The organism is Muriicola sp. SD30, from assembly GCF_041205185.1.
GTDB lineage: Bacteria > Bacteroidota > Bacteroidia > Flavobacteriales > Flavobacteriaceae > Muriicola.
Map to the genome: position 1 here is coordinate 172,583 of NZ_JBGEWB010000003.1, position 57,671 is coordinate 230,253.

A 57,671-nucleotide genomic window follows, 5' to 3' on the forward strand; every position below is an offset into this window, starting at 1 on the left:
GATTTTATGGTTGCGGGAATCAAATCACCATAAGACAGGGCATCGAAAACGGTATTAAAATACAGCAGGAAGGAGACATTGCCCTTAAAATTCTCAACAAGGGCAGAGCCATAGAGCGCAATGGCATCGCCCAGGACTACTAAAATAGGCAACATCAGGGTGGTGGCAAGAATTCGGGTAACTACCAGATATTTAAAGGGATTGGTTCCCGATACTTCCATAGCGTCGATCTGTTCTGTCACTCGCATAGAGCCCAGTTCAGCCCCGATTCCGGAGGCGATCCTTCCGGCGCAAACCAATGCGGTAATCACAGGGCCCAATTCCCTCACTATTGATATCCCCACCATATTGGGCATCCAAGAAACAGCTCCGAATTCAAGTAGGGTAGGTCTTGATTGCAAGGTGAGTACTAATCCAATTATAAATCCAGTTACCAGTACCAGCACAAGGGAGCGGTTGCCCATGTTATAACACTGCCTAAGAAATTCTCTGAACTCAAAAGGAGGCCGGAAACACACTTTAAAAAAACGTGCTGCAAAATAGGATAGCTCACCTATCTCCTTGAAAAAATTCTGTAACTGTGCTGTTGCTTTAAATGTACGTGTCATAACTACAGCTAGTTAGATTAGGATACTATCAAAAGTAGAATTTAATGCCCGGGTACAGAATGACCTGTATCATAAAGCAGCTATAGTTAATTAAGGCATATAAAAGGAGGTAGTATTTATGTTCTGTATATAGAAAGCAAGCTTATTGGAAATTGAAAAAAATTCCCGGTAAACCTGCCTGCCGGCAGGCAGGTGAAAAAGTAAACGCTATCGCGTTCTATTTTTTTATTCCAAAGTAGCTTATCCAAACTGCGTTTGAGTCGCTTTCATTCTCAAAAGTATCCGGATTTAGAGAATCCTATAAAACCCTCCTGGTAAACCTGCCTGCCGGCAGGCAGGTGAAAAAGAGCTAGGCCTGCGGATTCTTCTTGCTTATTCAACACAGCTGAAGATAATAATGGATTTCCTCTCCGCCTGAGGCGGATCGGCAATCCACAGGAGGAAGGCGCTCAAGAAAATCCAACACCGTCTACGCCGGTATGTATTTTATTATTTCCTACACTTGCTCAAGCAAGCTTGGCAAGCTCCGTAAATAAAAAATCCAACACTTTGGTGTTGGATTTTCTTGTCGGGATGACAGGATTTGAACCTGCGACCACTCGGCCCCCAGCCGAGCACGCTACCAGACTGCGCCACATCCCGGAATTGAGATGGCAAAAATAGTAAAGTTTATTGTATTCCATCAACAAAAAAGACTTGTTTTTCCCGACTTGTTATTACTCATAATTTATTCTATTTTAACTTTTTATTAAGAATAATGCCGTGAATTTTAAGAGTTTTTTAAAATATGACAAAAATCATATTAAGGGTGGAAAAAGTCTTCTATTTTAGGGCCATCAACAGTTATTAAAATAGGGAACCATATGAAAACTTCACATCTCCTCCGTATCCTGATGATAGTTATCTCAGGATTTTTGTTTATCCAATGTACAAGTGACCTTGAAATTCCAGATCCAATAGCCGGTCCTGCCGGGGCAGACGGACGAGATGGGGTAGATGGAACTGACGGTGTGGATGGCACTGCTTCTTGTGTAAGCTGCCATTCCAACGCTACCCGGGAACCGTTATTGGCATCCTGGGATGTAGCTAAACACAATACAGGATTTGTAAGTTTTGCTGCAGGCAGGGCTGATTGTGCTCAATGCCATTCTGAAGAAGGTTATATCGATTATCTCAATATAGGAGAAGTGGACACTGCCGGATACACAAACCCTTCACGGTTTAACTGTACCACATGTCACGACAAACACAGCACCTTCGATTTTGAAAACGACGGTTTCGACTATGCTCTTCGCAATATCGAAGCAGTCACCCTGGTGATCGATGAAGCTACAGTGATCGATTTTGGTGATGCCAGCAATAACTGTATTACCTGTCACCAGCCGCGAAACAGCTATGAGATCCCATCTGGTACTGCCGACTATGAAATTACAAGTAAACGATTCGGGCCTCACTACGGACCTCAATCCACCATGCTCGAAGGTATAATGGGAGCCAACATTGCCGGAGCTGAAGCCTATCCGGGAGTCGGTTCGGCTACTCACAGGACAGGTTCTTCCTGTGTAAGTTGTCATATGGGTGAATCTTCAGATACGAGTCAGGGTCTACACTCTTGGGTTCCTACAGATGCAGCTTGCGTCGCCTGCCACCCCAACGGTGCACCGGATGAGATTGCTGGTTTTTCACAAGATATGGCTACCCTGGAAGCACTGCTTGAAGCCAACAACATGTTCGATGTGGACGGCTACTATGTACCAGGAACGTACTCAGCTAAACTGGCTCAGGCCGCATGGAACTACAGGACCTTGCTGGAAGACAATAGTAATGGGATTCATAACCCCGCCTATACACGAGCCCTTTTAAAAAATTCTATAGAAGCATTACAAGAATAAGAATGGTCTGTTCAAACTGCCTAAGTGATGATTTCTCCCGTGCAATTTGTACAAGATCAGTATAGGTTACGTGCCTTACACATAAAACGAGGAAAATGAAAAAACACATCTCATTTTTACTGATCAGCGGATTGATCCTGTTTAACTTTTCATGTTACTATGATCAGGAAATCGATCTGAGTCAACCCCTTCCGGATATCCCGGATAATCAGACCATTTCTTTCAGTTCCGATATTGAACCACTCTTTTCCCAAAGTGGGAAGGATTGTACTGCCTGCCATGACGGAAATATAGCCAACCCGGATCTCAGAGCTGGTAATGCTTATGCCGACATACTACCTATAATTGTTCCGGGAGATGCAGAAGGAAGCACATTTTATCAGCGATTACCGGGTAACGGACATCCTATCAGTGCAGGATTTGTTCTCAATAATGACGAGCTTGCCCTGATAAAGGCCTGGATCGATCGAGGAGCCGAAAATAACTAACCAGAAAGATATCTCAACATGAAAAAACTGAGCTTCATTTTCATTTTCCTTCTACTTTCACCACTGGCTGTATTATCTCAGGAAACCGAGACAGATACCGAGCCGCAGAAAGAAGTGGATAAACCAGAGCGGGCCACCTTTGAGAGTTCATACATCATAGATAATCCCACCGATGTTCTTTCCATAAAGAACACCCTTGAGGTGCATATGGCCCACCGTTTTGGCGTAGTCAATTCGGGCACCAATGACCTCATAGGTATCTGGGCCCCTGCCAATATCAGGATTGCCCTTAGTTATGCCCTTCACGATAGGCTAACCATCGGTTTTGGAACTTCCAAGTTTAACAGGCTTCAGGATTTTAACTGGAAAGTCGCCCTGCTTCGCCAAACACGCTCAGGCAGGATCCCTGTCAATGTTACCTATTACGGCAACTTTGTGATCGATGCCCGTGGCAAGGAAAACTTCCTGGTTGAACAACATCGCTATTCCTATTTTAACCAGCTGATCATCTCCAGGCGGTTTAATTCCAAGTTATCCCTGCAAGGTGCTGCCAGTGTCTCACACTACAACCTGGTACCGCAGCGGATGAGGAACGACGTTGTTGCCATGTCTTTAGGAGGAAGGTACAAAGTGAGTTCACAAACTTCCATATTGGTAGATTATACACAGCCCTTTATACATCATCTCGATGGAGCAGAATTTGATATGGATCCGGAAGCGGGATTTAGTGTTGGTGTTGAGTTCAGAACATCCTCACATGCATTTCAGTTGTTCCTGTCTAATTACCAGGGGATCGTTCCACAACAAAATATCATGTTCAACCAGAACAATTTTTTTGAGGGAGATTTCCTGATCGGTTTCAACATCACACGTCTGTATAATTTCTAAAACTATCCCATCGATGGCATCATCTTCCAAAAAAGGCAAACCTATATCCAGGCGCGGAATTTTACCCCTCCTGGGGACTTCCCTACTGCTCCCTTTACTCGGATACTCAAAGAATGAAGATAAAACGGAGACTGAATCACCTGAAGAGCAGTATGAAACCTTGTTAAAACCTGATGGGACCGTGGTAAAAGTAAAGGTCAAGGCCCTTAAAAAATCGAAAGTGGTTAAGAAAAATATTCCCAATTCCACTTTTTTACAATGGTTAGGGAAAAAATAGTAATCCGATAGGAACCTATGGAAGAAAAATCAAAAAAATCGAGGCGTAAATTCCTGGACAGAGGCCTTAAAATAGGTGTTGCCGGAGTTTTAGGAGGGATCGGACTATCCAAATTATCTGCTAAATTCTCCTCTGACGAGAAAGTTTCCACTGGCGAAACCATGGAATTAATGACCACCGACGGAACTATTGTGGAAGTGGATACCTCTGAAGTGATGGAAGTAAGTCACGATCATCACTATTCCATGGACTATAATGTCAGGGAAGGGATTCCCAACAGGAAATTCGTGATGGTTGTAGATCTTGCAAAATGCAAGAATGCCCTAAAATGCCAGACCTCTTGTAACAAAAACCACTACATCACCGGAGACAATGCCTGGATCAAAGTTTACAAAATGCAGGAATCTCCGGATACGGCCCCTTACTGGATGCCTACAACCTGCCAGCATTGTGACAAACCAGCCTGTGTAACGGTTTGCCCGGTTGATGCCACTTTTAAAAGGGAAGACGGCCTTGTATTAATTGACAATGAGCGTTGTATTGGCTGCCGGTTCTGTATGGCTGCCTGTCCTTATTCCACCAGGGTATTTAACTGGGGAGATCCCGGACAGGAAGTGACCTTGAACCTCGACCTCACCGATTATGAGCCCACCCCCGAGTACGCAGGTAAACCAAGTAAGATGGGAACTGTCGATAAATGTGATTTCTGCCCCCATATGGTGAAGCAGGGAGAATTGCCTCATTGCGTTACAGCCTGTCCTAACGGAGTGTTCTATTTCGGAGATAAATATGAAGACACCGTTACCAACGGGGAGGAAACCGTGAGGCTCAGCAAGTTGTTAAAAGACAAAGCGGGATATCGGCTTCTGGAAAGCCTTGGTACCGAGCCTAGCGTATACTATCTGCCCCCGGTGGATCGACTTGTAGAATTTGAAGATGGGTTACAGTATTACAAAGAGTTTGAATCTGTTGAAAAACCTACTGAAGAATGAGAAATTACGATACTATCGTAGCGGATCTGGCCCCTCGAAAATTTGGCAGAAGAGGGATCATCTGGATCAGTATTCTTTCGCTGTTGATTGTACTAGGGATCATTGCCTATGTGGATCAGGTCATTCAGGGGCAGAAGGTTACAAATATGAACGATTACTCCCTTTGGGGTATTTATATTTCCAACTTTGTGTTTTTCGTAGCCACTAGTTTTGTAGGGTCTGCAACTGTGGCAATTCTCAGATTAACTAAAAATGAATGGCGTACACCCCTTGTCAGGATTGCTGAAATTATAACCCTGGCGTGTATTATCATGGCCGGGATTACCATCACCATTGACATGGCCAGGCCCGACAGGGTAATGAATTTGTTCATCCACGCTCGATTGCAATCCCCGATCACCTGGGACATAATCATCATCCCCACATTTATCGTGATCAGCCTTTTACTGCTTTATTTCCCATTGCTTCCTGATTTTGCCATTCTCAAAAAATATTATGCAGAATCAAAACCCCGATTGAGCAAGTGGTACGGCAAATTGTCCCTGAAATGGACGGGTAATTCTGAACAAAAAGCCCTGCATGTAAACTCCATTAGAGTATTGTCGATATTAATTCTCATGGCTGGTGTCCTGCTTCAGACCATTGACGCCTGGCTTTTCTCCACAACGTATCGAATCGGATGGGACAGTTCGGCCTTTGCGCCCTATTTTATATCGGGAGCCTTTGTCGCCGGGATAGGAGCCCTGGTAACTGTAATCTATGTTGTGAGGAGAACCCGGAAACTGGAAAATTATATCACCGAATACCACTTCGACAAAATGGGTAAATTACTTGCCCTGGCCTGTATTATTTATTTGTTTTTTAATATTAACGAATATGTGGTCCCATTCTTTACAGCAAAAAAGGGAGAGGATGCCCATTTACATTCCCTGCTTGTAGGTAATTATGCTTTTCTATTCTGGCTAGTAACCATTGTTGGGCTGGTATTACCGGTTATCTTATTGTTTTTTAAAAAAGGTCGAAAACCCTTTTCGTTGTTCCTTATCGGGATGATCGTGGTCATAGGTTCATGGTGGAAGCGATATATCATCATCACCCCCACTCTGCAGGAACCCATTTTACCCATTCAGGGCGTTCCTGAATCATGGCATTCCTATTTTCCGAGTATGCACGAATGGGTTATTACGGTTGCCACCCTCGCCATGGCCCTTTTAATTATTACCCTGCTTATTCGTTTTCTGCCCGCTGTGCCTATCCAGAGGACTGCAGATGAAGAAGAAGTTGCCGGTATTCCCTTAAAGAAGATCCCGTCATGAGAAAATCGATATCTTATTTATCAGGCCTTCGCATTGTACTTTGGATATTCATCCTCCCATTAGTGATATTTTCTTCCTATGGGCAGGAAGTCAAAAAAAACAGTGTACGTATTAAGGCAGATTATATCAAGGTGATGAATTCGCAAAGCTACCTCGACATTAAAGTGATTTCTCGAATTGACCGCCAAATGCAGGATGTTCCTAACATTGAGATGGAGGTTTATTATGAATTTGACAATGATGAATTCCCTCTGGGGAAAACCAAAACAAATATGAGTGGCGCAAGTAGATTTTTTTTACCCCCTCTTACTGAAATAAAAGCAGATTCAACAGGCACCTATACTCTTGGTGTCTCATTCGGGGGTAATGAAAACTTTAAACGAGGTTCGAGATCAGTAAGTTTTAAAGATGCAAATATCATAACGCAATTACTGGAAATAGACAGTACCAATTATATAAAGGCCAGCTTAATAAATGTAATAGATACCATGCCAGTAGTGAATAGCTCGATGAGGGTGCAGGTACAGCGGCTTATCAGGCCACTAAAAATTGGGGAGGATTTCAATTATACCGATGAAAATGGCACCATTCTTGTACCTGTTGAAGCAGGCATTCCCGGGCCTGAAGGAATACTTACCCTTGAAGTAGTATTGGCCGACAGCGACGACTATGGGACGGTAAAAGCGATTACAAAGGCGCCTTATGGCATACCCATTGTCAGGGATAACAGTTTTAATGAGAGGAGTCTTTGGGCACCCCGGGATAGAACTCCTTATTTTATATTAATATTTACTATCTTATTGCTGGTATTGACCTGGGGCCCAATAATGTATTTAATTCGAAACCTTTATAAAATTTATAAATCTCAATAAACAAACATGAAGACAATTAAGCAACTATTATTTCTGGGAGTAGTTTCCCTGGCATTATACTCCTTTACCGATTATATACAGGAAAAATGGGTGGTGCCCGAGAAATACGTAAATATGAAGAATCCTACCAATCCTGATGAGGATCTGGATATAGGGAAGTCGCTTTACAACCAGCATTGCAAATCCTGTCATGGTAAAGAAGGTTATGGAGACGGGCCAAAAGCAGCCGAAATGACCGGAGATCTGGGAGATTTTTCTTCTCAGGAATTTCAGGCACAGACCGATGGGGAATTGTTCTACAAGACTACTTTTGGAAGAGATGATATGCCGGAATACACCAAAAAGATGCCAGATGATGAGGACCGCTGGCTGATAGTGAACTACATGCGTACCATGGAGGAATAAAAATCAAAGTAACATTTAAAACCTTTTAAAAACCTATCTCATTGACATAGGGAATGATCAGATTATGATTTTTTTCAACCAAAAATAGAAGATGACTAACCAATTGCGATACATCAGTATTTCTCATATTTCGGCCAAAGTGGTGGATCGGGAGAGATTTTTTATTGCAGAGGAGGAAAAAAAATCATTACTGCTGAAAATCAAAAGGAAATTTGGTGATATAGCCGGACTCTTATTCCTTGTTACCTGTAACCGAACAGAGATTTATTTCGAGTCGGGCAGAACAACCGCTACCGATTTGTTAGTTTTCCTTCTTCAGGAAAAAACGGGGGATGTAAAAAAAGAGGATCTTTCTCTCTTCGTAAAATCGGACGACTCTGAGATATCTGCCCATCACTTATTATCGGTTTCAACCGGTTTGCTATCCAAAGTGTGGGGTGATGCCGAGATCATACATCAGCTAAGAAAGGCCTACAAGACTACATTGGAGATGAAATTACAGGGGTCACTTCTTGAAAGGGCCATCCAAATGGTCTTTAGAAACCATAAAAGAATCCGCAATGAAACCCGGTTCAGGGATGGAACTACTTCGGTGGCCTATAAGTCCTTAAAAATGATGGTGGAGACCTATGGGGCAGAGGAAATGAAAAACAAAAAAATCCTGCTTATAGGTGCCGGTGATATCGTAAAACAATGGTTTAAATACAACAGTAAATTTAATTTTAAAGAAGTCGCCATAAGCAACAGAACCCTAAAAAATGCACAGCTGCTTGCCGGTAAACATAGTGCCGACGTATATTCATGGGAAAAGGTAGTGGCAAACGATTTCAGTGATTTCGACATCATTGTGGGGGCCGCGGGGAACAGTCGCCACCTGGTAAAGCATTTAAATAAAAACGAAAAACCTCGTCTACTTTTTGATCTTGGTCTTCCCAGTAATATGGATCCTGATCTTTCTGAGATTCCAGAAGTTACGCTGTACAATCTTGATGCTATTTCAACGGCATTGGAAAAAACCAAAGCTCAGCGCAAAAAGGCGGTTGAAAAGGTCACTGAGATAAACAAAGAAGAACTGCTTTCATTTCAAAAATGGCTAAGGGAGGCACCACTGCGCAAAATCCTGGCGCAACAAAAGATATTCATAATTAAAAATACCGCAGGATATTTGAAAAAGTCTATGAAAATAGATGATCCGCAGAAGATAAATATGGTAACAAACCGGGTCATCAGGAAACTTTACCTCAACCCCTCCTCCATCTCATCAAAGAAAGATATTCATCAGCTAATAGTCAGGCAGGCATTTTTTGAAGATTCCAATAAGAGGACCTTCTTTCGCATGCCCAAGAATTCAGAAATATGAAAAAGCTCTTCGTCCCTTTCGGGGCAATTTTAATTTTTATCTTTTTAATATCGTGTCTTGACGGCCCTAAATCAAAGGAACCCTATACGATCACCAGAACCATTGACAAGTCGATCCTGGATCCTGATGTGAGTCGGGAAATGCACAAGGTGATCGTCAAGGAGGTCATCCCGGGAAACAAATACGTCTATGTGCTGGTAGAAGAAGACGGACGATCTTTCTGGATCTCATCCGGAAAACAGCAGCTAAAAAAAGGGGAAATATTTTTCTACAACGAATCCATCCTCAAGACCCAATTTGAAAGTAAGGAACACAACAGGGTCTTTGATACTTTATACCTTGTGACCTCACTTATTCCTGAAGAACACGGAAAAGGAGTACACGGACTGAGTTCAGGTTCCGCGGGCGATAAACAACTGGAGATCGTCAAAAAAAGTATTGTGGAAGAGCAAGATAGCACAGCGGTCTTTGCCGGTCGAATTAGCATAGCTGATCTGGTTGCTGATCCGGAAAAATACGCTGGAAAGAAAATAGAACTCAAAGGCATGTGTACCAAGGTAAATATCGGAATCATGGGAAGGAATTGGGCACACTTGCAGGATGGAAGCAAAGACGATTACGACCTGGTTATTACTACTTCCGAAATGGTAGACAAGGACAAAGAGGTTACCATTCGTGGAATCGTTAAACTGAATATAGACCTGGGGAGCGGATACTCTTATCCTATCCTCGTGGAAAATGGGGTGCTTGTCCGGTAATCAGGATTTCACTAATAGCCTAATTCATCTTATCGATATAGGGTAAAGTGCCCTACATATTGTTGCTTTTCCTTATCATTGGCATTGACCACGTACCAGTAATCCCCGGTAGGCAATTCACTGCCTTCATAGGTCCCGTCCCAGGAAGTTACCTGATCCAATACCGCAACAACACGTCCATAACGGTCATAGATCTTTACATCAATATTAGGGAACAGATCTCTGTTTTTAGGAAACCAGACATCATTATTGTTATCCCCGTCAGGAGTAAAGAAGTTAGGAATATCTAGCATTCCTGTAAAGTCGAACGGAATTGACATAGTGGCTTCACACCCTTGCTGGTCCACTACTCTAACTGTTACGTTTGAATCTTCGAAGACCTCATAGGTATTTACATCGCCAAAGGATATTCCCTGGAAGAAGTATTCATAGCCACCAAAGCCGCCTGTTGCCGTAGCAGTAAGCTCATTTGGTCCGGTTTTAACCAGATCGAGGGTAAGTGGATCATATTGGTCTATGGTAAACTCTACAAAGGTGCTACAGCCGTTGGAATGGTAAATATATACTGTATGGTCACCCGCGGGAAGATCACCCCATGTTCGGTTATCATCTGCAAGAGCAGTAATCGCATCTGTTGGGTCTGCAGGATCCAGTGCAAACAAGATCTCTGAGTATTGAGAAGTATCCTGTACGGAAACGACGGTGGTATTATTGGGAAATATCCCATCACACCCATAATTAATCACGGCTTCTGGCTGGAGGTCGACACCGATTCCCACCGGTACGATGACATTGGTCTCGCAACCCCTCGCATCCCGGATAAAAATCACGTAGGTTTCACCTCCGCGTAGATTGGTAACCGTCATAGATGGATTAGGCGCAAAATCTGCCGGATCAGAAGAATTCAGAGCAAACTCGTACGGGGCTGTTCCTCCGTTTACAAATACGGTAACCGCGCCATCTTCATCGCCCAGACAGGTTTCAGGAATTGAATTGCCAATTCCGGCCACCAGTTCGGTAGGTTCGGTTATTGTTATTGTCTGGGTTATGGTACACCCGAGTTCATCCTGGATAATCACTTCATAGCTTCTTGGTTCAAGATCGGTAAAAGTCTTCCTGTTTGGGAACATCGGATCATCACCTTCAAAAAACTCACTTAACTGATCTGCAATAGAATATCGAATCACTCCAGTTCCTCCACTGGCTTCAATAATCAGCTGCCCGTCTACATCACCGAAACAGCTTACAGGAACTGCTTCAATATAATCCAGTACCAGGGGTGGAGGATCCACAATGGTTATAGGGGTAGAAATAGCTGTACAGCCTCCACTTTCAGCATATACCCAGTAGGTACCGGGACCGAGGTCACGGAAGATACCGGATGACTGAGCCGATCTTTCCGTATTTCCGGCTGTAGGCAGTGGGGGTACATCCGAATTAAGCAGGGTATACACATAATTCCCGATACCACCGAAGGCCTCGGAACGAATAATTCCTGTCGCTTCTCCTGCGCAATTAATGGTTGCGTTGGTAAGATCAAGTGCAATCACAAGGGGTGCAGCAGGATCGAGTGAGATCTGGTTGGAAATCTCAAACGGACAACCATTTGAATTTTGAACATCATACTGGAACGGACCGGGATCCAGGGTTATATCCTCGGTAATCTGAACCACTGTGGCCAGCGGGTCTATAGTACTCAGGGGAATAAATGGATCAGCCGTACCTGATCTTCTGTAAAAATAACTTACTCCGGGTTCTGGATTGGTAATAGTCAGTTCCATAATTCCAAAATCACCACAACCGGGAGGTTGTAATTCCACCAATTCGGCTATAACCACTTCAGGATCTACTATAGTGATCGGAATAGTTGTATAACTACAAGACCAACCATCGAATACCGTAATGGTATAGTCTCCTGATGACAGGTTGGCAAAAGACGGCGTAGTCTGAAGTCCACTACTGGTACCTTCGGTAATCCTGTTCAATTGATAGAGATAATTTCCGGGACCTTGTCCACCACTTACATTAAAGGCTTCAATAACACCATTGTTGTCATTGTTACACTGCAAAGGAGCTGTTATTTGTATATCGGCATAGATAGGTGTTGGCAGGGCCAAATCAATTGTATTAGTTGCAATACACCCTTCCAGATCGCGAACATTAATGGTATAAGTGCCATCAGATAAATTAGTTATACTTGGATTTGTACTTGGGAAATCCTGAATGATGGTTGTTCCATCAGGAGCTATAACCTGGTATTCATAAGTCCCCCAGCCACCGTCTCCGGTTAGGAAAATCTCCCCGATTCCGGGTATAGCACAGGTAACTTCAGCAGTCTGCTGAATAGCAACAGTGAGGGCCCTGTCGGGTTGCCTTACCGTGGCCACGTTACTTACTGTGTCGCAGAAAGGATCATCGAGAGCTTCCACGTGGACAACAAGATTACCCGCCGGCAAGCCTGTAATCACTCCAGGATTCTGCCCGATAATATTAGTATCGAAAGTTCCTGTCACTCCTGTGGTGGTCTCAACCCCCATGTTGTCTCTTGAAAACACTTCATAGTTATAAACTCCTGTGTAACCATTTATCTGAATACTTATCTCGCCATCGGTACCATTGAAACAACTTACTGGTTTTACCTCTGCGATAACAGCATCGATCGTATTGTACTCGGGAACATTAACTACCGCTGTGAGATATGAACAGCCGGCATTCCCAATATCGGTTACAGTAAAGATGTAATCTCCTGGCGTACTGATACTCCAGACTACTCTGTCTGTACCACCGGAATTCTGTACTGCGGCTGATCCGAGGGGAAGGATTTCAACATCGTAATTTCCGGGACCCTGATCTACAATAATCTCAATAGAACCTGGATTTACCCCTACTCCACTCGCATCACATGTGAGCGGATTTACGAGGTAGGTAAACGTCAGGTCGGTAGGCGCATTAATAGTAATGGTATCGGTAATTTCACAACCGTTCTGATCTCGGGCAGTCAGGGTTATTGTCTGGTTAGTTCCATTATCAATCACCTCAAAAGTGTTGCTCGTCTGGAAATTGGTCCCGTCAAAGGCCGGGGTACCGTCATTCATACTATAAGTGTATGGTGCAGTACCGGTGTCTATCCCGGTCCCATCTCCATTGGTATCTGTGTAGATGGTGATAGTTGCCGTATTAAACCTGTTGCTGTTGGGGTCACAGGTAAAATCGGTATTCACTGTGTTTATTTGAAGGGGAGAAGGTTCTGCAATGATGATATCTCCCGATCTGTCGGTACAACCTCTGTCAGAGATAACCTCAACCTGGTAGGTGCCTGGCGCCAGATTATCAAACAGTGAAATTCCCTGTGGGCCCTGTAAAACGGTAGCAGTTCCTCCGTCATAAAGTACATATGAAAAAGGGGTGTCGGTATCTGTGCCGGGAAGCAATTCAACTCCAATAAACCCGTCATTAGCCCCGTTACAGGTAACATCTCCAAACGGAGTGGCAGAAATTACCGGATTGGTCACAACGGTTACATCAACCGTGGTGGTATCCGAACAGAGTGGGATAGTATTAGAATCCAGATCGGTCACCAGGATAGAATAAGAACCAGGAAGTATGTTTATAAATACAGGGTCGTTTACCTGCACGATAACCGGATTGATTCCGTCATCCAGCTCATATTGGAAATTTCCACTACCTCCACTGGTGTTTACCGTAATAACCCCGTCACCGGCGTTACATGTAGGTTCTGAAGTTGCACTGGCCGATATCGCAAAGAAATCGAACACACGGGCTATTACTGTATTCGTACACCCGTTTCCATCCCTTACGGTAATAGTATAGTCGCCCGGGTTAGGAACAATGAAGTTGGGGCTCGACTGGAATCCACCGCCTATATCATACTGAAAAGTTTCTTCTGGCAAACCGGAGCCTGTACTCAAAGGAGTAAGAACATCTATGGTATAGTTGGCCACGGCTGTACACTGGTTACTTACATCCACGGTCGGAACAGGAACGCCGGGATCAGCGGTAACGGTTACGGTGGTAAAGCTCGTACACCCAAAACTGTCTTGTACGTAAAAATCATAATTTGCCGGATAAGGTCCGGGGATTTCGTATGTAGTCTGGGCAGTAAAAACGCCTGGAGCAGGATTACCGGATGGCACATAGGCAAATTCATAGGGTGGGGTTCCACCGTTGCCTCTCACCGTCACAAGCGCCCCTGCATTACACGTTGCCGGAACATTATTATCGACCACCAGGGTGGGAATATCCTGTGTTATTGTTGCCAGAGCACCAGCGGTACAACTGTTATTTGTATCCACTACAAGGATCTGATAGTTTCCGGGGGGTAAACCGTTTATCTGATCAGCATATGGTCCACCAGGGAAGGGCACTGCAATGGTAGTAGGTCCGGAAATGACAGCTCCTGTATCTGTGTTCGTAATCGTAATATCTACCGATGCGGAAGAATACCCGTCAATCTCATAGTAGAATATACCGTTTCCGGCTACATCACATGAAGATGATGTACTTGTCGCAATTGCCGTAAGAGGAGAAGGACCAGTTACCGGAGGGATTTCTTCAATATAAATACAACCTGTACCAGTATCTTCAATTTCCACATAGTAGGTGATCCCAAAATTCAGACCGCTAAATGTATGTGTTCTCGGAGGTGAATTAGGGGCATATCGCGGTACACCCTCGCCTACTAATCGCAATAAAAATGGACCTACCCCGCCAACAATTGTAATTGTGTTGGTGAGTACGGAGGTACAATCAGGCGGATTGTTGTCAACCGGGACTATGGTTAGCGTATTTTCCGGTATAGTAACCGTATCCGTATCCTGACATCCTGAAGCGTCTGTGGTAATTACAGTATAGGTTCCTTGAGGCAGATTGGTAAAATTAGCAGTAGTACTTGCTGTTGGACCTACAACTGCAACGGTATTTCCTCCTGCATCTTGCAGGGTATAGGTATAAGGAGCCGTACCATTTGATACATTTGTAACATCTATACCTCCTTCAACTACACCAAGAGCACAGGTAGCGGGAACAGGACTAACAGTTGCGTCAATTGGTACACTGGCGTTTATAGTTGCAGATAACAAAGGAGTAGTACAGCCTCTGCTGTCTCTGATCATAAAAGTATTGTATACGCCAGGGGCAAATCCTGAGAATACGTTTTGCGTTCCAAAGGTGGCACCGCTATCGTCACTGAATTCATAGGGCGGAACTCCAAAATTGGTATCAGCTGTAAGGGTGATGATCCCGTTGTCATCCCCGCAACTGGTATCTGTTGGCGTGGCAAAGCCCGCAATGGTTTCGGGAGGAGAAATAGTGACCACATTCGTTTCCGTGGTGCATCCCCGGCTATCACTTACCAGAAACTGGAAAGTGGTATCTGTGGTTATGGATCCATCATTGGGTATACTGTATACAAATGAATTTCCTGTAATATTATTCGAATTGGACGTATAGGCTGCCCCATCAATACTCACCTCATAAATATCATAATCGCCTCCCGAAGGATATCCGTCGGTTATGGTTACCTGTATTTCAGCATCTGGTCCGCCACAATTGAGTTCAGTGATGGTTACGGCAGTGGCCGAAATCTCGTCTGCTATATTTAAGGTAACTGAATCTCTACAATCATTGGCATCATTAACCTCCACGGTATAAGTCCCGGGGGTGAGGTTGTTGAAGGTGCTCCCTCCTACCCAAAGTCCACCATTTATTCGGTACTGGTATGGAGGCAGGCCACCGGCTGCAACTACAGCAATTGTAGCTGCATCTGTGTTGTCATAGCAATAATCAGTTAACCCATTGTCAATCGTCAGTGTGGGAGCAGCCAGAGAAGTTAGGGTAAAGCTATCGGTTATTGTACAACCATTGGCATCCGTAACACTCACCTGGTAGAGTCCGTCGAGCGATAAATTTGAAAAAGTATTTCCATTTTTCGGGCCTCTGATAGATAGGTCGGGTTGTGTGAGTGTATATCGATTACCTCCCCAGCCTCCAACAGTATTGATGGTAACACTTCCGATATTGCCATTCTGGCAACTCATAGGTGTCACGTTGAGACTGCTGATGGCGAAGGCTACGGCAGGCTCCTCAATAACGAGGGTGGCTGTATCTGTACAGTTGGTATCCTCATCTGTTACGTTGATGACGTAACTTCCGGCACTTAGTCCTGTAAGGGATATAATCCCATTACTCTCTCCGGTATTCAAAGGGCCGGCATCGATGCTATAGCTATAAGTTGTTGCAAATCCATCCACCAGGAATCGTCCTTCCCCATCACTGTCCCCTACACAAGTAACTACTTTGGTTGCCTGTGCCTGAACGGAAATAGAGCTGATATCGGTTATCGCGAATACTTCATCGTAGGAACAACCTTCATTATCTGTCACTCTGAAGGTATATGTCCCGAGGCCTAGTCCGGTAAAAACAGGGTTATTTCCATTGTTAATTGCACTGGCTGCCGGGGCAATGATCTCAAAGGTATAAGGAGCCGTACCATCAGTAACCGCAACGGTAACCGAAGCTGTACTTGTTAGACAGTCGATGCTGGATATTGTAAAATCCATATCCGTTGGCTTATCCAAGGGGTTAAATACAATTGGGGCCAGGCTCTGGACACAACCATTGGCATCCCTGATCTGAGGGGTATAGGTTCCAACACCAAGATTGGTAAATACCGTTGTTCCGCTAAAACCGGCTCCAATGCTGTAATCGTATGGCCCGGTTCCCCCGGTAACGCCCGAGATGGTAATCTGACCTCCATTTTCATTAAGACAGGTAGGTGAGCTGTCTGCAGTTGCGGTGGCCGTGATATTTGATGGCGTACCTACCGTTTCTACTGTAGCCGGAGTAGTACATGTAAAACTGCCCTGCTGATAACGAATCATCACGTCATAGCTCCCAGGCGCAAGCCCTGTAAAGACATTACTACTTTGATAACTAACGCCATTGTTGTTACTGAATTCCAGATTGTATCCGAATCCGTTAGTGACCGTAACAGTGATACTCCCGTCATTGGCTCCCCCACAATTCGCATCCTGAGTGGTAACATTGTATGCCGGAGGCGGCAGGTCTTCAACATCCACACTGGCGGTCTTGGTACACCCGTTTGCATCTTCAATTAGAATAGCGTACGTACCAGCAGAAGCCACGGTGAATACCGCAGAACTGGCATAAGTGGCACTATATGTAGCCCCACCGTCAAGGCTATACCTGTAGGGTGAAGTTCCTCCGGAAGTGTCAATGGTAACATCTACCGTTGCTGCCCCGCAACCAAAACTATCGTTTGCCGTTGCTGAAACTGCAATAGGGCTGATCCCGTTCCCTATCACAATGGGGTCAGAATTGACATCCAGGGTGATCAGTTCATTACATTTATTGGTCTCTACTCTTACGCTGTAAGTTCCCGGACTAACATTGGCAAAAGTGTAGTTACTAGCTGCGTCAGGTCCAAAGGTATCTACCGTTACAGCGTTCTTTATAAGTCGATAAGTAAAGAATCCCGGTACTCCGGTGACCTGTACATCAATACTTCCCAGCTGTCCGCTACACAGAATATCATTGGCTGTTACATCTACATTGATGTCGAGACTTTGAACTGTAACCGAATTAGATGGAAAGAGACATGAGCTGCTCGAAACGTTTTTAAGCCTCACGTAAACCATATAGGTCCCCGGGGCTGTGATATCGAAATACGGAGTATCCTGGTAAGGCCCGGCCGGAGTGTTTAGGCTGTATTCATACCCTGCAGGTACATTGGTGATCTCAACCCTTCCCGGGTTTCCACAAATAATATCCTCTTTGATCAATTGTGGATTAAGAGGATTTAGGGTGGATTTAAAATAGTAGTACTGTCCTCCGTCTACCCTAACCCTGAACTCCCCGCTTGTAGATAAGTCGTAGGTAGCTCCCGTACCTACGGTATCATAACAGGTGTTATTGGTATTTGCACAATCTTCCACTACAGAAGCTGCACAACGATTAGGGTCTAATTTCTGCCATTCGTAGCTAGATCCGGCCTGACTTAAGCTTAAAGTTCGCACATCACTGGTACCACAGAGAAAGAATTTGGCCAGGGTACTTCCGTCATTAGGACAGGTAACTTCTTCATCTGCCCCAACGATAATGGTGACAAACATAGGGGCAGATGGGGCCAGAGCAAGTTCAGCCTCTTCCGACGAAGCGCCGGAAATGTAAAGAGCCTCGGTATCCTTTGCTTCCACATGGGATTCTACCTCTGTGGAAACGCCGTCAAACCTTGAAAAAAAGCTGTAAACGCTTGGATTTGCTATGGCCGATGTACCTATGATACAGAACGCCAACCAAAGCACGGCATACAAAAAATGCCTGAATTTTTTAGGGAGCATAGGTTAATCCATATTATGGCGAGAATATGTTGATTTGGGATCAGTATATTCAGAGCGTAGTTATCAATCTTATAATTTTCTCTTTATCTTTGGTTCTCACACCATTATTATTAATCATTTTAACGTTTGAAAATGGAAAAAAGTATCCTTATTGCCTGTTTTTTCGTTGTAATGACATTCAATTCCTGTGCTCAGAAAACGGATAATGAGTTAAAAAAACCCGAAGAAATGCCCGTTTCGGCGGAATTAATTGTAGACGGATTGCAAATTCCCTGGGGTATGGCTTTCCTCCCTGATGGCAGCATGCTGATCACGGAAAAATCCGGAGAAATTATCCATTATAAAGAGGGTGAAAAAACACAAATCAATAATGTTCCCGCAGTATATCTCAGGGGGCAGGGTGGCTTACTCGACATAGAACTACATCCTTCCTATGAAGAAAACGGATGGATCTATCTTTCATATTCTTCAGAAGAAGGGGATGATAAAGGGGGAAATACAGCCATTGCCAGAGCCCGATTGGAAGGGAATTCCCTTACGAATGTAGAGGTTCTTTACAAGGCAACTCCCAATACTACTAGAGGGCAGCATTTTGGATCCCGACTCGAATTTGACAACCAGGGTTTCTTGTATTTCACTATTGGGGAACGAGGTGACAGGGATGTGAATCCCCAGGATCTTAGCCGTGACGGAGGGAAAGTATACAGAATCAACGACGATGGCACCATTCCTAGTGACAATCCTTTTGTTAATGAGCAAGGGGCCAAAGCCGCCATCTATACTTATGGAAACAGGAATCCTCAGGGAATGCTCAAGCACCCGGAAACCGGAGCAATCTGGATCCATGAACACGGACCAAGAGGGGGAGATGAGATCAATATTGTAAAAAAAGGGGCTAATTACGGCTGGCCGGTAATCACCTACGGCATTAATTACAGCGGTACTCCTATCACCGATAAAACGGAGATGGAGGGCATGGAACAACCAATTCACTATTGGGTTCCTTCTATAGCTCCCAGCGGGATGACATTTGTGACATCAGATGTATACCCCGACTGGAAGGGCGATCTACTGGTAGGCTCTCTCTCTTTCCAATACCTGGAACGCCTGGAAATGGAAGGTGAAAAAGTAACTTACAGGGAAAAATTGCTGGAAGATATCGGAAGGGTGCGAAATGTAAGGCAGGGGCCTGATGGGTACATTTATGTGGCTGTAGAAGGAAAAGGCATTTACAAATTGGTTCCCAGATCCTGATCCTTTAGGTTTATTAGGTATTTCGTTTTGATACTGAAGTAAAAAAAGATTTACTTACCGTAGGCATCTATGGCCTTCTTTACCGAGCCATATTTTTGAAGAACTTCGGCTGCTGTTTTATAATCCAGGTGCAAACTTTCCATCAAATACCTGGTTCCGCGATCTACGAGTTTATTGTTGCTCAATTGCATATTGACCATCTTATTGCCTTTTACCCTGCCAATTCTGATCATCAGGGCCGTAGATATCATATTCAGGGCCAGTTTCTGGGAAGTGCCCCCTTTCATTCGGGTACTCCCTGTAACAAATTCAGGGCCAACATGCATTTCTATTGGGATTTCGGCTGCCAATGCAAGGGGGGATCCCGGATTGTTCGTAATTCCGGCGGTGAGTAGTCCCTTTTTCCTGGCTGCAGTAACTCCTCCAATTACGTAGGGGGTGGTTCCGGAGGAGGCAATACCCACTACTGTATCCAGAGAATTGATCCCGAATGCCTCTAAATCTTTCCAGGCCTGTTCAGTATCGTCTTCGGCATATTCAACAGCCTTGCGAATAGCAGAATCACCCCCGGCTATAATGCCAATCACACGGTCATGGGGCAGGCCAAAGGTAGGCGGTATCTCCGATGCATCCAGTATCCCGAGTCGGCCACTGGTTCCTGCTCCAATATAAAACAGCCTGCCTCCCTTAAGGAATCTATCTGCGAGCCCTTCCACTAATTGTTCTATGCTGGGTATCGCTTTGGCGACTGCCATTGCAACTTTCTGATCTTCACTGTTGATATATCGGAGTAATTCTCCGGTGCTCATCTGTTCAAGATGATCGTAATCAGAAGCGTCTTCGGTAATCTTTTTAAAGTCGGACATGATTATAACAGGCGTAAATCCTGATTTCTGAATGGGTTTAACAACTTATTCTCCGGGGATAATTCCGTAATCATCGAGTTGATAGCGTGAATATCGCAGGTTTTAAAACGATGCTGGGAATTAAGCTTTTCAGAGATACACAAAAGTATTGTTTTTTTGGAAGCATTGATAACCGCCTTTTTGAGTTGTACCACATCCCAGTCGAATTCTGTCAACCCGTGAAGTGCATCTACATATCCGGTGCCAATAAAGGCATAATCGAACCGCATTTCCGCAAGACGTTGTATCGTATACATCCCGTTTGAAATCATGGATTCCCTTGAAATCCTTCCCCCTATAAAGATCAAATCTACATTGGGCATCCCTGCTAGTTGTAGTGCTACCGGGAGACTAAAGGTAAAACAACTCAGCCTGAGCTTGGGAGGTATCATTCGCGCCATTTCGAGGCATGTGGTTCCCCCGTCTATAAAAATCACATCCCCTTCCCTGAGTAAGCCGATGGCCTTTTCGGCAATAGCCATCTTTTCGTTTAAGGCGTAGATGTTTGAACTTCTTGTTGAAGTATGGGTATAACCCAGGGATATCGCACCGCCGTGCACCTTTCTCAGTTTACTACCGGCATCGAGTTCTTTTACGTCCCTGCGTACGGTATCGACAGATACCTCGAGTTTTTCAGACAAATCGGTTAACAACACCCGATTGTGGAGTTCTACCTCGTTTAAAATAAGTTGTTGTCGCTCTTCTTTTAACATCTATATATACTTTATCACTGAAAATTAACTGCAGCTTTGTGCTATTTTGTTTCAAATATAACTACAATGTTGCAATATATTGCATTTTTTATTGCAAAATAATGCAATATTAAAATTAATTCTCTATTTTTGCCAGGTGAAACCATTTAATAGTCCACTATGATTTCTTCTCCTCCCACTTCCGAAACCGGTTCCTTTCCCACTGATGACGAATCGCGAAAATTTGAACGTATCAAAACCAGGATACACGAAAATTCCGAAGAGGCGTCGTTTTACGTAGCTAATGAAATAGCCGATCTTATCCGCCAGCGACAGAAGAGTGGTAAGAAAGTTGTGCTGGGCCTGGCCACAGGATCAACCCCTACTAAAGTCTACGAATTCCTGGTGAAGTTTCATAAAGAAGAAGGCCTCAGTTTTAAAAACGTGATCACTTTTAACCTCGATGAATACTATCCCATGGCCCCTGACTCAATCCACAGTTATGTGCGGTTTATGGAGGAACACTTATTTGATCATATCGATATTAAAAAATCTAATGTCCATGTCCCCGATGGTACTCTCGAAAAAGAAGATGTAAAAGACTATTGCCGGGCCTATGAACAGAAAATCCTCAAAGCCGGCGGATTAGACATACAAGTTTTAGGTATCGGGCGAACGGGACATATAGGGTTTAATGAACCCGGCTCCACCCTTGTAAGTAAAACAAGACTGGTACGTTTAGACAGAGTGACGAAACTCGATGCGGCCAGCGACTTCTTTGGCCTCGAAAATGTTCCGGCCAGAGCCATCACCATGGGTGTAGGAACCATCCTCTCGGCAAAACGAATCATCCTGATGGCATGGGGAGAAGGCAAGGCCGATATCATTAAACAGGCTGTGGAAGGCCCTGTAAGGGAATCTGTACCGGCTACTTTTCTGCAACACCACAATAATTGCGATTTTATCCTCGACGAAGCTGCTGCATCTTCTTTAACCAGAGTGAGTACTCCCTGGTTAGTAAGCGAATGCCAGTGGGACGAAACTTTAATTAAGAAGGCATCGATCTGGCTTTCAGAAAAATTAAACAAAGCAATTCTGAAATTGACCAATGAGGATTACAATGAATACGGAATGGGAAGTTTAGTAGCTGAAATCGGATCTGCAGAACACATCAACCTCATCGTGTTTAACCAGTTACAGCGAACTATAACAGGCTGGCCCGGAGGAAAACCCAATGCGGATGACAGCAAAAGACCGGAAAGAAAAGATCCTTACCCAAAAACCTCCCTGATCTTCAGTCCGCACCCGGATGATGACGTTATATCCATGGGAGGGACTTTACTCCGACTCGTCGATCAGGGACACGATGTACACGTAGCCTATCAGACCTCCGGCAACATTGCCGTCTTCGATGATGAGGTGATCCGTTTTCTGGATTTCACCAGGGAGGTAGAGCAAGACAATGAAGATTTGCAAAAACAGGTGAAGGAGGTGAGGGAATTTCTCGAGAACAAACAACCCGGAGAGGTTGATAGTCCTCAGATACAATATTTCAAAGGCCTAATTCGAAAAGGCGAAGCACTCTCTGCCTGCAGGTATTGCGGGGTTAAGGAATCTAATGCGCACTTTCAGAACCTCCCCTTTTACGAAACAGGAACGGTAAAGAAAAAACCGTATTCCGAAGCGGATATACAGCAAACCTATGAACTGTTGAAACAAATAAAACCTCATCAGATCTTCGCCGCAGGTGACCTTTCAGACCCCCATGGTACCCACAGAGTTTGCCTTAATATTATCTATCGGGCCCTGGACAGACTGGTTAAAGAAAAAGCCTCCTGGCTTAAAGATTGCTATGTATGGCTGTATCGCGGTGCCTGGCAGGAATGGGATATTGCAGACATGGAAATGGCTGTTCCCATAGGACCTGCAGATATGCAGCGTAAAAAGAATGCCATTTTCAAGCATCAATCACAAAAAGACAGCGCCATGTTCCCCGGCAATGACAATAGGGAATTCTGGCAACGTGCCGAACAGAGGAACAAAGCTACCGCAAAAAACTACAACGCATTGGGACTGGCAGAATACGAGGCAATAGAAGGTTTTGTACGGTACCATTTTATGTAGAACACGGCACTGCTTCACCTTCCCCAATATTTTTTAAACTATGGAAGACAGTAAAAGTTTAATTTTTACTTTTAGCCCTGGACAGAAAGTATGATACAAAAGAATAAATGGGCATGGGCATGGGTACCCACCCTCTATTTTACTCAGGGTTTGCCTTATGTGATGGTGGTGACCGTTTCGGTGATCATGTACAAAAAACTAGGTATCAGCAATGCAGATATCGGCTTGTATACCAGCTGGCTTTACCTCCCCTGGGTCATAAAACCTCTGTGGAGCCCCTTCCTGGATCTCATTGGAACAAAACGCAACTGGTTTCTCCTGATGCAACTCCTTGTGTCCCTTTCCTTTCTGGCCATAGGCTTCACCCTACCCACTAATATCTTTTTTATTACAACACTGGCTTGTTTCTGGATGGCAGCATTTGCATCAGCCACTAATGATATCGCCTCCGACGGTTATTATATGATTGGTCTTACCGAGGAAAAACAATCCTTTTTTGTTGGTGTGAGGAGTACCTTTTACAAACTTGCCAATGTAACCGGGCAGGGACTACTTGTGATCTTAGCCGGGTTTCTGGAGAATTACTACGGAGATAACACAAAAGCGTGGTCAGTAACCATGATTGCAGCCGCAGTATTGATGCTCATTTTTACTATTTCCAACGCTGTACTCTGTCCAAAATTTGAATCTTCCAAAGCAATTGTACTCGACAAGCCCAATAGTTTCCTGGAAGTATTTTCCTCCTTTTTTAAAAAACCCGGAATAGGAATAGCCCTTACATTTATCCTGTTTTTCAGGCTGGGTGAATCCCAATTGGTTAAAATGGCTGCTCCTTTCCTACTCGATCTTCCGGAAGACGGCGGACTGGGATACAGTACGGCAGAAGTAGGAACCATATACGGAACAATTGGGGTGATCATGCTAACCGTTGGCGGTATATTGGGGGGAATCTTAATTTCAAGACATGGCTTAAAAAGGTGGTTCTTCCCTATGGTACTTTCCTTAAATATTCCCAATGCTTTTTACGCTTTTCTGGCCATTACCGAAACCAGTCATTTGGGGGCTGTTGTAACCACTGTTATCCTGGAACAATTCGGATATGGATTTGCCATAGCCGGATTTATGGTCTACCTGATTTATATTGCCGAAGGAGTGTCAAAGACTTCTCATTATGCTCTTGCAACGGGTTTTATGGCCCTTGGGATGATGCTCCCGGGCTTAATAAGTGGCTATATGCAGGAGTGGTTGGGATACGACGGATTTTTTATCTGGGTCGTGCTGGCCGCACTCCCTTCCCTCATTCTTTTAAAATACATTAAATATCCTCCGGAATATGGAAAGAAAAGGGAAGCCTAACCTTAATGTGATACTTTACACCAAAGCTACCAAGACGCTCAGCTTAATAGAAAAAGTAGGGCAATTCTTTATGCCTGCAGCTTTCATCAATGATACAGAGGAAGAGATTTCAGCCCTGGAAAATCTGGTGGCTGAAGGGGCAGTAGGGGGAATTTGTTTCTTCCACAGCAGGGCCAGTGCTGCTACGAACTTTGAAGGCAAAAAAAAAGTCATTTACAATGCTGAAAGCTTTGAGGTCCTCAAAAATCTCATCAGCAGGTACCAGCAGGCAGCTAAATATCCTCTTCTCATCAGTATCGATGCCGAATGGGGCCTCGCCATGCGGATAGAAGAAACGCCACAATACCCTTTTGCCATGACCCTAGGCGCGGCGAAAGATCCGTCACTGGTCTATGAAATTGCAAGGTCTATTGGACAGGACTGCAGAACTGCGGGAATTCACTGGAATTTTGCGCCGGTTGCCGATATCAACAGCAATCCTGAAAACCCCGTAATTGGGTATCGTTCCTTCGGGAGTAACGCAGAAGAAGTAAAAATTTGTGCTACGGCTTTTACTAAAGGATTACAAGACGCGGGAATCTTAAGTTGCGCCAAGCACTTTCCGGGTCATGGAGATACGGCTACAGATTCACATCTTCACCTTCCTGTGCTGAATAAATCGGAATCGGATCTCTTAAAGGAGGAACTGATACCCTTCAAAGCCTTAATCAGCAAGGGTGTAGATGCGATCATGGTAGGCCATATTTCTGTTCCTGCACTAACCGGCGGACAGCCTATTTCCGCTTCAGTATCCGGAGAAATTATTGGAACCCTGCTTCAAAATACTTTGAAATACCAGGGGGTTGTGGTCTCTGATGCTCTAAATATGCACAGTGTATCAAAATCTTATCCCGAAAAAGGATCACTGGAATGGGCCGCGTTTAATGCTGGTACAGATGTTCTATGTTTCGCCGAAAACGTGCGGGAAGGGATAGAACAGATATCCAGCCGTGCCACTGAAAATCAAATTGAAGAGAGTTTTAAAAAGGTATGGGAGCTCAAAGAGAAAGGAATCAACAGTAAAATTCCGGCAGCTGACCGTCTTAGTTCCCCATTAAAACTCAATAAAAAATTAGCCAGAAAGTGTCTTACCGTCTTCCGGGGTGCAGAGAAGGAGATTCAATTATTCAGAAAGCATGGCTATGACACGATCACATTAGGCCTGAATAAAAAATCACTGTTTCTGGAGGAAATCGGTTTAGGGGGAGGAAGGCCTCTGGTCATTGACAAAAGCAAAAGTTTCCGGCAGCTTCAGCAAGAAATCGGATCTCAAAAACAATTGCTCATTGCAGTCTATCCCCCTAAGGCCAAACCTCAGGAAGCCTTCGGTATAGACAGAATTGAACTTGAAATTCTCATTGCGCTCCTGAAAAATTACGATACAGTTCTATATCTTTTTGGTAATCCTTATTTTCTCCGACTTCTTCCCATAGAAGCAATAAAGGCAGTAGTCATCGCCTACCAAAATCTCGATGGATTTGAAAGTGTTGCGGCAGATCACTTTTTGGGTAATTTTACAGCCACAGGTACGCTACCAGTCGAATTATAAAAAATACAGAATGAAAACTTACAAAGTAATAGGAATCATGTCGGGGACTTCCCTGGATGCACTTGATCTGGCCTATTGCCATATCAGGAAACCCTTAACGCGATGGGAATTTGAGATAGTAAAAACCAGGAGTATCCCCTATGATAAAAAAAGACAGACCAGATTAAAAGAAGCCATCAATCTGTCGGCAGAACAATTGCTGAGCCTTCACAATGAGTATGGTATCTGGCTGGGCGAACAAGCCAAACGATTTGCAGAGGAAGAAAACCTGGAAGTCGATTTTCTTTCCAGTCATGGACATACGGTTCATCACCAGCCTGAAAAGGGACTTACTTTTCAGGTAGGTTCAGGACAGCATTTAGCCAATGTAAGTGGAATGAAGACCATATGCGATTTCAGGACCAATGATGTGGCACTTGGGGGACAAGGTGCCCCCCTGGTTCCAATAGGAGATCACTTCCTTTTCGGCTCTTACGATTTTTGCCTGAACCTGGGGGGTATCTGCAATATATCCTTTGCCCAGGATGAGGAAAGAATCGCTTATGATATAGGGGTGGCCAATATGTTGCTCAACCATATTACCGCTAAAGAAGGACTGGCCTATGACAAAGGGGGAATGCTCGCCCGTAAGGGTAAGTTGATACCCTCATTGCTAGAATCGCTTAATAGCCTTAGATATTACGCTCAACCTTTTCCCAAATCAACAGGATATGAATGGTTTTCAAAAGAGGTTGCGCCCATTGTCGATGGCGTAAAAGAACCTATGGAGTCACTTTTGTATACCTGTGTGCACCACATTGCTGAGCAAATCGCCGGGGCGATAGACAAAATTCCGACCGGAGGGGATAAATCCCTCTTGATCACAGGAGGTGGAGGTTTTAATTCATTTTTAATAGAGGCATTGCAGGAAAAATTAGGGAAGGATGTGACCATTCAGATTCCATCAGACCAACTAATCGAATTTAAAGAAGCTCTGGTTTTTGCTTTTATGGGGGTACTCAGGCTTGAACAGGAGATCAATGTTTTGCATTCCGTAACCGGAGCGAGCCGTGATTCCTCTTCAGGAATTCTTTATTTACCTGCGTAAATACTATATGTCAATACAGGTATTTTACAAAGGTATATTACCGTGTTTTTTAGGTGGCATAGATACCTCTTTTTTCTCCAGCATACTATAGGTTTTGATAAGCTTTCTCCTGGTTTCTCTCGGGGGTATCACCTCATCGATAAACCCTCGGCTGGCTGCCCTGAAGGGATTGGCAAATTTCTCAGCATACTCGGCTTCCCTTTCTGCGAGTTTTTTTTCGGGATCATCTGAAGCCTTGATTTCCCTTCGGAAGATAATTTCACTGGCACCTTTAGCTCCCATTACTGCAATCTCAGCAGAGGGCCAGGCGTAATTGAAATCGGCTCCTATATGCTTGGAATTCATCACGTCATAGGCACCCCCATAGGCTTTACGGGTAATAACGGTTACCTTAGGTACCGTGGCTTCGCTCAGGGCATATAGCAGTTTCGCTCCGTGTACTATAATCCCATTCCATTCCTGGTCTGTACCGGGAAGAAAGCCGGGCACATCTACGAGGACCAGCAGCGGAATATTAAAACTATCGCAAAAACGGGTAAATCTGGCCGCTTTTCTGGAACTGTTCACATCGAGTACTCCTGCCAGAAACATTGGCTGATTTGCAACAATGCCTATACTCTTTCCGGCAAGGCGGGCAAACCCTACAATTATATTCTCAGCAAAATCTTTATGTATTTCGTAAAAACTGTCTTCGTCAATAATTCCTTTTATGACATCATGCATATCATAAGGTTTGTTCGGATTATCCGGAATGAGTCCTTCCAGAATGTCCCGCATTTCATCTTTTAATTCGAAAGGCAGGTCTCTGGCTTTTTCTTTATGACTCTGAGGAAGATAGCTCAGTAGATGCTTTACATCTTCAAGGCATTCCACATCATTGGAAGAGGTCTTATGGGCGACACCAGATTTAAAAGCGTGAGCACTGGCTCCACCGAGTTCTTCCGCTGTCACTTCTTCATTGGTCACTGTTTTAACCACATTTGGGCCGGTGACAAACATATAGCTCGTCTCTTCCACCATCAGGGTAAAGTCGGTAATCGCCGGTGAATATACGGCTCCACCGGCACAGGGACCCATTATTGCTGAAAGCTGAGGGATAACACCTGATGCTTTCACATTGCGATAAAATATATCTGCATACCCTCCCAGAGATCTTACCCCTTCCTGTATCCGTGCTCCACCTGAATCGTTCAGCCCAATTACGGGGGCACCTACATTCATAGCCAGATCCATTATTTTACATATTTTCTCAGCGTGAGTTTCAGATAAAGCACCTCCGAAAACCGTAAAATCCTGAGCATATACATAGACCAGCCTGCCGTAGATGGTGCCGTAACCTGTCACCACACCATCGCCAAAATAGATTTCCTTATCCATTCCGAAATCGGTTGTTCGATGGGTAACTAATATGCCCATTTCCTCGAAAGATCCCTCATCCAGAAGAAAACTGATTCGCTCACGGGCGGTTAACTTTTTCTTCTGATGCTGTTTTTCAATCCGTTTTAGGCCCCCTCCAAGTTTGGCCTGTTCGATCCGGTCATTTAATTTCTTATAATTATCACTCATTGTTTATACGGTTGGGGTTCTCAGGAGTTTTTGATCTAGCAGATATTGCTTTAATGCTATGTTGGCAGCGATTTCTGCTTCTTCCTCAGCTTTATTCTTTAATATTTCAGGTGAATAGTGATTCTTAACGAAGTGGGTGTCGAAATTCCCGGAACGAAATGCTTCATGCTCGCATACAAATAGTCCGAAAGGCAAAGTCGTCTGCACGCCTTCCACCTCGTATTCCTCAATAGCCTTAATCATCCGTTGGATAGCCTCCTCCCTGCTCTTTCCATATGTGATCAGTTTGGAAAGCATGGGATCGTAGTAGATGGGAATCTCCATTCCTTCTTTAAATCCATTGTCGACCCTTACCCCTTCCCCAACGGGCAGGCGATACCTGTGGAGTGTTCCAACACTGGGTAAAAAATTGTTCAGGGGATCTTCGGCATATACTCTGAGTTCAAGTGCATGTCCTTTTATTGAGAGGTCTTCCTGTTTCATAGGCAATTCCTCCCCCCGGGCTACTCTGATCTGTAATTCAACAAGATCAACCCCGGTGATAAGTTCGGTTACAGGATGCTCCACCTGCAATCGGGTATTCATTTCTAGAAAGTAGAAATTATGGTCGGCATCCATCAGAAATTCCACTGTTCCTGCTCCTACATAGTCGCATGACCGTGCCACCTTGGTAGCTGCAATTCCCATTTCTTCCCTCAGTTCAGGGCTTAGTATAGCAGAGGGAGCCTCCTCTACCACCTTCTGATGTCGTCGTTGGATACTGCACTCCCGTTCAAAAAAATACAGAATATTTCCATGGGTATCGGCCATGACCTGAATTTCAATATGCCTGGGAGAATTGACATATTTCTCAATAAAGACCGAACCATCACCAAAGGCCGATGTGGCTTCTGAAATAGCGCGTTCCATTTGAGATTCCAGATCTTTGTCTTTCTCAACAATACGCATTCCTTTCCCCCCGCCCCCTGCTGAAGCTTTTATTAAAATGGGATAACCGATTTCCTTAGCGATAACTTTCGCCTTTTTTACCTCAGATATGGCTTCGTCAATACCCGGAACCATTGGTATCTGATAGCTTTTGACTGCTTCCTTTGCTGCGAGCTTGCTTCCCATCGTCTGGATAGCTTTTGGTCCGGGACCAATAAAAATGAGACCGCTATTTGTTACGGCCTCTGCGAAATCGGCATTTTCACTTAAGAATCCATATCCGGGATGTATGGCGTCAACTCCCAGTCGTTTAGCCTCTTCAATGATACGCTTGCCGTTGAGATAGGATTCCTTGGATGGTGCTTCGCCAATGCACACAGCTTCATCTGCAAAGGTGACGTGTGGTGCATTCCGGTCGACTGTGGAATAAACTGCGACGGTTTTGATCCCCATCTGTCGGGCCGTCTTCATGACCCTGATGGCTATCTCGCCCCTGTTGGCTACCAGTATTTTTTTCATGAACTTTATTTTTTCAGGCGTATGAAATGAGTAATTGTTTCTTATCGACTGTCTCCCCCACCTTCACTGAAATATTTTTTATCACTCCTTCTCTTGGAGATGTGAGGACATTTTCCATTTTCATTGCTTCCAGTATAAGTAATGGTGAATCTTCAGCTACCGTTTCCCCCTCTTTTACCCTAATTTCGAGGATAAGTCCGGGCATTGGTGCTAATATCTCCGAAATATTTTTAGTAGATCCCACAGAGAAGCCCATACTGGAAATCTGCTGGTCCAATTCATCGGATATGGCAACTTCATAGACTTCACTCTTAACTTTGACCTTGTAGATTTTATTATGAAAGTCTTTTGCGACTACCTCTGCATTAAAAGGCTGGTTATTCTTTAAAATGTGATATTTTGATGGGTCGGTCTGAAGTATATCCATCTCTTCCACATCTGTTTTAGCGAGAGAGAATTTATATGTCTCATTTACTGAGACCTCGTAGTTATGAGCCATAATTAAAGGTTGAATTCACAGTTGTCAGAAAGGAAATATATGCAAAAAATAAAAGCGTGGAAAATATTATTTCTGCAGCTATCTTCAGAGGTGATTTTTCCACGATTTTACCTGAGTGTAAAAGTAATTCCTGCCCATTTTATAATATATGACAGAGATCATGTTTTCACAATTCTACCCTTTGTAATTATGCCGGACAAATTGATTTTGAAGAGAGGATAAAGTATACATCCAAATCCGTATTTTTGAACAAAACAACACAAAAATGCTCATCATAGGGATCGCAGGAGGTACTGGATGTGGTAAAACCACTGTAGTCAATCAGATCATCAATGAAATTCCTGAAGAAGAAGTGGGTGTGATCTCCCAGGATTCTTATTACAATGACCTTTCTCACCTGTCCTATGAAGAAAGAGCAAAGATCAATTTTGATCATCCCCGGGCCATAGATTTTGATCTGTTGGGAAAGCATCTGGAAATACTGCGAAAGGGCAAGCCAATTAATCAGCCTGTTTACTCTTTCCCTAAACACAACAGAACCAAAGATGTTATTATAACCCATCCCAGGAAAGTAATGATCGTTGAAGGAATACTGATCCTCACCCACCCGCAAATCAGAGACATGTTCGACATAAAAATTTATGTCCATGCCGATTCGGATGAACGTCTCATCAGGAGGTTGAAACGGGATATTCATGAGAGAGGAAGGGACCTGGAGGAAGTGCTGAGTCGCTACCAAAATACATTAAAGCCGATGCACGATCAGTTTATTGAACCCACCAAGGAATACGCAGACATCATCATCCCCAACAACAAGTACAATACCGTTGCCGTCGATATTGTAAGGACGATCATAACAGATAAGCTGAATTAGTTCAAATGGGATTAAAAAAACTGAGAGAGAAAAAATGGTTTGCCATCGCCACCAACCTCTATGTAGTGGTGCTGACGGCATTCGTGATATGGATGGTTTTCTTTGATACAAATTCGCTTCTGATCCATCACGAATTAAAGAAACAGATAAATACTCTTGAAAAACAGAAAGAATTTTTAAAGAACGAGATAGAAAAGGACAGGAAAACTCTTGAAAAACTTTCAGATCCGGACGAACTGGAGAAGTTTGCCAGGGAAAAGTATTATTTAAAAAAGAAAGAAGAAGAGATTTACCTCATTGAATATGAGGATAGTCTTAAAAATAAGGAAGATGAGCATAAAGAGTGATTTTTATAATTTCCCGCCGGCTTCGTCAAAAGCCTGGAAACAACATATCCAGTATGGCCTGAAAGGGAAAGATTACAATGACAGCCTGGTATGGGATAGTCCGGATCATATCAAGGTTAAACCTTTTTATAGTTCTGAGGACCTGGACCAGCTTCTTCTTAATGGTATAGCTCCCGAAGCAGAATGGAAAGTGGGGCAGATACTTTCTGTCATAGATTCCAAAAGTGCCAATTCAAATGCGCTCAGAACCTTAGAAAAAGGAGCAGAGAGTATAATTTTTAAGCTTAGCTCCCCTGATTGTGACCTTCAAACTTTATTAAAGTCGATCGAAACGGATAAAACCCCCGTACATCTGGAGCTCGGATTTAACCCGGAGTCTTTGGTTGAATCCCTGAAACTATTAAGTGATAAGTCTTCTGTATTTGTACATTTTGATGTGATCGGGCAATTTACCCGGAGCGGAAATTGGCAGAAATCCATGAAGGAAGATCTGGATTCCTGGCAACGATTAAACCGGAAACTGGAAGGAATTGGAACCATTTCTATTGATGGAGGTCTTTATCAGAATGCAGGGGCCAACCGAGTTCAACAATTGGCTTATATGCTTGGCCAGGCCCATGAATACCTTCATCTTTTAAGTACGGGAAGCTTAGGTTCCTCTTACCCTGTGCCGGTTTTTAAAGTTGCTCTCAATTCAAATTACTTTTTCGAAATCGCCAAATTAAGGGCACTCAGGCAATTATGGAAAACACTTGCCAGGGAGTACGGCGTACCGGAGCATAGCCATATCATTGCACAACCCAGTAAGAGAAATAAAACAATTTACGAGTACAATTCCAATCTTTTGCGGACGACCATGGAATGTATGGCAGCTGTAAACGGAGGGGCAGATACCGTATGCAACTTACCTTATGACTCTCTTTATCAGAAAGAAAATGAGTTCGGTGAACGCATCGCCCGGAATCAGTTGTTGATCCTTAAAAACGAAAGTTATCTCGGAGCTGTTTCTAACCCGGCAGACGGGGCGTATTACATTGAGTCGTTAACCCATCAGATGGCGAAGAAAGCCCTGTCTCTCTTTAAAGAACTGGAAGCCTCCGGAGGTCTACTCCACGCCTTAAAAGAGCATACTATTCAGCGAAAGATCAAAGAACAGGCAAGCCGGGAGCAGGAACGCTTCGATCAGGGAGCTGAGATCTTAGTGGGATCTAATGGCTATCAAAATCCAGGAGATACCATGAATGACAAATTGGAAGTTTCGCCTTTTATGAAGTACACTCAGAAAAAAACCCTGATTGAACCTGTATTGGAAAAGAGGCTTTCGGAAAGCCTGGAAAAAAAGAGACTGCAAGATGAGTAGAAAAGATTTTAAGGATTTGCAATTAATTTACGAGAACCCTGAACTTCAGGACAGTAGCAAATCAACAAAATTTGCTGAGGGGATTGAAGTTCAAGGCAGTTTCCGACCAAAGGATATTTCTTCGCTTCAGCATCTCAACTATGTCGCTGGTATTCCGCCGTATTTAAGAGGCCCTTATCCTACCATGTATGTACAAAGACCCTGGACCATAAGACAATATGCCGGGTTTTCCACCGCCGAAGAGAGCAATGCCTTTTACAGAAGGAACCTTGAGGCAGGACAAAAGGGACTTTCGGTTGCCTTTGACCTCCCTACACACAGAGGATATGACAGTGATCACGAAAGAGTTCAGGGTGATGTGGGTAAGGCTGGAGTCGCCATAGACTCTGTAGAGGATATGAAGATTCTCTTTGAGGGCATTCCCCTCGACGAGATGTCGGTCTCAATGACTATGAACGGGGCCGTTCTGCCTATTATGGCCTTTTATATCGTGGCTGCCGAAGAACAGGGCGTATCCCCGGAAAAACTCGCAGGGACCATTCAGAATGATATTCTCAAAGAGTTTATGGTACGTAATACGTATATCTATCCCCCTGCACCATCCATGCAGATCATCGCCGATATCTTTGAGTATACGAGCAGGTTTATGCCCCGTTTTAACAGCATCAGCATTTCAGGATATCACATGCAGGAAGCCGGAGCTACAGCCGATATAGAGTTGGCCTATACCCTGGCAGATGGTCTTGAATACATCAGAACCGGATTAAAGGCGGGGCTCGACATCGATGCCTTCGCTCCCAGACTTTCATTTTTCTGGGCAATAGGGATGAACCACTTTATGGAAATAGCCAAAATGCGGGCAGGACGGGTACTCTGGGCGAAGTTGGTTAAGCAATTCAACCCGAAAAACCCTAAATCCCTGGCCCTCAGAACCCATTGCCAGACTAGTGGCTGGAGTCTTACTGAACAAGACCCTTTTAACAACGTCGCCCGGACGACCATTGAAGCCGCTGCGGCCGCTTTTGGAGGTACTCAAAGTCTGCATACCAATGCACTGGATGAGGCTATAGCCCTGCCAACTGATTTTTCAGCAAGGATTGCAAGAAACACCCAAATCTATCTCCAGGAAGAAACTAAAATCACCAAAACCGTTGATCCCTGGGCGGGGTCCTACTATGTGGAATACCTTACGGATGCACTGGCAAAAAAAGCGTGGAAACTTATAGAGGAAGTCGAATCCCTGGGTGGGATGACAAAGGCCATAGAAGAGGGCATCCCCAAGTTGAGAATAGAAGAAGCCGCGGCTAAGAAGCAGGCGAGGATTGACAGCGGACAAGATGTCATAGTTGGGGTAAATAAGTACAGGCTCGAAGAAGAGGAAATGCTGCAGATTCTTGAAGTGGATAATGCCGAGGTACGCCGGCAGCAAATAAACAGATTGGAGCAGCTAAAAAGCAAACGGGATAAGAAAGAAGTTGTTTCTGCCCTCAATCGGCTTACGGCTGCTGCAAAGAAGAAGCAGGAAGGAACTGAAACTGCGGATAATTTGCTAGATTTAGCGGTAGATGCAGCAAGGAAAAGGGCAACTTTAGGAGAGATCAGTGAGGCCCTTGAGAAAATTTATAACCGCTACAACGCAAAAATACAAACATTTTCAGGGGTGTATTCCAAGGAAATAAAAGATGATAAGAGCTTTAAGAAGGCGCGCAATCTGGCAGACGAATTTGCCGAGTACGACGGCCGCAGACCCAGGATCATGATCGCAAAAATGGGGCAGGACGGACACGATCGGGGTGCAAAAGTCGTTGCCACCGGCTACGCCGATCTTGGCTTTGACGTAGATATTGGTCCGCTGTTTCAAACACCGGCAGAAGCGGCTAAACAGGCAGTAGAAAATGATGTGCACATCCTTGGCGTATCATCTTTGGCAGGTGGACATAAAACACTTGTTCCCCAGGTCCTTGAAGCCCTCAAGGAATACGGCAGAGATGATATCATGGTCATTGTGGGTGGAGTTATTCCCAAACAGGATTACGACTTCCTTTTTAATGCCGGAGCCGTGGCCGTCTATGGTCCCGGAACAATAATCAGCGAAGCTGCCATTCAGATTCTGGAAATACTTTTGGATTCTGCAAAATAATCATTCCGGATCAGGCCCGAACTGTAACAATTATTGCGATTGCTTAGCCCTAAGTTATTCACTTTCTGTTAACAAAATACATTTTCTGGCTAACCAAATAATCGTATTTTTAACCCCTAACTTACTATGATGATGGGCAAAATTATTGCGATTGCAAACCAAAAGGGTGGGGTTGGGAAAACCACTACCACCGTTAACCTGGCTGCCTCTCTGGGTGTTTTGGAGAAAAAGGTACTTCTTATCGACGCAGATCCGCAGGCGAATGCAACCTCCGGATTGGGAATAGACGTAGATTCAGTGGAACTTGGTACTTATCAGGTGCTGGAGCATACCCGGGCCGCAAAAGATACCATAGTAAAGACTTCTTCCCCCAATGTAGACCTGATCCCTTCGCATATCGACCTGGTAGCGATCGAAATAGAGCTGGTAGACAAAGATGACAGGGAATACATGATGAAAAAGGCCATAAGGGATTTAAAAGAAGAGTACGACTATATTCTAATCGACTGTGCTCCTTCCCTGGGATTACTCACGCTTAATGCCCTTACAGCGGCTGATTCGGTGATCATCCCGATTCAATGTGAATATTTTGCCCTCGAAGGCCTCGGAAAACTGCTGAATACCATAAAAAGTGTACAGCGTATCCACAATCCTGACCTCGATATCGAAGGAATGCTGCTGACCATGTATGATGCACGGCTGCGGCTGTCTAACCAGGTAGTGGAAGAAGTTAAAAAACACTTCTCCGAAATGGTATTCGACACTATTATCCAGAGAAATGTAAGGCTTGGGGAAGCGCCAAGTTACGGGGAAAGCATTATCAAATACGACGCAAGTAGCAAAGGAGCCGCCAATTACCTCAATATGGCAAACGAGCTACTCAAAAAGAATAAGGAGACTGTGTGATGGCAAAAGCGACAAAAAAACAAGCCCTTGGCCGTGGTTTATCTGCGCTCTTAAAAGATCCTGAAAACGACATCAATTCGGTTACAGATAAAAACGCGGATAAGGTAGTAGGCAATATTGTTGAGCTGGAACTCGATGCAATAGAAGTCAATCCCTTCCAGCCAAGGTCTAACTTTAATGATGAGGCCCTTCAGGAACTCGCATCCTCGATCAGGGAACTTGGGGTGATCCAGCCAATTACCGTACGGAAACTGGATTTTAATAAGTACCAACTGGTATCGGGAGAAAGGCGATATCGGGCATCAAAACTCGTCGGACTGGAGACTATCCCGTCCTATATCCGGATTGCGAATGACCAGGAATCCCTGGAAATGGCGCTCGTTGAAAATATCCAGCGGGAAGACCTCGACCCCATTGAGATTGCACTCTCCTATCAGCGATTGATCGAAGAGATTGAACTCACTCAGGAAAAACTCAGTGATCGGGTAGGGAAAAAACGATCAACCATTACGAATTATTTACGTTTACTGCGTTTAGACCCAATTATCCAGACCGGAATGAGAGATGGATTTATCTCCATGGGCCATGGCCGGGCTTTGGTGAATATTGACAAAAGAACCGATCAGCTCGACATTTACGAACAGATCATTGAAAATGGATTGTCTGTGCGTCAGACGGAAGAACTGGTGAGGCAATATCACAACAAGGGTGCATCTCCTAAAAAATCCGCTGGTTCAAAATCGGATAAATCCCTCTTTATCCTAAATAGTGAAATTGCGTTGTCGCACTACCTAGAAACAGATGTCTCCCTGAATACCCAGGATAATCAGAAGGGTAAAATGACACTTTCATTTAATTCTAAAGAAGACTTAAACAGAATCATTAAACTCATTACTGGTGAGTAGTCGGTCTTTTTTTTTTCTTATCCTCTTCTGCATTTTTTCTGCGATCAGTGCCCAGGAGAAAAAAACGGATACCGATTCCCTGCGAACTGATTTAAAGGAAAAAGGCATCGTTGTTGACGGGAAGATAGAAAAGAAGGATGTAAATCCTCTTGCTCCCAGCCGAGCAGCCTTTTATTCGGCTATTTTACCCGGACTGGGACAGATCTACAACCGTCGCTACTGGAAAGTACCAATTGTTTATGGGGCCCTGGGAACCGGTGTTTACGCCTATCTCTACAATGATGATTTGTACGACCGGTTCAGATCGGCCTTTAAACGAAGGCGGGCAGGATTTACAGATGATGAATTTTATGATGTAAATAACAGTGGGATCGTACCCGGAAGTCCGGACCTTTCCGATGAAGCACTGCAGGATGCACAGGAACGATATCAGAGGGACAGGGATCTCGCCTTGCTTATTACGATCGGACTCTATGCCTTTAATATCATTGATGCCAATGTAGATGCACATTTGCAGCAATTTAATGTCGATGATGATCTCAGCCTGGATATCAAGCCCTATCTGGAATACCATCCTATTACCTCAGACCCTAATTACGGACTAGCCTTAACCATAAAATTTTAGCTTGTGAATATTGCATTGCTGGGTTACGGAAAAATGGGTAAAATGATTGAGCAGATCAGCATGAAACGGGGGCATAAGATTGTGGCCCGGGTTGATCTGGAGACTGCAACTATAAACTACGGCGACATCGACGTAGCCATAGATTTTAGCGTCCCTGAATCTGCAGTTGATAATATCAGAGGATGCCTGGCAAATGGAGTTCCTGTCATCTCTGGAACAACGGGCTGGCTTAACCGATATAAGGAAGTAGAAGAATATTGTAGGGAAAAAAAAGGCGCATTTCTCTATTCCTCCAATTTCAGTCTTGGAGTCAATATTTTCTTTGAACTGAATACGTTCCTGGCTGGTTTAATTGCCAATTCAGAAAATTATAAGGTCTCCATCGATGAAACGCATCATATCCACAAGCTGGACGCTCCGAGTGGCACTGCGATTACATTGGCTGAAGGGATTATAGAAGCCACAGATTACAAGAAGTGGGAACTCGATGGCAAAGGGGAGGATACCGTCGTAGTTCATTCGCATCGCGAGGGAGAAGTTCCCGGCACGCATATCGTAACCTATTCTGGCGCCGTGGATGAGATTAGCATTAAGCACAAGGCCTATAATCGTGAGGGGTTTGCCCTGGGAGCAGTGGTGGCTGCAGAATGGATTCAGGGAAAACAGGGTGTATTTAGTATGAAAGACGTGTTAAACCTTGGGACAAAATAATAACAAAATGATACCTTGCCTCCGCAAAGGCTTAAAGTTGCAGATATGAACGTTACACAATGGCTCCTATTTATACTTCTTATACAACTCATTCACTTCCTGGGCACCTGGAAGCTTTATAAAAAAGCAGGCAGAAAGCCCTGGGAGGCAGCTATTCCCGTTTACAATGCAGTGATATTAATGAAAATTATCAGAAGGCCAGGCTGGTGGGTGATCCTCCTTTTTATCCCCATTATCAACCTGCTGATGTTTCCGGTAATCTGGGTAGAGACAATCCGCAGCTTCGGTCGCAACAGCCTTATTGATACATGGTTGGTCATCCTCACCCTCGGATTCTATATCTACTATGTCAATTACAGCCTGGATGTTGAGTATATCAAAGACCGAAGTTTACATCCAAAAAGTGGTGTTGGGGAATGGGTGAGTTCAATCGTATTTGCTATTGTGGCAGCTACTCTTGTCCATACCTACTTTATACAGCCCTATGTGATTCCAACCGGTTCACTGGAACGTACACTCAGAATAGGAGATCTTTTGTTTGTGAGTAAGTTTCACTACGGCGCCAGGACGCCGATGACCACCATCGCGGCTCCCATGGTTCACGATACCCTTCCTGTACTCGGCATCAGATCCTATCTCAAAAAACCACAGCTTCCCTATTTCAGGTTACCTGGCTTTACCAAGGTTGATCGTAATGATATTGTGGTATTCAGTTGGCCCGCCGATACCGTCAGGGCCTTTTTCAAAAAGGAAAAAGGGGTAGTAAAACCCATCGACAAAAAATCTAACTATGTAAAACGATGTGTTGGCCTTCCGGGGGATTCCCTCGAAGTGAGAGACGGATATGTCTTTATCAACGGGGAACAACTTGTCTTGTCTGACCGGGCAAAGCCCCAATACGATTATATGCTCTATGCTCAAAAGGGCGTTTCATCGAGGTTGCTGATAGAATTCGGGGTTTCTGAATTTAACCGGACGTATGTAGCTCAATCCCTGAATCCTCAGCAAATCATGGCCCTGCAGTCTTCAGGTTACGCCGTTTACAGCCAGAATAACCCTCCGATAATCCTGACCGATAGCAAGGGGATTTCTGTCGACCTTATACGTTCACTGGGGCTGTCATTGCGCGAGATTACTGACCGGGAACGGCAGGCTACCCTCACGGAAGAAATGGCAACAAAGCTGCGTAATAATTCACAGATCGATTCAGTTGTAAAGATCATAGAACCCAAAGGCGTTTCTGATTCCAACATTTTTCCTCAAAATGAATCGTATCCCTGGAACAACGATAATTTTGGCCCCATTTACATCCCGGCTAAAGGCAGTACAATACCTCTTAGCGTAGAAGTACTCCCTCTATATAAAAAAATCATAAGAGACTACGAAAACAACACAGTGAGTGTTTCCGGGAATCAGGTACTCATCAATGGGGAAGTGACAGCTGAATATACCTTTAAACAGGATTATTACTGGATGATGGGTGACAACCGGGATCATTCTGAAGATAGCAGGTCATGGGGATATGTCCCAGAAAACCACATAGTGGGAACCCCCATTTTTATCTGGTTGAGTTTCGATAATTTCAATGAAGGAATTGCGAACTGGAAGCCGAGATGGGATCGCATTTTCACTACCGTACACGGAAGTGGGGAACCTGTTTCTTATTTTCGGTATTTTCTTATGGCCCTGGCTGCATGGTTTATCTTTGATTTTGTTAGAAAAAGAAGAAATAAAGCCAAGAAATAAATCAATATCGCCCTTTTACTGTCATGCGCTGTTTATTGCACCCTTCATATTTCCCCAATATAGCCGCGATGGCGCTGTTGGCTCAGCAGGAGTGTGAATGGGAAATAATGGATTATTATCAGAAACAGACCTATAGGAATCGAACCTATATCTGCACAGATCAGGGGAAACAAATGCTGAGTATCCCCATCCTGCATGTGGGCGGAAAACAGGGAAAACAGTATTACAGGGATGTCAGGACCGACAATAAATATCCCTGGCAAAGACAACATTGGCGCTCCCTTCAAACCGCCTACAGATCCTCCCCCTTTTTTGAATATTACGAAGATGATCTGGCTCCTTTGTTTCTGGAATATCCTGTTTACCTGTTAGATCACAACTTTCGCTGCTTAGAGGTTATCACCTCCCTGCTGAACCTGAATTTACCCGATAAAAAGACTGAACAATACCACCCTTCTCCCAAAGGTGTAAGGGATATGCGCTTCCTGGTCAATGCAAAGAAAGCGGTTTCATTTGATCCGTCGCCTTATACCCAGGTATTTACTGAGCGTCATGGTTTTATTCCTAACCTCAGCATCCTCGATCTTCTTTTTAACGAAGGACCCAATACCCTGAATTACCTTCAGGAGACCACTTTAGACTCTTTGTATGCTTAGATTCTTTCTTCATTACGGCATACATTTCCTTTTGCCCCTGGCCGTTGGATTCCTGTTTTTTAGAAGCAATCAGAAGCGGGCGATCCTTATTATGCTGGCCGCTATACTTATCGATGTGGATCATTTATTTGCAGATCCGATTTTTAACCCGGACCGGTGTAGCATCAATTTCCATTTTTTACACCAGTACTGGACCATGGCAGTATATGTGCTATTTCTCTTCATTAAACCGTTAAGGATTTGGGGAATCGGACTTTTACTGCATATGCTTGCCGATTGGACAGATTGTGTACTTATGGGTTTTGAAAGCGGAATGTAGCTTTAATTGGATAATGGTCAGAAAGGACCACATCGTAGTTTTTATGTTCAATGACTTCAAAATTATTTTCAAGTAAAATATAATCGATTCTAAAGGGCAGAATTTTAAATGACAAGGTAGTTCCATAACCGTTGCCTTTCTCGAGGAATGAATCCTTCATATTCTTACTAAGACTGCTATAGACTTTAGAATACTGACTATTGTTGAAATCTCCACAAATCACCACGGGATAAGACGATTCTTTCCTGTGTTTGATTATTTGATTTGCTTGAATTTTTTGCTTTTCTACAGTCTCCCCAAGTCTTTTTATAAGGCGAATTGGATTTTCCCTTTTAATTGAGCTAGGCCTGAATCTCAAAGACTGAAGGTGAATATTATATAACCTTAAGGTATCAATCCCTACTTTCAAGTCAACATAAATGGCATTATTAGGAGTGTCAAGAAAATCCAATGATCCTTTTGCCACTATCGGAACTTTTGAAAAAATTGCTAAGGGGGCGTAGTCTGTAGTACCGTTCTTAGGATAAATATAATAATGGGGGTAATTACTCAACTGTTTTAATGTACTTCTAGATGATTTAAATTCCTGAAAACAAAGGATATCAGGATCTTCTGAAGTCACAAAATTTAATATTTCGGATTGTATATTTGAAGATTTTATCCTGTAATTTCCGACAAAGTTCAAAGCATTAAAACTCAATACAGAAATATCATTTATAGATTTATCTTCATCAGTAGAAGAAAAAACGATAAACGGACCGAGTACGAATATCCATATTATCAAGGATACTAAGGGCCAAATTAGTAGTTTACTTCTAATGATTGAAGCATATAGGCCCGTAATAAAATTAAATGCAACCAGGTAAGGAATCAGCAGTAATAACAGTTCAAACAATATTATTTCAGCCTGATTTGAAATATTATATATACATAAAACAATTAAAAGCAGGGAAAGAAATACTGTAATCGGCCTAACGAAATAAAGTGTAAATTTAGAAAAACGCATAGAGTTATTCTTCCTTCCCTGCCTTAAACAGGAAGTCTTTTTCAGCCTTGGTAAGGCTTTCGTAACCCGACTTGCTGATCTTATCCAATATTGAGTCAATTTTTCGCTGCCGGCTCTCCTTGTCGTAGTCTATCTTCGACTTCCCCGACGTATTTTTTTTGCGGTAAACTGTTTTCATAGGAGCCTTTTTCTCACCCGGTTTAAACATAGCTCCCAGGCTATCAAGTAGTTTTGAAAAACCTTCTCCAATATCCCTTCCTTTGGTTAGTTGCCTGGCATATATATATCCCAGAAGGGCGCCCCCTAAATGGGCTAAATGTCCCCCGGGGTTGCTAGCCGGAATCTGAATTAAATCCAACAGGACAAAAAAGGCACCTATATACCAGAGTTTTAGGTTAAAGAATATCACTCGTACTTCCTGGTTAGGGATATAGGAGCAAATAAAGATCAATACGGCCGTAACCCCTGCGGAGGCACCGATTAAGGCCGATTTGGACCCCATAAATACGGGAAATACATTATAACTCAGAACAAAAAGGAGTCCGCCCAGTATAACACCCAGGAAATAGACATTTATAAGTTTGCGGGCCGAAAAGAGATTCAGAAATATTCTGGCAGAAAAATAGAGAAGCAACATATTCCAGAATAAATGAAAGAAATCTGCGTGGAAAAAAGAATAGGTAACAATAGACCAGGGCTGCGTAATGTAGGCCATAAGATCTACAGGTAACTCGAACCACTGCGAAATGGCATTTCCCCTAAATCCCAGTAAAAAAGGTAATAGGGCATTCAGAATAAATACGATCACATTCACCGTGATCAGTTTCTCTGCGATGCTTAATCGAGCAAATTGATATCGAAGTCCACCATTATTCATAGACCTAGTTCCATCTGTTTTTATTGAACTGGTTTTTCTTCCAGTACCACATCATTATAAATCCAAAAAGAGCACCTCCAACGTGTGCGAAATGCGCAATTCCCTGTCCAAAGATAGAATATCCCGTGACACCTGAAAACAGGTCGAGCCCGATCAATACTGGGATAAAATATTTTGCTTTAATGGGAACCGGAAGAAAAATAAGAAATAGTTCACTATTGGGAAATGACATTCCAAAAGCGACCAATATACCGTAAATGGCACCGGAGGCTCCCACTGCAGGAGTACTGTATGCCATTAAAAAATTATCTATAGTACTTCTTGGTGCGAGTTCATACCAGCCCGTATTAAACTTCCCCTGAGAAATGATATCCATGATCTCCGGCCTGGTCAGTCCCGAGGAGACCAAAACATCTATTCCCTCGGTAAAATAGTAGTAATTTACTGCCGTGTGGATCAGGGCAGCGCCTACCCCTGCGGAAAAATAAAAGAACAGGAATTTATTCTTCCCCCACATCTGTTCCAAAGGGGAACCGAAAGCCCAGAGAGCATACATATTGAAGAGTATATGCATAAATCCTCCATGCATAAACATATGGGATACTACCTGCCATAATGCAAAATTTTCGTTTTCAGGAAACCAGAGAGAAAACCATTGATACATTTGCTCCCCGTATAAAGCCGTGGCTATAAAAAAGATGATATTAATGATAAGGAGGTGTTTGATAGCCCCGGTAAGTCTTCCCATCTAATTAAATTTTTTATCGATTTCGTTCTCGGTTAAAGTGATAAAGATCGGTTTATTAAACGGACTGAGCATGCTTTCCTTACAGGCAAAAAGATCATTGACCAGTGCCAGCTGCGAAAGTGGATCCAATACATCTCCCGAATTAACAGAAACACTTCTGCATAGCGCTTTTGCCAGCATATCCGACTGGGATAAACTATTTGATGTGTTCTCCTGACGATATTCTGCGATCAGGTTATCCAGAACAGAACCCAACTGTTTTTCAGGAACCAGGGGAGGTAAGCCCTTGATATTAATATCTTCTTCACTTGCTAATTCTATAACAAATCCGAGGGTTTGTAAATGATTGTGCAATTCTTGAATTACATTCATTTCAGCTGGGGTAAATTGCAGGGAAACTGGGAATAACAATTGCTGACTCAGGCTTTCCTTCAGTGTCATGTTCCGGAGGAACTTTTCATACAACACCCTTTGATGAGCCCGCTGCTGATCAATAATAAGCATCCCCGATCTGATCGTAGTAACTATGTATTTTCGTCTGAGCTGAAAGGTGGTACCTTCATTTACCTGCTTTTCTTCCGCAGGTGGGAATATTTTTCCTGAAACCGCTTCAGATTCAAAATGAACACTACTAAAGGCTTCTTCCCTGCTCGATTTGGACTCGAGATCCACAAACATATTTTCCCATCCTTCCGTAGAGCGTTTGCCGTACCCTCCCCCCGAACCACCGGAGATCCGAGATTCATGCTGGAAGGGGTTAAAGCCGGGATTCACTGCGATTCCGGGAATATGGGCTTCTTTATTCTGATAGGCATAGGGTGTTTCCAGGTTCTGATCTTTCTCAAAATCGAGCATAGGTGCCAGATGGAACTGCCCGAGACTGTGCTTTACCGCCGACTTTAAAATGGCGTAGAGGGTATGTTCATCATCGAACTTTATTTCGGTCTTAGTGGGGTGTATGTTTATATCAATCGACGTGGGATCTACATCCAGGTAGAGGAAATATCCCGGATATGACTCAGGTTTTATCAACCCTTCAAATGCCGCTTGTACAGCGTGGTGAAGATACGGGCTTTTGATAAAGCGATCATTGACGAAGAAGAATTGCTCTCCCCTGCTTTTTTTGGAAAATTCGGGTTTACAAATAAATCCATTGATCTTAACCACCTCGGTTTCTTCCTGAACAGGTACCAATTTTTCATCTGTCTTATGCCCGAAAATATTGATGATCCTCTTACGCTGGGAGGTCTTATTGAGATGAAACAATTCACTATCGTTGTGATAGAAGTAGAAACTGATACCCGGGTGAGCCAGGGCTACACGATGAAATTCGTCGGTAATATGCCTGAATTCTACCTTATTTGATTTCAGGAAATTACGTCTTGCGGGGATATTGTAAAAAAGGTTCTTTACTGCAATTGAAGTCCCTTTTGGGGTCACTGATACTTCCTGGGCAACCACCCTGCTGCCTTCAATTCTCAGATGGGTACCTAACTCTTCCTCTTCCGGTCGTGTCTGCATATCAACATGAGCAATTGCAGCAATTGAGGCCAGTGCCTCACCCCGGAATCCTTTGGTATGCAGCTGAAAAAGATCTTCCGCACTTCGGATCTTAGAGGTGGCATGCCGCTCAAAACTGAGACGCGCATCCGTAGGACTCATTCCCATTCCGTTATCAACCACCTGAATAAGGGTTTTACCCCCGTCTTTTACTATAAGTTTAATTTCTTCAGCCCCGGCGTCCACCGCATTTTCCATCAACTCTTTGACAACGGAAGCAGGGCGCTGGACAACTTCTCCCGCCGCAATCTGATTAGCCACATGGTCTGGCAATAGTTGAATGAAATTCCCCATTATTTTGAATAGAATATGGAAAGGTCGAAATCGATAATGTACAAAAAGATGAGGATAAGGACAGCAAGAATCAATAGGAAACGGATATTGTAGTTCCTGTCGGCCCCTCGCCGGAGGTCAGACATCGCGCTGCTGAATTTTGATTTGAGTCCTCTGGGCGGTTCAGCGGTTGTCCTGTACCGATCTAATTTATGCTGTATTTTAAAGGGGTTACCCTCCCCCTTATCATCGTAATATCGCGGTGAATAATTGTATTTCTTGTTCCTTCGCAGTTTTGTAAATCGTCCCATATCGCTCCTCCGTCAAAGGTACTTAAATATCGAAAAAGTGCAGAAGCACAGTTCCCAAAATTTGTTAACATCATAATTGAGCTGATTGGGCCGGACTATTTCCCGAGAACTGCCATTTTAATCGCAGCAATAGCCGCTTCGGCACCTTTATTTCCGTGTTTCCCCCCACTTCTGTCTTTAGCCTGTTGAAGGGTGTCATCGGTAAGTACACAAAAAATAACTGGTGTTTGGGTGATGACGTTCAGGTCTTTAATTCCCTCTGCAGTAGCACTGCAGACAAAATCGAAGTGTGCCGTTTCCCCCCTGATTACACTGCCAATGGCAATGATGGCGTCGGGCTTAACTTCTTCAATCATCTTTTTACAACCAAAGGTAAGTTCAAAGCTTCCGGGCACATTCCACCTGATAAGCTGATCTTCTTTAAGGCCGCAATCAAGCAATGTTGAATGTGCTCCCTGGTAAAGACCTTCCGTAATTTCATCATTCCACTCTGATACCACAACCCCGATCTTTAGGTGGGAGGCGTTGGGGATACTCTTTTTGTCGTAGTGAGATAGATTACGGTTAGCAGTGGCCATCTTTACTGAGTTTGGGCCATCCCAATAAAGACATCTATGGTCTGAGCTTCATTGGAATCCGGGAATTCGTCCTTGATGCGCTGAAAATAACCTAATGCCTTGTCCTTCCGGTTAAGTTCAAGAGCAGCCACTCCCGCCTTGTACAAAAACCTTGGGGTAGTAAGGGTATTGGTATCCTCTGCAAAGGCTTTTTCGTAGTATGCCAGGGCATCTTCGGTCTGGCCCAATTGCAGGAATGCATCCCCAATTCCACCCAGGGTAAGGGAGGCCGTGATCTCTTCATCAGGAGATACCTTTTCAAGGTATTCTATAGCCTTGTCGTATTGCTGTAGTTCTTTGTAAGCCATTCCCGCTGCGTAGGTAGCAACATTTGCCGAAGGAGTACCAGAGTACTCTTCTATGATATCGAGATAGCCGTATTTGCCTTCCGCTCCATTGAGAGCAAGCAGGAAAAGAGAATCTTTCTCTGCTGTATTCTGCATGGCTTCATTAAAGTACCTGTTGGGATATAGCATCTCGTTGGCCGCGCTTGCATTCTTAGGCAGCTGAACAAATTGATTGTACCCCAGATAGGCCAATACAGCAACCGCAATCACTCCTATCACACCCAGGATGTAATTCTGGTTGCGTGCTACCCATTGCTCCGATTTGGAAGCGCTTTCATCAAGAGCACTGAATACTTCAGCAGTGGTACTTCCTTGTTCGGTCAGGGCTTTTTCCTCTTCTTTGTTCTTAGGCTTGTACCCCCTCTTCTTATATGTCGCCATAGTTCCTTTGATTGATCGCGCAAAAATAAAGTTTTTATCGAAAACCGAAGGGTATTTATTTGTTATTTTTGGATAATATTCGGCCCAAAAATCTATTTTCAACTCTACCTTTAATGTTTCTTCAGAAGATTTCCCTGCTTAATTACAAAAACTTCAGCGATATCCAATTCGAGTTTGATTCTAAGATCAATTGCTTTGTTGGAAATAACGGCAGAGGAAAAACCAACATGCTCGATGCCATTTATCATTTGTCTTTTGGAAAGAGTTATTTCAATCCAATCGCCACCCAGAATATCAAACACGGGGAAGACTTTTTTGTGATTGAAGGCAGTTTTTCTCTCAATGGAAGGGAGGAAAAAATCGTCTGTTCCCTGAAACGCAATGTTAAAAAGGTGATCCGGAGGAATGGCAAGGCCTATGACCGGCTGTCTGAACATATAGGCCTCCTGCCCCTGGTTATTATTTCCCCTGCAGACCGCGACCTCATCATCGAAGGGAGTGAAACGCGCAGAAAATTCATGGATGGGGTCATTTCACAATCAGACCCTGAATATCTGCATGCCCTGCTGAATTACCAGAAGGCGGTTTCGCAGCGAAATGCACTATTAAAATATTTTGCCGCCAACCATACCTATGACCCGAAAACTATTGAAGTATACAACGAGCAATTACACTCTTACGGGCAGCAGATCTATGATAAAAGAGTAGCTTTTACCGAAGAAATCCATCCTATTTTCAAGGAACAGTACCGCCTTATTTCAGGAGATACTGAAGAGGTTAATCTCATTTACAATTCCCGCTTACACGAGGCCAGTCTTGCAGATTTGCTTTTGGCGAATATAGACCGCGACAGGGCGTTGCAATACACCAGTGTTGGGGTGCACAAAGACGATCTCGATTTTGAAATAGGTACGTTTCCCATCAAAAAATTCGGGAGTCAGGGGCAACAGAAATCATTTCTTATCGCTTTGAAATTTGCCCAGTTTAAACTACTTAAAAAGCTGGTAGGCACTACTCCCATCCTGCTGTTGGATGATATTTTTGACAAACTTGACGAAAGTAGAGTGGCGCACATTATATCCCTGGTGGAAGATGATAACTTTGGTCAGATATTTATAAGTGATACCCATGCAGAACGCACGGAAAGAATTATTAAAGAGATACATCAGACCTATAAAATATTCCCATTATAAAATGAAGCAGCTAACTGTAATTTTATTGATGATCCTATGTTTTTCATGTGGACAAAAGGTAGAAAAAGAAGATCTGGAATTTCTAAACGGGTACTGGGAAATTTCTGTAGTTGAATTCCCCTCAGGGGACAAAAAGCGTTACGAGATCAATACTACGGTCGATTACATTGAAGTTTCCGGTATGGAAGGATACAGGAAGAAGGTTCAACCTCTTCCCGATGGCAGTTTTATCACTTCGGACGATGCAGAAAATTTTTCGCTCTCATCTAGAGACGATGCGTTTATCATGTTGTATAACAATGAGATGAGCGAATGGGAGGAGGAAATTGAACAACTGACCGAAACATTGCTTGTTTTAAAAAATAATGAACAGATTCGTTATATTTATAAGCGCTATCATCCTGTTATCCTCGACTAACTATGGTACGAAAGAAAAACAATGTTTCCATCGGTGAAGCCCTGCAGGAATTTATTTCTTCCAATAAATTGCAGAAGGGTTTAGACAAGGTTTTGGTAAAAGAAGCCTGGGCTTCCCTGATGGGTAATGGCGTAAACAATTATACTACAGGCCTTGACCTTAGAAATGACACCTTATTTGTCTCCCTATCCTCCTCCGTCCTAAGAGAAGAACTCAGTCTGGGAAAATCAAAGATCATCAAACTCCTGAACGAAGAGGTAGGCAGGGAAGTCGTAAAAAAGATTGTACTTCGGTAGATTTCTCACCAAATACAAAAAGGACTCCCTGTAATGGAAGTCCTTTTTAAATAATTCTTTTATTCCTTTTAGTAGATTTCCCTACCGGAAAAATGGAAAGCGCCTTCTATGGCTGCATTTTCATCACTGTCCGACCCGTGAACTGCATTTTCTCCGATGTCTTTTGCAAATAATTTTCGGATGGTTCCTTCGGCAGCTTCCGCAGGGTTGGTTGCACCTATCAGGGCCCTGAAATCTTCTACAGCATTATCCTTTTCCAGAATTGCCGAAACAATAGGGCCCCTGGTCATAAAGGTAACCAACTCATCAAAGAAAGGACGCTCTTTGTGGATAGCGTAAAATTCACGAGCATCGCGCTTGCTGAGCTGCGTATATTTCATAGCGATGATCTTAAATCCCGCAGAAGTGATCTTTTCCAGAATAGCACCAATATGGCCATTCTCTACCGCATCGGGTTTGATCATTGTAAATGTTCTGTTTCCTGTCATTCGATAAAAATTTTCGGCAAAAGTACACTATCTGATCGCAACCTACAACATTAATACTCTTGTGATAGTTGATTCAGGACCTTTCCTTCATCCCCAATCATTTCCATTTCAACCCTTCTTGAATTAAAATGGATCTGTAGCAGGCCAAAGCTCTTTTTGGCTACCACCTCCCCTATCCTGCTGGGATTTGGTTCTCCTGAGAAACTGGAATAAACATGGGTAAGACCGCTGCTGGTAAAATCAATTAAGGGGTAGTTTAAACCCTCAACCGCAGTACCCGAAAATTCTGATATATGGCGGTCTCCGGAAAGAACGATAACACCACTGGCGCCCGATTCCGAAATGGTCTTTTTAAGCTTGTCGACCTCGTGGGGAAAATTTCCCCATGTCTCAAATCCGTGTTGATCAGAAAGAAACTGTATACTGCTTACAATAATATTGAAATCAGCCGTGGAGGAGTTCAGTTCCTTTTCCAGCCAGGTCCATTGCTCGTCACCCAATACGGTACCTTCTCCATAAATCCCCGGCTCATACCTTTTGCCTTTTACCCTGGAAGGGGTAAGTGCCGATCTGAAAAACCGGGTATCCAGGACCAGGATCTTAACATCCCCCTCCGGAGTTTGGTAATCATGGCTGGCATATACCCCTTCTCTCCGACGTCTGGGATCGGTTTTGGCTACATCCATAAAATCGAGGAATACCTGCTGACTTTCCCCTTTGGCTTCAAATTCAATTCCTCCATCATTCAGGCCGTAATCGTGGTCGTCCCAGGTACCAATGACCTCAATTTCTCTGAGGACCTGGGCATAACCGGGCACACTTTTTTGCTCTTCGTACATTTCGGCTATCTTTCGTGGATCATCAGTATCCGCATAGATGATATCCCCTCCCCAGATCCAAACATCCGGTTGTGCAGCCAGTACATCATCCCATAGTCTGTTATTTACATCATGTTTGTTACAGGAACCAAATGCTATGGTGAAGTCTCCCTTAGAAACTTCCTGCTTCTCAGAAAACTGGGTAGTTTTACAATTAATAAATACAACTAAGAGCAGGTAAAGGAGGTATTTTTTTTGCATCGACATTAAATTTATCACTAAAGTAATTTTTTTTGGAGTTTAATTAATTCAACGATTTAAAAGTTAGTGATAATTTAACCTGATTCAATTTAGTGACGGGTATTTCATATAAATCGTATCTTTGCAGGCATGAATTCAGCAGATGTCCTGGCTTTAAAAGCCTTGCTTAGCACTCCCCAGAAAATTGCTATTATCCCTCATAAAAATCCTGACGGCGATGCTATTGGTGCTGCCTTAGGACTCCATCATTATCTAATAAAAAATGGGCATACTTCTGTAGTGATCAGTCCAAATGATTATCCGGAATTCCTGAAGTGGATGCCGGGTACCGGGAATGTGATGATCTTTGAAAAACAGAACGCACAGGCAAAAGAATTCATCGCATCATCCACCCTCATCTTTACAGTAGATTTCAATGATTTAGGCAGGATCGGACAAATGAAGGAAGTCCTTGAGGAAACAGACACCACCTTTGTGATGGTAGATCACCATCAGAGTCCGGCTAATTACGCCTCAGTCATGTATTCAGACACAAGCATGAGTTCTACCTGTGAGATGATCTTCCATATGATCAAAGCGCTTGGAGGGGTAAATGACATCAACTCAGAAATAGCAGATTGCCTTTATGCAGGCATTCTCACCGACACAGGATCTTTTAAATACGCAGCAACCACAAGCGAAACGCATAGGGTTGTGGCTGCCTTAATAGACAAGGGAGCACGGAGTTCAGAGATCCACAGGGAAATATTCGACACCAACACTCCCAGCAGGTTACACCTTCTGGGTTGTGCCCTTAATAACCTGGTTATCCTTCCCGAGTATTCAACAGCGTACATCACGCTTAGTCAGGAGGAGTTAGACAAACACAATTTTAAAAAAGGGGATACGGAAGGATTTGTAAACTACGGGCTTACCCTTGCAGGGATACGTATGGCGGTCATTTTTATTGAGAACAGAGATGAAGGAATTGTAAAGATCTCTTTTCGGTCTGAAGGTGATTTCTCCGTTAATGAATTTGCTCGTTCCTATTTTGAAGGTGGTGGGCATACCAATGCAGCAGGAGGGAAAAGTACCCGATCCATGGAGGAAACAGTAACCTATTTCCGATCTCTTTTAGAGCAACATAAAAGTGAATTAAACGCATGAAAAAACGAATTCTCTTACTTGCTATTCTCGCGGTCTATGCTTGTCAGGAACCAGTAGCACGTAAACCCGTGAAAGTGAATTCAGGGTCCTTTTTTAAAGAATCTGCCGAAAGGAATAAACGTCTTTTGGCGGCAGAAGAACAAATGATCCGACAGATCATTGATCACGACAGTCTTAAAGAGTACAAAGCCACTGCGGATGGGAGTTGGTATACCTACGAACTTAGCAATGAAGTGAGTAGTTATACACCTCAAACTAATGACATGGTCCGATTTACCTATACCCTTCTGACCTTCGATAATGACACTATTTATACGGAAGAGGAGTTAGGTCTTCAATCGTATAAAGTTGATAAACAGGGATTGTTTCCCGGCTTGAGAAACAGTATCAAACTTTTAAAAGAAGGAGAAAAGGCCACCTTTCTATTCCCCTCATCTCTCGGTTACGGGTATCTGGGAGACAAAAACAAAATTGGTGTGAATGTACCCCTGAAAGCAGTAATTACAATAATTGATATAGAACCAGAAGAAAAAAGTAGTACACCCTAAATTTAATTATTAGATGAAAAAGACCTATTTCTATTACGCAACCCTGTTAATACTCCTTATCGGATGTAAATCGAGTCAGTACACCCATTTGGGCGACGGTATTTTTGCCGACATCAAAACCACAAAAGGTGACATTATTCTCAAACTTGAACACAAAAAAACACCAGTGACGGTAGCCAATTTTGTTTCCCTTGCGGAAGGCACAAATCCATTTGTAAGTGAACAATACAAAGAAAAGAAATACTATGACGGACTGATCTTCCACAGGGTAATGTCTGATTTTATGATCCAGGGGGGTGACCCTACGGCCAGCGGCTCGGGATATCCCGGGTATCGCTTCAAGGATGAGATCGTCGATACCCTTCGCCATGATAGGGCAGGTATTTTATCCATGGCCAATGGCGGACCTAAAACAAACGGTAGCCAATTCTTTATTACTTTAAAACCAACTCCATGGCTTGATGGAAAACACACCGTTTTCGGGGAAGTGGTAGAAGGAATGTCGGTGGTTGACTCCATTGGAAACGTTGAAACAGGCCAGGGCGACCGTCCGGGGGTAGACGTAGTAATGAACTCGGTTGAGATCATCAGAAACGGCAAAGAGGCCAGGAATTTTGATGCCGTTAAAATTATGAGTGATTATTTTGCGGAGGAAGAGGAGGCCATTGCGGCCATGAAAAAGATGGTTAGCGATTTTGCCCAGGAAATTGCAACTCAAAAAGAAAGTGCAGAAGCACTACCGTCCGGACTAAAATTGATTGTTCTAAAAGAAGGAACGGGTGAGAAACCTAAGATCGGACAAAAAGTGATGGTGAATTATGCAGGTTATCTGGAGGACGGCTCTATGTTCGACAGTAACTATGAGGAAGTAGCAAGAAAATACGAGAGGTATGATGAGGAACGCAAACTCGGAGGAGGTTACGAACCCTTTCCGATGGATTACAGTCCGGATGCCCGACTGATACCCGGTTTTAAAGAAGGGTTACTTTCTATGAAAGTTGGGGACAAAATAAGGGTATTTATTCCACCTCACCTGGGATATGGCCAGCAAGGAAGCGGACCTATCCCACCCAATTCCAATCTGGTCTTCGACCTGGAAATAACAGCTATGTTCGGAGAATAAAATCAGCCCCGATCAATGCGGGGTTTTTTACGCTTCGGGAATTTCAGATAAAATAGTCTTTAGAAATTTCCAGAATTTTTGAACGGATGAGATCTGGACTCTTTCATCAGGAGAATGCGCCCCTTTGATGTTAGGGCCAAAACTGATCATGTCCATCTCAGGATAATGGCTGCCGAGGATTCCACACTCCAGTCCGGCATGACAGGCGACTACCTCCGGGGATGCCTGGAATAAATTTTCATATTCCTTTACGAGAACCTTCAGGATTTCAGAATCAGGGTTGGGGGTCCAACCTGGATAATCACCGCTGAGGCTTACCTCGTAACCCGCGAGTTCGAGAACTGAACTTAGTTGGGATGCAAGGTTCATTTTTCCCGACTCTACCGAAGATCGTGTGAGGCAGCTGATTTTGATTTTTCCACTCTGTACTTCAACCCGTGCCAGATTGTTTGAAGTTTCCACCAGGTCATCAATAGTTGTACTCATAGCAAAGACCCCATTATGCAGCCCCTGAACGGCCCTCAATAATCTCCCCTGATCTTCCCTATCCATGCATTTGCCTGAAAGGTTTTGTTTAGATAGGGCAATTTTGAGCTTGGGTTCGGTCACCCGAAGTTCGTTGCCGATGTTGACAATCATTTCTTCAATCCCGGTAAGCACTTTTTCCTCCCCTTCTAAAATAGCAAATCGTGCAACACTTTCCCTTGGAATCGCATTTCTCAGTCCGCCTCCGTCAATTTCGCATAGGTGTATTGAGCCTTCCCCTGTAGCTGCCAGGAGAAGCCTGTTCATAATTTTATTGGCATTACCCAGTCCGCGGTGTATATCCATCCCGCTATGGCCTCCCTGAAGACCATTGACAAGGAGTTGATATCCCTGAGCCCCTTTAGGCAGATCCACTTCTGCATATTTACCGGTGGCCGTTACATCTATCCCCCCGGCACATCCTATATCGATCTCATCATCCTCTTCGGTGTCGAGGTTGAGCAATATTGACCCCTTTAACAAGTCGCCCTGCAGACCTTTTGCTCCGGTCATTCCTGTTTCTTCGTCTATGGTAAAAAGCGCTTCCAGGGGAGGATGGGGAACCTGGTCACCGGCCAAAATCGCCATGATCGCGGCTACGCCCATGCCATTATCAGCCCCCAGGGTAGTGCCTTTGGCTTTTACCCAATCGCCATTCACATACATTTCTATACCTTGTTCGTCAAAGTTAAAATCTGTGTCGTTATTCTTCTGATGAACCATATCGAGATGGGATTGGAGTACTACCGTTTTTCTGTTTTCCATCCCCGGGGTAGCCGGTTTTTTGATAATTACATTTCCCACGCTGTCCTTAATGGTTTCAAGGCCAAGTGCCTTTCCGAAATCCATCATAAAGACAATTACCCGTTCTTCTTTTTTTGAGGGACGGGGGACGGCGTTGAGCTTTGCAAAATATTTCCAGACCGATTTAGGTTCTAAGTTTTGAATATCCATATCTAATTCTACTATTTCAGGATCAAAAATACTGAGCCCCTTCGAAACCTACTCATAAAATTGGGTAAATTTACCGACATGAATTACAGGCTGAAAAATGCTATTGTCCTCGCTTTACCTATTCAAATTCTATTGATCGGATGGATCAGTAATTATCCCTCTATCATTGAAGAGTACTACAGCAAAGGGATGTACCCCTTTATTGCATCATCCATGAGGTGGCTCTATGGATGGATTCCCTTTTCCCTGGGCGATGTCATTTATACCCTTTTAGGGCTTCTTACAATCCGATACATCTACACCAAATGGTTGTATATCAGGACAAAACCCTTCGTCTTTCTGCGCAACCTTCTGGTAGTTCTCTCCATCGCCTATTTTACCTTCCATTTACTCTGGGGATTGAATTACTACCGTGAGCCTCTGGCGAAAACACTCGAGCTGCAAAATTCCTATTCTCAGGCGGAGTTGCTCGAATTCACTTCCCGTCTTGCTGAAGAAACAAACAAACTACATTCAAATCTGACCGGAAATGATAGCCTGCAACTTAGCATTCCCTATACGCATAAAGAGATTTTTGATAAAGTCGCGGGGCTTAGCAACCCCGTTAGCCTCGAATTTCCGGAATTAAAATACTCCAATCCCAGTATTAAAGCTTCTCTCTATAGTCTTGCCCTTACCTATATGGGGTATGGGGGGTATCTCAATCCTTTTACCCTTGAATCCCAGGTAAATAGAAAAATACCTATTTCCAGGTTTCCTGTTGTGAGTTGTCATGAGATGGCCCATCAATTGGGTTATGCGGCTGAAAATGAAGCGAATTTTATCGGCTACCTGAGAGCTTTTAATCATCCGGATCCACTTATTAAATACACAGCACTCACATATGCCCTCGGCTACTGTCTTGCCGAGATCAGATACCAGGACGAGGAGAAGTTTCAGGAAATTTACGGGAAGGTTAATCCGGGTATCAAACTGGATTACCAGGAACTGAGTAAGTTCTGGACATCTTATGAAAACCCGCTCGAGCCTGTCTTTAAAGAAGTCTACAATCGTTTTCTAAAGGCAAATAATCAGGTCGAAGGAATACAAAGCTACAACCAGGTCGTAGCCCTGTTCGTGGCCTACCACCAGCAATCTCCCCTTTAGTCATGCAATCAATTACATACCCTTAAAATTTATACATCATTTCAAATGTTAAAAAAGCGCGAATGAGGTTGTGTTCTGCCCAGTTCGTTTATTTTTAGGCTGCTAACTTTAAAATTCAGCCTTTATGAAATTAAAATACCTGATTGTGGCCTTCGCATTCTTGTGTGCGATACCCCTCTCTTCACAGGATTACTTCCCCAAAAATGACGGGGTTAAAGCAGAAAACAATAATTACACGGCCCTAACAAATGCCCGGATCTATGTGACTCCCACCCAAATTATTGAGAATGGGGTACTCCTCATCAAAGACGGGAAAGTAGTATCTGCCGGCACATCCGTAAGCATCCCACCCAATAGCGTACAGGTTGATCTTAAAGGAAAGAGTATATACCCTTCCTTTATTGATGTGTATTCCAAATTTGGGGTGGAGCAACCGAAAAGACCTTCAGGGGGTGGTCGATCACCACAGTATGATCCAACCCGCGAAGGATTCTACTGGAATGACCACATCATGCCGGAAGCGGACGCAATCAATTCGTATAAATACGATGACAAAAGCGCCAAATCGCTACGCGAGGCAGGATTCGGTGTAGTAAACTCCCATATTCAGGATGGAATTGCCAGAGGAACAGGTGTTTTAGTGGCACTAAAATCTGAAGCTAATGAGGCTGAGAGAATTGTTGATGACAATTCGGCACAGTACTTCTCTTTCGACAAAAGTGTCATAAAGCGTCAGTCGTACCCTACCTCTCTCATGGGTGCAATGGCTCTACTACGTCAGATGTACAACGATGCTTCCTGGTACTCAAAAGGGATGGTAGATACAAAAGACAGGTCGCTCGAAGCCCTGCTGGAGAACAGAAGCATGGTGCAGGTATTTGAGGCTGGCAATGCCGGAAACATTCTTAGAGCAGATAAAATAGGAGATGCCTTTGGTATTCAATATGCGATCCTAGGTGGAGGAAATGAATTTGAACTTATTGACGAAATCAAATCGGCCAACGCTAAATTAATTATTCCGGTAAATTTTCCTGACGCATATGATGTGTCGGATCCGTTTCAGGCAGATTATGTCTCACTGAAAGATATGAGATTCTGGAACCAGGCTCCATCCAATCCGAAGATCCTGGCTGATAATGGTGTATCCTTTAGTTTTACCCTTCACGAGCTGAAAAGTCCTTCAGCCCTGAAAGAAAAAATCGGAAAGGCAATCGAATACGGTTTATCTGAAGCCAAGGCTCTTGAAGCCCTTACCCTGGCACCGGCCACACTTTTAGGTAAAACTGATCTTATTG

51 protein-coding genes and 1 tRNA gene (2 of these 52 running past the window's edge) are annotated in these 57,671 nt (G+C 43.7%); 34 read left to right on the forward strand and 18 right to left on the reverse strand.

Annotated features, from left to right (window positions below; all coding sequences use genetic code 11):
- Nucleotides 1-608 carry the 5' portion of an MlaE family ABC transporter permease gene (locus tag AB8P51_RS09740; protein ID WP_369748640.1) on the reverse strand. It extends 175 nt beyond the left edge of the window, so only the first 608 of its 783 coding nucleotides appear in the window; its start codon is at nucleotides 606-608; its stop codon lies off the left edge, out of view.
- 568 nt (nucleotides 609-1,176) lie between these two features.
- Nucleotides 1,177-1,250: transfer RNA gene (locus tag AB8P51_RS09745), tRNA-Pro, on the reverse strand.
- 221 nt (nucleotides 1,251-1,471) lie between these two features.
- On the opposite strand from AB8P51_RS09745, the gene AB8P51_RS09750 reads away from it, so the two are divergent.
- The 10 genes from AB8P51_RS09750 to AB8P51_RS09795 all read left to right on the forward strand — a co-directional run bounded on the left by AB8P51_RS09750 (nucleotide 1,472) and on the right by AB8P51_RS09795 (nucleotide 9,856).
- Entirely contained in the window at nucleotides 1,472-2,500 is a 1,029-nt protein-coding gene (locus tag AB8P51_RS09750) for a hypothetical protein (protein ID WP_369748641.1), read from the forward strand.
- 95 nt (nucleotides 2,501-2,595) lie between these two features.
- Nucleotides 2,596-2,988, forward strand: coding sequence for a hypothetical protein (locus AB8P51_RS09755; RefSeq protein WP_369748642.1), 393 nt, complete (start codon nucleotides 2,596-2,598; stop codon nucleotides 2,986-2,988).
- 18 nt (nucleotides 2,989-3,006) lie between these two features.
- Nucleotides 3,007-3,876, forward strand: a complete 870-nt coding sequence (locus AB8P51_RS09760) for a DUF5777 family beta-barrel protein (protein WP_369748643.1) — start codon at nucleotides 3,007-3,009, stop codon at nucleotides 3,874-3,876.
- A gap of 13 nt (nucleotides 3,877-3,889) precedes the next feature.
- Nucleotides 3,890-4,153, forward strand: coding sequence for a hypothetical protein (locus AB8P51_RS09765; protein WP_369748644.1), 264 nt, complete (start codon nucleotides 3,890-3,892; stop codon nucleotides 4,151-4,153).
- A 17-nt stretch (nucleotides 4,154-4,170) separates the two neighbouring features.
- On the forward strand, nucleotides 4,171-5,145 hold the full coding sequence (locus tag AB8P51_RS09770; RefSeq protein ID WP_369748645.1) for a 4Fe-4S dicluster domain-containing protein: 975 nt from the start codon (nucleotides 4,171-4,173) through the stop codon (nucleotides 5,143-5,145).
- Nucleotides 5,142-6,461: an NrfD/PsrC family molybdoenzyme membrane anchor subunit gene (gene nrfD / locus AB8P51_RS09775; protein WP_369748646.1), complete on the forward strand. Its 1,320-nt coding sequence runs from the start codon at nucleotides 5,142-5,144 to the stop codon at nucleotides 6,459-6,461. Before AB8P51_RS09770 ends, nrfD begins: the two co-directional genes overlap by 4 nt.
- Nucleotides 6,458-7,333, forward strand: coding sequence for a hypothetical protein (locus AB8P51_RS09780; protein WP_369748647.1), 876 nt, complete (start codon nucleotides 6,458-6,460; stop codon nucleotides 7,331-7,333). Before nrfD ends, AB8P51_RS09780 begins: the two co-directional genes overlap by 4 nt.
- Nucleotides 7,334-7,339: 6 nt before the next feature.
- The gene (locus AB8P51_RS09785; protein WP_369748648.1) at nucleotides 7,340-7,738 is read left to right on the forward strand and encodes a cytochrome c; all 399 of its coding nucleotides are present in this window, start codon (nucleotides 7,340-7,342) and stop codon (nucleotides 7,736-7,738) included.
- Between the two features lie 91 nt (nucleotides 7,739-7,829).
- The gene (locus AB8P51_RS09790; RefSeq protein WP_369748649.1) at nucleotides 7,830-9,098 is read left to right on the forward strand and encodes a hypothetical protein; all 1,269 of its coding nucleotides are present in this window, start codon (nucleotides 7,830-7,832) and stop codon (nucleotides 9,096-9,098) included.
- Complete coding sequence (locus AB8P51_RS09795; RefSeq protein WP_369748650.1) at nucleotides 9,095-9,856, forward strand: hypothetical protein; 762 nt, start codon at nucleotides 9,095-9,097, stop codon at nucleotides 9,854-9,856. Before AB8P51_RS09790 ends, AB8P51_RS09795 begins: the two co-directional genes overlap by 4 nt.
- Before the next feature lie 29 nt (nucleotides 9,857-9,885).
- Here the strand turns inward: AB8P51_RS09795 and AB8P51_RS09800 are convergent, their stop codons facing one another.
- Complete coding sequence (locus AB8P51_RS09800; RefSeq protein ID WP_369748651.1) at nucleotides 9,886-18,234, reverse strand: T9SS type B sorting domain-containing protein; 8,349 nt, start codon at nucleotides 18,232-18,234, stop codon at nucleotides 9,886-9,888.
- Nucleotides 18,235-18,366: 132 nt separating this feature from the next.
- Here AB8P51_RS09800 and AB8P51_RS09805 point away from each other — a divergent pair, with 132 nt between their 5' ends.
- A complete protein-coding gene (locus AB8P51_RS09805) occupies nucleotides 18,367-19,488 on the forward strand; it encodes a PQQ-dependent sugar dehydrogenase (RefSeq protein ID WP_369748652.1) in 1,122 nt (373 codons plus the stop codon).
- Nucleotides 19,489-19,538: 50 nt separating this feature from the next.
- Here AB8P51_RS09805 and AB8P51_RS09810 read toward each other — a convergent pair whose 3' ends face one another.
- Together AB8P51_RS09810 and AB8P51_RS09815 are read right to left on the reverse strand one after the other, a co-directional pair.
- The gene (locus tag AB8P51_RS09810) at nucleotides 19,539-20,354 is read right to left on the reverse strand and encodes an N-acetylmuramic acid 6-phosphate etherase (RefSeq protein WP_369748653.1); all 816 of its coding nucleotides are present in this window, start codon (nucleotides 20,352-20,354) and stop codon (nucleotides 19,539-19,541) included.
- Between the two features lie 2 nt (nucleotides 20,355-20,356).
- Nucleotides 20,357-21,106: a DeoR/GlpR family DNA-binding transcription regulator gene (locus AB8P51_RS09815; RefSeq protein ID WP_369748654.1), complete on the reverse strand. Its 750-nt coding sequence runs from the start codon at nucleotides 21,104-21,106 to the stop codon at nucleotides 20,357-20,359.
- A gap of 159 nt (nucleotides 21,107-21,265) precedes the next feature.
- Between AB8P51_RS09815 and nagB the strand changes: the two genes are divergently transcribed.
- The 4 genes from nagB to AB8P51_RS09835 all read left to right on the forward strand — a co-directional run bounded on the left by nagB (nucleotide 21,266) and on the right by AB8P51_RS09835 (nucleotide 27,240).
- Nucleotides 21,266-23,209, forward strand: a complete 1,944-nt coding sequence (nagB, locus tag AB8P51_RS09820; protein ID WP_369748655.1) for a glucosamine-6-phosphate deaminase — start codon at nucleotides 21,266-21,268, stop codon at nucleotides 23,207-23,209.
- Between the two features lie 90 nt (nucleotides 23,210-23,299).
- Nucleotides 23,300-24,565 carry an MFS transporter gene (locus AB8P51_RS09825; protein WP_369748656.1) on the forward strand — a complete coding sequence of 422 codons (1,266 nt, stop codon included), beginning with the start codon at nucleotides 23,300-23,302 and terminating at the stop codon, nucleotides 24,563-24,565.
- Nucleotides 24,543-26,153 (forward strand): glycoside hydrolase family 3 protein, encoded by a 1,611-nt coding sequence (locus AB8P51_RS09830; protein WP_369748657.1) that lies wholly within the window; start codon nucleotides 24,543-24,545, stop codon nucleotides 26,151-26,153. Before AB8P51_RS09825 ends, AB8P51_RS09830 begins: the two co-directional genes overlap by 23 nt.
- 10 nt (nucleotides 26,154-26,163) lie before the next feature.
- Nucleotides 26,164-27,240 (forward strand): anhydro-N-acetylmuramic acid kinase, encoded by a 1,077-nt coding sequence (locus AB8P51_RS09835; protein ID WP_369748658.1) that lies wholly within the window; start codon nucleotides 26,164-26,166, stop codon nucleotides 27,238-27,240.
- Nucleotides 27,241-27,264: 24 nt separating this feature from the next.
- Here the strand turns inward: AB8P51_RS09835 and AB8P51_RS09840 are convergent, their stop codons facing one another.
- From AB8P51_RS09840 to AB8P51_RS09850, 3 genes are read right to left on the reverse strand one after another with little or no spacing between them, the layout of a single operon-like run.
- Nucleotides 27,265-28,806 carry an acyl-CoA carboxylase subunit beta gene (locus tag AB8P51_RS09840; RefSeq protein WP_369748659.1) on the reverse strand — a complete coding sequence of 514 codons (1,542 nt, stop codon included), beginning with the start codon at nucleotides 28,804-28,806 and terminating at the stop codon, nucleotides 27,265-27,267.
- A gap of 3 nt (nucleotides 28,807-28,809) precedes the next feature.
- On the reverse strand, nucleotides 28,810-30,252 hold the full coding sequence (gene accC, locus AB8P51_RS09845) for an acetyl-CoA carboxylase biotin carboxylase subunit (protein ID WP_369748660.1): 1,443 nt from the start codon (nucleotides 30,250-30,252) through the stop codon (nucleotides 28,810-28,812).
- A gap of 13 nt (nucleotides 30,253-30,265) precedes the next feature.
- Nucleotides 30,266-30,751, reverse strand: coding sequence for a biotin/lipoyl-containing protein (locus AB8P51_RS09850; protein WP_369748661.1), 486 nt, complete (start codon nucleotides 30,749-30,751; stop codon nucleotides 30,266-30,268).
- Between the two features lie 265 nt (nucleotides 30,752-31,016).
- Here AB8P51_RS09850 and udk point away from each other — a divergent pair, with 265 nt between their 5' ends.
- The 11 genes from udk (at nucleotide 31,017) to AB8P51_RS09905 (ending at nucleotide 41,340) form a co-directional block, all read left to right on the forward strand.
- On the forward strand, nucleotides 31,017-31,625 hold the full coding sequence (gene udk, locus AB8P51_RS09855; RefSeq protein WP_369748662.1) for a uridine kinase: 609 nt from the start codon (nucleotides 31,017-31,019) through the stop codon (nucleotides 31,623-31,625).
- Between the two features lie 5 nt (nucleotides 31,626-31,630).
- A complete protein-coding gene (locus AB8P51_RS09860; protein WP_369748663.1) occupies nucleotides 31,631-31,972 on the forward strand; it encodes a septum formation initiator family protein in 342 nt (113 codons plus the stop codon).
- Entirely contained in the window at nucleotides 31,956-33,332 is a 1,377-nt protein-coding gene (locus AB8P51_RS09865) for a methylmalonyl-CoA mutase subunit beta (protein ID WP_369748664.1), read from the forward strand. Before AB8P51_RS09860 ends, AB8P51_RS09865 begins: the two co-directional genes overlap by 17 nt.
- On the forward strand, nucleotides 33,325-35,472 hold the full coding sequence (gene scpA, locus AB8P51_RS09870) for a methylmalonyl-CoA mutase (protein WP_369748665.1): 2,148 nt from the start codon (nucleotides 33,325-33,327) through the stop codon (nucleotides 35,470-35,472). The genes AB8P51_RS09865 and scpA overlap by 8 nt, the downstream gene beginning before the upstream one ends.
- Nucleotides 35,473-35,604: 132 nt before the next feature.
- Nucleotides 35,605-36,378 (forward strand): ParA family protein, encoded by a 774-nt coding sequence (locus AB8P51_RS09875; protein WP_369749151.1) that lies wholly within the window; start codon nucleotides 35,605-35,607, stop codon nucleotides 36,376-36,378.
- Complete coding sequence (locus tag AB8P51_RS09880) at nucleotides 36,378-37,283, forward strand: ParB/RepB/Spo0J family partition protein (protein ID WP_369748666.1); 906 nt, start codon at nucleotides 36,378-36,380, stop codon at nucleotides 37,281-37,283. The genes AB8P51_RS09875 and AB8P51_RS09880 overlap by 1 nt, the downstream gene beginning before the upstream one ends.
- Nucleotides 37,273-37,908, forward strand: a complete 636-nt coding sequence (locus tag AB8P51_RS09885) for a DUF5683 domain-containing protein (protein WP_369749152.1) — start codon at nucleotides 37,273-37,275, stop codon at nucleotides 37,906-37,908. Before AB8P51_RS09880 ends, AB8P51_RS09885 begins: the two co-directional genes overlap by 11 nt.
- Before the next feature lie 3 nt (nucleotides 37,909-37,911).
- Complete coding sequence (gene dapB, locus AB8P51_RS09890; RefSeq protein ID WP_369748667.1) at nucleotides 37,912-38,619, forward strand: 4-hydroxy-tetrahydrodipicolinate reductase; 708 nt, start codon at nucleotides 37,912-37,914, stop codon at nucleotides 38,617-38,619.
- Between the two features lie 45 nt (nucleotides 38,620-38,664).
- Entirely contained in the window at nucleotides 38,665-40,365 is a 1,701-nt protein-coding gene (lepB, locus tag AB8P51_RS09895; RefSeq protein ID WP_369748668.1) for a signal peptidase I, read from the forward strand.
- Between the two features lie 23 nt (nucleotides 40,366-40,388).
- The gene (locus tag AB8P51_RS09900; RefSeq protein WP_369748669.1) at nucleotides 40,389-41,021 is read left to right on the forward strand and encodes a WbqC family protein; all 633 of its coding nucleotides are present in this window, start codon (nucleotides 40,389-40,391) and stop codon (nucleotides 41,019-41,021) included.
- Nucleotides 41,014-41,340: a DUF6122 family protein gene (locus tag AB8P51_RS09905; RefSeq protein ID WP_369748670.1), complete on the forward strand. Its 327-nt coding sequence runs from the start codon at nucleotides 41,014-41,016 to the stop codon at nucleotides 41,338-41,340. Before AB8P51_RS09900 ends, AB8P51_RS09905 begins: the two co-directional genes overlap by 8 nt.
- On the opposite strand, the gene AB8P51_RS09910 is transcribed toward AB8P51_RS09905, so the two are convergent.
- From AB8P51_RS09910 to AB8P51_RS09940, 7 genes are all read right to left on the reverse strand, one after another.
- The gene (locus AB8P51_RS09910; RefSeq protein WP_369748671.1) at nucleotides 41,315-42,346 is read right to left on the reverse strand and encodes an endonuclease/exonuclease/phosphatase family protein; all 1,032 of its coding nucleotides are present in this window, start codon (nucleotides 42,344-42,346) and stop codon (nucleotides 41,315-41,317) included. The two genes, AB8P51_RS09905 and AB8P51_RS09910, sit on opposite strands and share 26 nt — an antisense overlap.
- Before the next feature lie 4 nt (nucleotides 42,347-42,350).
- A complete protein-coding gene (locus AB8P51_RS09915; protein ID WP_369748672.1) occupies nucleotides 42,351-43,223 on the reverse strand; it encodes a rhomboid family intramembrane serine protease in 873 nt (290 codons plus the stop codon).
- Between the two features lie 4 nt (nucleotides 43,224-43,227).
- Entirely contained in the window at nucleotides 43,228-43,971 is a 744-nt protein-coding gene (locus tag AB8P51_RS09920) for a rhomboid family intramembrane serine protease (protein WP_369748673.1), read from the reverse strand.
- Nucleotides 43,972-45,825 (reverse strand): DNA mismatch repair endonuclease MutL, encoded by a 1,854-nt coding sequence (mutL, locus tag AB8P51_RS09925; RefSeq protein WP_369748674.1) that lies wholly within the window; start codon nucleotides 45,823-45,825, stop codon nucleotides 43,972-43,974. It abuts the gene before it with no gap.
- Nucleotides 45,825-46,115: a riboflavin synthase subunit beta gene (locus AB8P51_RS09930; RefSeq protein WP_369748675.1), complete on the reverse strand. Its 291-nt coding sequence runs from the start codon at nucleotides 46,113-46,115 to the stop codon at nucleotides 45,825-45,827. The genes mutL and AB8P51_RS09930 overlap by 1 nt, the downstream gene beginning before the upstream one ends.
- A 95-nt stretch (nucleotides 46,116-46,210) precedes the next feature.
- Nucleotides 46,211-46,693: a 6,7-dimethyl-8-ribityllumazine synthase gene (gene ribH / locus AB8P51_RS09935; RefSeq protein WP_369748676.1), complete on the reverse strand. Its 483-nt coding sequence runs from the start codon at nucleotides 46,691-46,693 to the stop codon at nucleotides 46,211-46,213.
- 2 nt (nucleotides 46,694-46,695) lie between these two features.
- Nucleotides 46,696-47,460 carry a tol-pal system YbgF family protein gene (locus AB8P51_RS09940; RefSeq protein WP_369748677.1) on the reverse strand — a complete coding sequence of 255 codons (765 nt, stop codon included), beginning with the start codon at nucleotides 47,458-47,460 and terminating at the stop codon, nucleotides 46,696-46,698.
- 113 nt (nucleotides 47,461-47,573) lie between these two features.
- Here AB8P51_RS09940 and AB8P51_RS09945 point away from each other — a divergent pair, with 113 nt between their 5' ends.
- From AB8P51_RS09945 to AB8P51_RS09955, 3 genes are read left to right on the forward strand one after another with little or no spacing between them, the layout of a single operon-like run.
- Nucleotides 47,574-48,653 carry a DNA replication/repair protein RecF gene (locus AB8P51_RS09945; RefSeq protein ID WP_369748678.1) on the forward strand — a complete coding sequence of 360 codons (1,080 nt, stop codon included), beginning with the start codon at nucleotides 47,574-47,576 and terminating at the stop codon, nucleotides 48,651-48,653.
- Between the two features lies 1 nt (nucleotide 48,654).
- Nucleotides 48,655-49,071: a hypothetical protein gene (locus AB8P51_RS09950; RefSeq protein ID WP_369748679.1), complete on the forward strand. Its 417-nt coding sequence runs from the start codon at nucleotides 48,655-48,657 to the stop codon at nucleotides 49,069-49,071.
- Between the two features lie 2 nt (nucleotides 49,072-49,073).
- On the forward strand, nucleotides 49,074-49,367 hold the full coding sequence (locus tag AB8P51_RS09955) for a DUF721 domain-containing protein (protein WP_369748680.1): 294 nt from the start codon (nucleotides 49,074-49,076) through the stop codon (nucleotides 49,365-49,367).
- A 68-nt stretch (nucleotides 49,368-49,435) separates the two neighbouring features.
- On the opposite strand, the gene AB8P51_RS09960 is transcribed toward AB8P51_RS09955, so the two are convergent.
- Complete coding sequence (locus AB8P51_RS09960) at nucleotides 49,436-49,855, reverse strand: nucleoside-diphosphate kinase (RefSeq protein ID WP_369748681.1); 420 nt, start codon at nucleotides 49,853-49,855, stop codon at nucleotides 49,436-49,438.
- 50 nt (nucleotides 49,856-49,905) lie between these two features.
- On the reverse strand, nucleotides 49,906-50,934 hold the full coding sequence (locus AB8P51_RS09965) for an alkaline phosphatase D family protein (protein ID WP_369748682.1): 1,029 nt from the start codon (nucleotides 50,932-50,934) through the stop codon (nucleotides 49,906-49,908).
- Nucleotides 50,935-51,063: 129 nt separating this feature from the next.
- Here AB8P51_RS09965 and AB8P51_RS09970 point away from each other — a divergent pair, with 129 nt between their 5' ends.
- The 3 genes from AB8P51_RS09970 to AB8P51_RS09980 are packed head-to-tail and all read left to right on the forward strand — an operon-like array spanning nucleotide 51,064 to nucleotide 53,751.
- Complete coding sequence (locus AB8P51_RS09970; RefSeq protein ID WP_369748683.1) at nucleotides 51,064-52,080, forward strand: bifunctional oligoribonuclease/PAP phosphatase NrnA; 1,017 nt, start codon at nucleotides 51,064-51,066, stop codon at nucleotides 52,078-52,080.
- Nucleotides 52,077-52,628, forward strand: a complete 552-nt coding sequence (gldI, locus tag AB8P51_RS09975; protein ID WP_369748684.1) for a gliding motility-associated peptidyl-prolyl isomerase GldI — start codon at nucleotides 52,077-52,079, stop codon at nucleotides 52,626-52,628. Before AB8P51_RS09970 ends, gldI begins: the two co-directional genes overlap by 4 nt.
- A gap of 13 nt (nucleotides 52,629-52,641) precedes the next feature.
- Nucleotides 52,642-53,751 (forward strand): peptidylprolyl isomerase, encoded by a 1,110-nt coding sequence (locus tag AB8P51_RS09980; protein WP_369748685.1) that lies wholly within the window; start codon nucleotides 52,642-52,644, stop codon nucleotides 53,749-53,751.
- A gap of 27 nt (nucleotides 53,752-53,778) precedes the next feature.
- On the opposite strand, the gene AB8P51_RS09985 is transcribed toward AB8P51_RS09980, so the two are convergent.
- A complete protein-coding gene (locus AB8P51_RS09985; RefSeq protein WP_369748686.1) occupies nucleotides 53,779-55,230 on the reverse strand; it encodes an aminoacyl-histidine dipeptidase in 1,452 nt (483 codons plus the stop codon).
- Nucleotides 55,231-55,308: 78 nt separating this feature from the next.
- Between AB8P51_RS09985 and AB8P51_RS09990 the strand changes: the two genes are divergently transcribed.
- Nucleotides 55,309-56,376: a DUF3810 domain-containing protein gene (locus AB8P51_RS09990; protein ID WP_369748687.1), complete on the forward strand. Its 1,068-nt coding sequence runs from the start codon at nucleotides 55,309-55,311 to the stop codon at nucleotides 56,374-56,376.
- Nucleotides 56,377-56,500: 124 nt separating this feature from the next.
- Nucleotides 56,501-57,671: the 5' portion of an amidohydrolase family protein gene (locus tag AB8P51_RS09995; protein ID WP_369748688.1), read on the forward strand. Its footprint extends 1,784 nt past the window's final position; only the first 1,171 of its 2,955 coding nucleotides appear in the window; its start codon is at nucleotides 56,501-56,503; its stop codon lies beyond the right edge, outside the window.

Coding starts and splice junctions, on each gene's coding strand:
- AB8P51_RS09810 (WP_369748653.1), bottom strand. CDS start 20,354: ATGTCCGACTTTAAAAAGATTACCGAAGACGCTTCTGATTACGATCAT.
- udk (WP_369748662.1), top strand. CDS start 31,017: ATGCTCATCATAGGGATCGCAGGAGGTACTGGATGTGGTAAAACCACT.
- AB8P51_RS09755 (WP_369748642.1), top strand. CDS start 2,596: ATGAAAAAACACATCTCATTTTTACTGATCAGCGGATTGATCCTGTTT.
- ribH (WP_369748676.1), bottom strand. CDS start 46,693: ATGGCCACTGCTAACCGTAATCTATCTCACTACGACAAAAAGAGTATC.
- AB8P51_RS09865 (WP_369748664.1), top strand. CDS start 31,956: ATGAGCATAAAGAGTGATTTTTATAATTTCCCGCCGGCTTCGTCAAAA.
- AB8P51_RS09905 (WP_369748670.1), top strand. CDS start 41,014: ATGCTTAGATTCTTTCTTCATTACGGCATACATTTCCTTTTGCCCCTG.
- nrfD (WP_369748646.1), top strand. CDS start 5,142: ATGAGAAATTACGATACTATCGTAGCGGATCTGGCCCCTCGAAAATTT.
- AB8P51_RS09900 (WP_369748669.1), top strand. CDS start 40,389: ATGCGCTGTTTATTGCACCCTTCATATTTCCCCAATATAGCCGCGATG.
- AB8P51_RS09875 (WP_369749151.1), top strand. CDS start 35,605: ATGGGCAAAATTATTGCGATTGCAAACCAAAAGGGTGGGGTTGGGAAA.
- AB8P51_RS09965 (WP_369748682.1), bottom strand. CDS start 50,934: ATGCAAAAAAAATACCTCCTTTACCTGCTCTTAGTTGTATTTATTAAT.
- AB8P51_RS09955 (WP_369748680.1), top strand. CDS start 49,074: ATGGTACGAAAGAAAAACAATGTTTCCATCGGTGAAGCCCTGCAGGAA.
- AB8P51_RS09790 (WP_369748649.1), top strand. CDS start 7,830: ATGACTAACCAATTGCGATACATCAGTATTTCTCATATTTCGGCCAAA.
- AB8P51_RS09750 (WP_369748641.1), top strand. CDS start 1,472: ATGAAAACTTCACATCTCCTCCGTATCCTGATGATAGTTATCTCAGGA.
- AB8P51_RS09960 (WP_369748681.1), bottom strand. CDS start 49,855: ATGACAGGAAACAGAACATTTACAATGATCAAACCCGATGCGGTAGAG.
- AB8P51_RS09910 (WP_369748671.1), bottom strand. CDS start 42,346: ATGCGTTTTTCTAAATTTACACTTTATTTCGTTAGGCCGATTACAGTA.
- AB8P51_RS09840 (WP_369748659.1), bottom strand. CDS start 28,806: ATGAGTGATAATTATAAGAAATTAAATGACCGGATCGAACAGGCCAAA.
- AB8P51_RS09920 (WP_369748673.1), bottom strand. CDS start 43,971: ATGGGAAGACTTACCGGGGCTATCAAACACCTCCTTATCATTAATATC.
- AB8P51_RS09915 (WP_369748672.1), bottom strand. CDS start 43,223: ATGAATAATGGTGGACTTCGATATCAATTTGCTCGATTAAGCATCGCA.
- AB8P51_RS09765 (WP_369748644.1), top strand. CDS start 3,890: ATGGCATCATCTTCCAAAAAAGGCAAACCTATATCCAGGCGCGGAATT.
- AB8P51_RS09785 (WP_369748648.1), top strand. CDS start 7,340: ATGAAGACAATTAAGCAACTATTATTTCTGGGAGTAGTTTCCCTGGCA.
- AB8P51_RS09860 (WP_369748663.1), top strand. CDS start 31,631: ATGGGATTAAAAAAACTGAGAGAGAAAAAATGGTTTGCCATCGCCACC.
- AB8P51_RS09815 (WP_369748654.1), bottom strand. CDS start 21,106: ATGTTAAAAGAAGAGCGACAACAACTTATTTTAAACGAGGTAGAACTC.
- AB8P51_RS09940 (WP_369748677.1), bottom strand. CDS start 47,460: ATGGCGACATATAAGAAGAGGGGGTACAAGCCTAAGAACAAAGAAGAG.
- AB8P51_RS09805 (WP_369748652.1), top strand. CDS start 18,367: ATGGAAAAAAGTATCCTTATTGCCTGTTTTTTCGTTGTAATGACATTC.
- AB8P51_RS09950 (WP_369748679.1), top strand. CDS start 48,655: ATGAAGCAGCTAACTGTAATTTTATTGATGATCCTATGTTTTTCATGT.
- AB8P51_RS09760 (WP_369748643.1), top strand. CDS start 3,007: ATGAAAAAACTGAGCTTCATTTTCATTTTCCTTCTACTTTCACCACTG.
- AB8P51_RS09800 (WP_369748651.1), bottom strand. CDS start 18,234: ATGCTCCCTAAAAAATTCAGGCATTTTTTGTATGCCGTGCTTTGGTTG.
- gldI (WP_369748684.1), top strand. CDS start 52,077: ATGAAAAAACGAATTCTCTTACTTGCTATTCTCGCGGTCTATGCTTGT.
- AB8P51_RS09985 (WP_369748686.1), bottom strand. CDS start 55,230: ATGGATATTCAAAACTTAGAACCTAAATCGGTCTGGAAATATTTTGCA.
- AB8P51_RS09780 (WP_369748647.1), top strand. CDS start 6,458: ATGAGAAAATCGATATCTTATTTATCAGGCCTTCGCATTGTACTTTGG.
- AB8P51_RS09850 (WP_369748661.1), bottom strand. CDS start 30,751: ATGGCTCATAACTACGAGGTCTCAGTAAATGAGACATATAAATTCTCT.
- scpA (WP_369748665.1), top strand. CDS start 33,325: ATGAGTAGAAAAGATTTTAAGGATTTGCAATTAATTTACGAGAACCCT.
- AB8P51_RS09970 (WP_369748683.1), top strand. CDS start 51,064: ATGAATTCAGCAGATGTCCTGGCTTTAAAAGCCTTGCTTAGCACTCCC.
- AB8P51_RS09825 (WP_369748656.1), top strand. CDS start 23,300: ATGATACAAAAGAATAAATGGGCATGGGCATGGGTACCCACCCTCTAT.
- AB8P51_RS09980 (WP_369748685.1), top strand. CDS start 52,642: ATGAAAAAGACCTATTTCTATTACGCAACCCTGTTAATACTCCTTATC.
- lepB (WP_369748668.1), top strand. CDS start 38,665: ATGAACGTTACACAATGGCTCCTATTTATACTTCTTATACAACTCATT.
- nagB (WP_369748655.1), top strand. CDS start 21,266: ATGATTTCTTCTCCTCCCACTTCCGAAACCGGTTCCTTTCCCACTGAT.
- AB8P51_RS09770 (WP_369748645.1), top strand. CDS start 4,171: ATGGAAGAAAAATCAAAAAAATCGAGGCGTAAATTCCTGGACAGAGGC.
- AB8P51_RS09990 (WP_369748687.1), top strand. CDS start 55,309: ATGAATTACAGGCTGAAAAATGCTATTGTCCTCGCTTTACCTATTCAA.
- AB8P51_RS09795 (WP_369748650.1), top strand. CDS start 9,095: ATGAAAAAGCTCTTCGTCCCTTTCGGGGCAATTTTAATTTTTATCTTT.
- mutL (WP_369748674.1), bottom strand. CDS start 45,825: ATGGGGAATTTCATTCAACTATTGCCAGACCATGTGGCTAATCAGATT.
- AB8P51_RS09880 (WP_369748666.1), top strand. CDS start 36,378: ATGGCAAAAGCGACAAAAAAACAAGCCCTTGGCCGTGGTTTATCTGCG.
- AB8P51_RS09930 (WP_369748675.1), bottom strand. CDS start 46,115: ATGGGACGATTTACAAAACTGCGAAGGAACAAGAAATACAATTATTCA.
- AB8P51_RS09945 (WP_369748678.1), top strand. CDS start 47,574: ATGTTTCTTCAGAAGATTTCCCTGCTTAATTACAAAAACTTCAGCGAT.
- accC (WP_369748660.1), bottom strand. CDS start 30,252: ATGAAAAAAATACTGGTAGCCAACAGGGGCGAGATAGCCATCAGGGTC.
- AB8P51_RS09835 (WP_369748658.1), top strand. CDS start 26,164: ATGAAAACTTACAAAGTAATAGGAATCATGTCGGGGACTTCCCTGGAT.
- AB8P51_RS09830 (WP_369748657.1), top strand. CDS start 24,543: ATGGAAAGAAAAGGGAAGCCTAACCTTAATGTGATACTTTACACCAAA.